General features: G+C 35.8%; 49 protein-coding genes (1 of these 49 running past the window's edge). 23 read left to right on the top strand and 26 right to left on the bottom strand.

The annotated features are described in order from the left end of the window. From ACODST_RS15765 to uvrC, 9 genes are all read right to left on the bottom strand, one after another. Positions 1 to 835 carry the 5' portion of a M23 family metallopeptidase gene (locus ACODST_RS15765; RefSeq protein WP_488933059.1) on the bottom strand. It extends 386 nt beyond the left edge of the window, so the window shows 835 of its 1,221 coding nt (coding positions 1-835); it begins with the start codon at positions 833 to 835; its stop codon lies off the left edge, out of view. A gap of 23 nt (positions 836 to 858) precedes the next feature. Then, entirely contained in the window at positions 859 to 1,800 is a 942-nt protein-coding gene (locus ACODST_RS15760; RefSeq protein WP_488933058.1) for a tryptophan 2,3-dioxygenase family protein, read from the bottom strand. After that, positions 1,797 to 2,570 (bottom strand): DUF3108 domain-containing protein, encoded by a 774-nt coding sequence (locus tag ACODST_RS15755; protein WP_488933057.1) that lies wholly within the window; start codon positions 2,568 to 2,570, stop codon positions 1,797 to 1,799. The genes ACODST_RS15760 and ACODST_RS15755 overlap by 4 nt, the downstream gene beginning before the upstream one ends. A 298-nt stretch (positions 2,571 to 2,868) precedes the next feature. Further along, positions 2,869 to 4,029 carry a 4-hydroxyphenylpyruvate dioxygenase gene (gene hppD, locus ACODST_RS15750; protein WP_488933056.1) on the bottom strand — a complete coding sequence of 387 codons (1,161 nt, stop codon included), beginning with the start codon at positions 4,027 to 4,029 and terminating at the stop codon, positions 2,869 to 2,871. Positions 4,030 to 4,121: 92 nt separating this feature from the next. Next, positions 4,122 to 4,481, bottom strand: a complete 360-nt coding sequence (locus ACODST_RS15745; protein ID WP_488933055.1) for a four helix bundle protein — start codon at positions 4,479 to 4,481, stop codon at positions 4,122 to 4,124. Positions 4,482 to 4,629: 148 nt separating this feature from the next. Next, complete coding sequence (locus ACODST_RS15740; protein ID WP_488933054.1) at positions 4,630 to 5,787, bottom strand: homogentisate 1,2-dioxygenase; 1,158 nt, start codon at positions 5,785 to 5,787, stop codon at positions 4,630 to 4,632. Positions 5,788 to 6,082: 295 nt separating this feature from the next. Beyond that, positions 6,083 to 8,410, bottom strand: a complete 2,328-nt coding sequence (locus ACODST_RS15735) for a patatin-like phospholipase family protein (RefSeq protein ID WP_488933053.1) — start codon at positions 8,408 to 8,410, stop codon at positions 6,083 to 6,085. Positions 8,411 to 8,435: 25 nt separating this feature from the next. Further along, complete coding sequence (locus tag ACODST_RS15730) at positions 8,436 to 8,945, bottom strand: XAC2610-related protein (protein ID WP_488933052.1); 510 nt, start codon at positions 8,943 to 8,945, stop codon at positions 8,436 to 8,438. Continuing rightward, positions 8,945 to 10,747 carry an excinuclease ABC subunit UvrC gene (gene uvrC, locus ACODST_RS15725; protein ID WP_488933051.1) on the bottom strand — a complete coding sequence of 601 codons (1,803 nt, stop codon included), beginning with the start codon at positions 10,745 to 10,747 and terminating at the stop codon, positions 8,945 to 8,947. The genes ACODST_RS15730 and uvrC overlap by 1 nt, the downstream gene beginning before the upstream one ends. A gap of 135 nt (positions 10,748 to 10,882) precedes the next feature. Between uvrC and ACODST_RS15720 the strand changes: the two genes are divergently transcribed. Both ACODST_RS15720 and ACODST_RS15715 read left to right on the top strand, forming a co-directional pair. Beyond that, entirely contained in the window at positions 10,883 to 11,863 is a 981-nt protein-coding gene (locus ACODST_RS15720; protein ID WP_488933050.1) for a succinylglutamate desuccinylase/aspartoacylase family protein, read from the top strand. Then, positions 11,850 to 12,419 carry a 5-formyltetrahydrofolate cyclo-ligase gene (locus ACODST_RS15715; RefSeq protein WP_488933049.1) on the top strand — a complete coding sequence of 190 codons (570 nt, stop codon included), beginning with the start codon at positions 11,850 to 11,852 and terminating at the stop codon, positions 12,417 to 12,419. The genes ACODST_RS15720 and ACODST_RS15715 overlap by 14 nt, the downstream gene beginning before the upstream one ends. A gap of 161 nt (positions 12,420 to 12,580) precedes the next feature. Here the strand turns inward: ACODST_RS15715 and ACODST_RS15710 are convergent, their stop codons facing one another. From ACODST_RS15710 to ACODST_RS15675, 8 genes are all read right to left on the bottom strand, one after another. Next, positions 12,581 to 13,327: a tetratricopeptide repeat protein gene (locus ACODST_RS15710; protein ID WP_488933048.1), complete on the bottom strand. Its 747-nt coding sequence runs from the start codon at positions 13,325 to 13,327 to the stop codon at positions 12,581 to 12,583. A 59-nt stretch (positions 13,328 to 13,386) separates the two neighbouring features. After that, positions 13,387 to 15,144, bottom strand: coding sequence for a BatD family protein (locus ACODST_RS15705; protein ID WP_488933047.1), 1,758 nt, complete (start codon positions 15,142 to 15,144; stop codon positions 13,387 to 13,389). A gap of 85 nt (positions 15,145 to 15,229) precedes the next feature. Then, positions 15,230 to 15,994 carry a tetratricopeptide repeat protein gene (locus ACODST_RS15700; RefSeq protein WP_488933046.1) on the bottom strand — a complete coding sequence of 255 codons (765 nt, stop codon included), beginning with the start codon at positions 15,992 to 15,994 and terminating at the stop codon, positions 15,230 to 15,232. Positions 15,995 to 16,036: 42 nt separating this feature from the next. After that, complete coding sequence (locus ACODST_RS15695; RefSeq protein ID WP_488933045.1) at positions 16,037 to 17,071, bottom strand: vWA domain-containing protein; 1,035 nt, start codon at positions 17,069 to 17,071, stop codon at positions 16,037 to 16,039. Positions 17,072 to 17,224: 153 nt separating this feature from the next. Further along, complete coding sequence (locus tag ACODST_RS15690; protein ID WP_488933044.1) at positions 17,225 to 18,229, bottom strand: vWA domain-containing protein; 1,005 nt, start codon at positions 18,227 to 18,229, stop codon at positions 17,225 to 17,227. Further along, positions 18,229 to 19,863 carry a hypothetical protein gene (locus tag ACODST_RS15685; RefSeq protein WP_488933043.1) on the bottom strand — a complete coding sequence of 545 codons (1,635 nt, stop codon included), beginning with the start codon at positions 19,861 to 19,863 and terminating at the stop codon, positions 18,229 to 18,231. Before ACODST_RS15685 ends, ACODST_RS15690 begins: the two co-directional genes overlap by 1 nt. A 155-nt stretch (positions 19,864 to 20,018) precedes the next feature. Beyond that, complete coding sequence (locus ACODST_RS15680; protein WP_488933042.1) at positions 20,019 to 20,882, bottom strand: DUF58 domain-containing protein; 864 nt, start codon at positions 20,880 to 20,882, stop codon at positions 20,019 to 20,021. Between the two features lie 80 nt (positions 20,883 to 20,962). After that, positions 20,963 to 21,967, bottom strand: coding sequence for an AAA family ATPase (locus tag ACODST_RS15675; protein WP_488933041.1), 1,005 nt, complete (start codon positions 21,965 to 21,967; stop codon positions 20,963 to 20,965). A 213-nt stretch (positions 21,968 to 22,180) separates the two neighbouring features. On the opposite strand from ACODST_RS15675, the gene ACODST_RS15670 reads away from it, so the two are divergent. From ACODST_RS15670 to ACODST_RS15660, 3 genes are all read left to right on the top strand, one after another. After that, complete coding sequence (locus ACODST_RS15670) at positions 22,181 to 23,053, top strand: aldo/keto reductase (RefSeq protein ID WP_488933040.1); 873 nt, start codon at positions 22,181 to 22,183, stop codon at positions 23,051 to 23,053. 137 nt (positions 23,054 to 23,190) lie between these two features. After that, positions 23,191 to 23,946 (top strand): SDR family NAD(P)-dependent oxidoreductase, encoded by a 756-nt coding sequence (locus tag ACODST_RS15665; protein WP_488933039.1) that lies wholly within the window; start codon positions 23,191 to 23,193, stop codon positions 23,944 to 23,946. A 107-nt stretch (positions 23,947 to 24,053) separates the two neighbouring features. Next, positions 24,054 to 25,199 carry an ATP-binding protein gene (locus ACODST_RS15660; RefSeq protein WP_488933038.1) on the top strand — a complete coding sequence of 382 codons (1,146 nt, stop codon included), beginning with the start codon at positions 24,054 to 24,056 and terminating at the stop codon, positions 25,197 to 25,199. An 8-nt stretch (positions 25,200 to 25,207) separates the two neighbouring features. Here the strand turns inward: ACODST_RS15660 and ACODST_RS15655 are convergent, their stop codons facing one another. From ACODST_RS15655 to ACODST_RS15645, 3 genes are all read right to left on the bottom strand, one after another. After that, positions 25,208 to 25,516, bottom strand: coding sequence for a hypothetical protein (locus ACODST_RS15655; RefSeq protein WP_488933037.1), 309 nt, complete (start codon positions 25,514 to 25,516; stop codon positions 25,208 to 25,210). Positions 25,517 to 25,527: 11 nt separating this feature from the next. Further along, positions 25,528 to 26,004 (bottom strand): DUF6932 family protein, encoded by a 477-nt coding sequence (locus tag ACODST_RS15650; protein ID WP_488933036.1) that lies wholly within the window; start codon positions 26,002 to 26,004, stop codon positions 25,528 to 25,530. Between the two features lie 76 nt (positions 26,005 to 26,080). Continuing rightward, on the bottom strand, positions 26,081 to 26,824 hold the full coding sequence (locus ACODST_RS15645) for a DUF3298 and DUF4163 domain-containing protein (RefSeq protein ID WP_488933035.1): 744 nt from the start codon (positions 26,822 to 26,824) through the stop codon (positions 26,081 to 26,083). A 104-nt stretch (positions 26,825 to 26,928) separates the two neighbouring features. Here ACODST_RS15645 and ACODST_RS15640 point away from each other — a divergent pair, with 104 nt between their 5' ends. After that, on the top strand, positions 26,929 to 28,071 hold the full coding sequence (locus tag ACODST_RS15640; RefSeq protein WP_488933034.1) for a cystathionine gamma-synthase: 1,143 nt from the start codon (positions 26,929 to 26,931) through the stop codon (positions 28,069 to 28,071). Between the two features lie 79 nt (positions 28,072 to 28,150). On the opposite strand, the gene ACODST_RS15635 is transcribed toward ACODST_RS15640, so the two are convergent. Then, on the bottom strand, positions 28,151 to 28,945 hold the full coding sequence (locus ACODST_RS15635) for a THC0290_0291 family protein (RefSeq protein ID WP_488933033.1): 795 nt from the start codon (positions 28,943 to 28,945) through the stop codon (positions 28,151 to 28,153). Between the two features lie 325 nt (positions 28,946 to 29,270). Here ACODST_RS15635 and gdhA point away from each other — a divergent pair, with 325 nt between their 5' ends. The 5 genes from gdhA (at position 29,271) to ACODST_RS15610 (ending at position 37,752) form a co-directional block, all read left to right on the top strand. Then, positions 29,271 to 30,614 (top strand): NADP-specific glutamate dehydrogenase, encoded by a 1,344-nt coding sequence (gene gdhA, locus ACODST_RS15630; protein WP_488933032.1) that lies wholly within the window; start codon positions 29,271 to 29,273, stop codon positions 30,612 to 30,614. A gap of 127 nt (positions 30,615 to 30,741) precedes the next feature. Next, positions 30,742 to 33,024 (top strand): type IX secretion system anionic LPS delivery protein PorZ, encoded by a 2,283-nt coding sequence (gene porZ, locus ACODST_RS15625; RefSeq protein WP_488933031.1) that lies wholly within the window; start codon positions 30,742 to 30,744, stop codon positions 33,022 to 33,024. 95 nt (positions 33,025 to 33,119) lie between these two features. Then, entirely contained in the window at positions 33,120 to 33,833 is a 714-nt protein-coding gene (recO, locus tag ACODST_RS15620) for a DNA repair protein RecO (RefSeq protein ID WP_488933030.1), read from the top strand. 130 nt (positions 33,834 to 33,963) lie between these two features. Continuing rightward, positions 33,964 to 37,365 (top strand): isoleucine--tRNA ligase, encoded by a 3,402-nt coding sequence (gene ileS, locus ACODST_RS15615; RefSeq protein ID WP_488933029.1) that lies wholly within the window; start codon positions 33,964 to 33,966, stop codon positions 37,363 to 37,365. Between the two features lie 6 nt (positions 37,366 to 37,371). Then, positions 37,372 to 37,752 (top strand): TraR/DksA family transcriptional regulator, encoded by a 381-nt coding sequence (locus ACODST_RS15610; RefSeq protein WP_012022792.1) that lies wholly within the window; start codon positions 37,372 to 37,374, stop codon positions 37,750 to 37,752. A 242-nt stretch (positions 37,753 to 37,994) separates the two neighbouring features. Here the strand turns inward: ACODST_RS15610 and ACODST_RS15605 are convergent, their stop codons facing one another. Continuing rightward, positions 37,995 to 38,375, bottom strand: a complete 381-nt coding sequence (locus ACODST_RS15605) for a hypothetical protein (protein ID WP_488933028.1) — start codon at positions 38,373 to 38,375, stop codon at positions 37,995 to 37,997. 32 nt (positions 38,376 to 38,407) lie between these two features. After that, positions 38,408 to 38,764 (bottom strand): roadblock/LC7 domain-containing protein, encoded by a 357-nt coding sequence (locus tag ACODST_RS15600; RefSeq protein ID WP_488933027.1) that lies wholly within the window; start codon positions 38,762 to 38,764, stop codon positions 38,408 to 38,410. Between the two features lie 179 nt (positions 38,765 to 38,943). Between ACODST_RS15600 and ACODST_RS15595 the strand changes: the two genes are divergently transcribed. From ACODST_RS15595 to ACODST_RS15565, 7 genes are all read left to right on the top strand, one after another. Then, entirely contained in the window at positions 38,944 to 39,150 is a 207-nt protein-coding gene (locus ACODST_RS15595; RefSeq protein ID WP_488933026.1) for a hypothetical protein, read from the top strand. A 123-nt stretch (positions 39,151 to 39,273) separates the two neighbouring features. Next, on the top strand, positions 39,274 to 39,870 hold the full coding sequence (locus tag ACODST_RS15590) for a lipoprotein signal peptidase (RefSeq protein ID WP_488933025.1): 597 nt from the start codon (positions 39,274 to 39,276) through the stop codon (positions 39,868 to 39,870). Positions 39,871 to 39,954: 84 nt separating this feature from the next. After that, positions 39,955 to 43,113 (top strand): UvrD-helicase domain-containing protein, encoded by a 3,159-nt coding sequence (locus tag ACODST_RS15585; RefSeq protein WP_488933024.1) that lies wholly within the window; start codon positions 39,955 to 39,957, stop codon positions 43,111 to 43,113. An 83-nt stretch (positions 43,114 to 43,196) separates the two neighbouring features. Further along, a complete protein-coding gene (kbl, locus tag ACODST_RS15580; RefSeq protein WP_488933023.1) occupies positions 43,197 to 44,390 on the top strand; it encodes a glycine C-acetyltransferase in 1,194 nt (397 codons plus the stop codon). Between the two features lie 113 nt (positions 44,391 to 44,503). Beyond that, complete coding sequence (locus ACODST_RS15575) at positions 44,504 to 45,970, top strand: OmpA family protein (RefSeq protein ID WP_488933022.1); 1,467 nt, start codon at positions 44,504 to 44,506, stop codon at positions 45,968 to 45,970. A 64-nt stretch (positions 45,971 to 46,034) separates the two neighbouring features. Then, entirely contained in the window at positions 46,035 to 48,797 is a 2,763-nt protein-coding gene (locus ACODST_RS15570) for a PD-(D/E)XK nuclease family protein (protein ID WP_488933021.1), read from the top strand. Positions 48,798 to 49,092: 295 nt separating this feature from the next. Then, on the top strand, positions 49,093 to 49,737 hold the full coding sequence (locus tag ACODST_RS15565) for an ATP-binding cassette domain-containing protein (RefSeq protein WP_488933020.1): 645 nt from the start codon (positions 49,093 to 49,095) through the stop codon (positions 49,735 to 49,737). 29 nt (positions 49,738 to 49,766) lie between these two features. On the opposite strand, the gene ACODST_RS15560 is transcribed toward ACODST_RS15565, so the two are convergent. Further along, a complete protein-coding gene (locus tag ACODST_RS15560) occupies positions 49,767 to 49,910 on the bottom strand; it encodes a hypothetical protein (RefSeq protein WP_488933019.1) in 144 nt (47 codons plus the stop codon). A gap of 281 nt (positions 49,911 to 50,191) precedes the next feature. On the opposite strand from ACODST_RS15560, the gene ACODST_RS15555 reads away from it, so the two are divergent. Together ACODST_RS15555 and ACODST_RS15550 are read left to right on the top strand one after the other, a co-directional pair. Next, positions 50,192 to 50,512 (top strand): roadblock/LC7 domain-containing protein, encoded by a 321-nt coding sequence (locus ACODST_RS15555; protein WP_488933018.1) that lies wholly within the window; start codon positions 50,192 to 50,194, stop codon positions 50,510 to 50,512. Positions 50,513 to 50,538: 26 nt separating this feature from the next. Continuing rightward, positions 50,539 to 50,913: a hypothetical protein gene (locus ACODST_RS15550; RefSeq protein ID WP_488933017.1), complete on the top strand. Its 375-nt coding sequence runs from the start codon at positions 50,539 to 50,541 to the stop codon at positions 50,911 to 50,913. Between the two features lie 72 nt (positions 50,914 to 50,985). Here the strand turns inward: ACODST_RS15550 and ACODST_RS15545 are convergent, their stop codons facing one another. Beyond that, complete coding sequence (locus ACODST_RS15545) at positions 50,986 to 51,762, bottom strand: alpha/beta fold hydrolase (RefSeq protein WP_488933016.1); 777 nt, start codon at positions 51,760 to 51,762, stop codon at positions 50,986 to 50,988. Between the two features lie 218 nt (positions 51,763 to 51,980). Here ACODST_RS15545 and ACODST_RS15540 point away from each other — a divergent pair, with 218 nt between their 5' ends. Then, positions 51,981 to 55,493 carry a T9SS type A sorting domain-containing protein gene (locus ACODST_RS15540; protein ID WP_488933015.1) on the top strand — a complete coding sequence of 1,171 codons (3,513 nt, stop codon included), beginning with the start codon at positions 51,981 to 51,983 and terminating at the stop codon, positions 55,491 to 55,493. A 56-nt stretch (positions 55,494 to 55,549) separates the two neighbouring features. Here the strand turns inward: ACODST_RS15540 and ACODST_RS15535 are convergent, their stop codons facing one another. Then, positions 55,550 to 56,353, bottom strand: coding sequence for a TIGR00266 family protein (locus tag ACODST_RS15535; RefSeq protein ID WP_488933014.1), 804 nt, complete (start codon positions 56,351 to 56,353; stop codon positions 55,550 to 55,552). 179 nt (positions 56,354 to 56,532) lie between these two features. On the opposite strand from ACODST_RS15535, the gene ACODST_RS15530 reads away from it, so the two are divergent. Both ACODST_RS15530 and ACODST_RS15525 read left to right on the top strand, forming a co-directional pair. Next, complete coding sequence (locus tag ACODST_RS15530; protein WP_488933013.1) at positions 56,533 to 56,886, top strand: hypothetical protein; 354 nt, start codon at positions 56,533 to 56,535, stop codon at positions 56,884 to 56,886. 89 nt (positions 56,887 to 56,975) lie between these two features. Next, the gene (locus ACODST_RS15525) at positions 56,976 to 57,494 is read left to right on the top strand and encodes a ferritin (protein WP_488933012.1); all 519 of its coding nucleotides are present in this window, start codon (positions 56,976 to 56,978) and stop codon (positions 57,492 to 57,494) included. Positions 57,495 to 57,671: the final 177 nt, after the last annotated feature.

Genomic DNA, 57,671 nt, shown 5'->3' with positions numbered 1-57,671 from the left:
CTTTGTGTGCTTTCCAGGTATGCTGTACCGGATGGAAACGGTTCATGGTAAATCTTGAAGTGATCCGGCTGAATTTAATTGGAGTTTTGAGGAAAAAGTTTTTAAGAGTTTTTCCTTCATCATCATAATATTCAATTTTACCGGAAAGCGTATCTTTTTCAAAAGGAAAAGCATAAACGATTTTTCCTTTGTATTCAAAAAAGGCGGCCTGAAGGTCTTCAACACCATCATAGGTTTTACCGTTTATAAAACGCTCAGTGAAGATTAATCCGTAACGGTCTCCTTTTTTAAGTTTGAAGAAGTCAATCGACCATGAAAATACTTTTGTAATCCTGCTGGCGAGTGCGGTTTCTACGCTTTCGTTCCCTAAAGTTTCGGAGAGGGAACTTTTTAAAACACCGCCGATCATTTTTCTTTTTAAGGTAACCGGTTTGATTTTTTTGTACGCTTTGGCAATGCTGTCGCGTAAATCGATTACATAATAAGTTAAAGCATCGGGCTGGTAAATAAAAACCTGAAGGTTGTTGGTTTTGTTTTTAGAACGAAGCAGGGTAAAGGGTTTGTTGTAACGAATAGATCTTACATTAAAAGAATCCTTTACCTGTTCTACAATATTGTGTACTTTTTTATCTCCGATATTTTGACTCTGCAGAATGGATCCAAAAGAATCTCCTTTGGAAATAGTGTCGTTAACCACATTGAAATCAGCATAATTAAAACCAAATTCTACTTTTTTAGTTTTGGGTTTTGTAATTTTTATTTCAACTTTTTCATCGGTTTTTTTACATGAAAATATTGAAAATAATACTATTATAATTACGAATGCTTTTTTCAAACTCTTAATTTTTTTTCGGGAAATTAAAGTGTGTTTTCATTTCCCCAATTGGACAATTCTTCTTCGGTCCACAATTTAGGAAAAAAGATGCGTTTTTGGTATTTTGGATGCATATATTTTTGCCAGTCACTTCCTCCGGTTGCTTCACCGTTGCCTTTTCCGCTTTCTAAGATGTATTTAATGGCAGTGTTCAGATGCTGCATTACCCAGGTAATATTTACGGTATAATCATAGTGGCGCATGGCCTTGATAAGTTCCGGATTCTGCTGGTCTTCAATAGGTAACTGAGTGAATTTCTGCCAGATGTTTTTCGTTTTAAACGAAGTCATTTGTCGTAAAAACTGTTCTTTGTATTTGTTTTCGAACTGTTGAAGCAGATAGGATTTTTCACCTGTGTGATAATCTTTTCCGGCTGCCTGCCAGTACAAATGTTCAAAACAGGTTTCTAAATCGGTATTTTCGTTAAAGTCCGCTTTGTATCTGCGATCCGTAAGATTGATGACATCAGTGGAAGCGAATTCGATCATTCGGTATTGTGCGCTCTGAAAGCCGCTTGCCGGAGTAAGGGTATTTCTGAATTTCATGTATTGATCTACTTCCATTCCGTTTTCCATAATACTGAAGGAATTGGTCAGCATATCAAAATAACGGGTGATTCTGGAAAGTCTTTCGCTGAAAAAAGCAACCTGAATATTCTGCGTGTCGGCAATCTGGTCAATTTCCCACAAAATCATTTTAAAAATCAGTTCGTTTACCTGATGGTACATAATGAATACCATTTCATCAGGCAGGGTAGTGCGTTGTATTTGTAAATTCAGTAAAGCGTCGGTTTGAATGTAATCCCAATAGGTAATTGGTTTTGACCAAAGCAGGCCTTCTAACTGAACGTCCGTTTTTTGGTTTATGGCTTGAAATTTAAGATCAATTTCCTTTAAAATTGCTTCTGAATGATCAGTTAGGTTCATTTCTTTTTTACTTTAAGCGGACTTTTTAGTCCTTTATATTCATCGAGATCTGCTTTTAATGATCCAACAGCCAGATCTGCTTTAATTCTGATTGGGACTTTGTTGTCGTCGTCTGTTATCCAGAGTGTTAAACTTTCCTTTTCTTTAAAAACCCTTCCGGTCTGAACCAATGGTTTAAAAATCATACAGGAAACGCTTCCAAATTTAGTTGTAATATCTTGACGGCCTACAAATTTTAACTTAAATTTTGTGATTTCATCATCAAAAAACATGTCAATTGTAATGGCTTCACCAGATTTTAATTTGTCGATACTGGGATGGTTTCTTAAAAAATAAAAGGCAGAAACAATATCCTGGACATGGTCAGTAATTACAATTGTTTTTTCGGTTTTTCTTTTATAGTCTTTTACTAAAACTTTATTTTCACTTTGGTTAAAAAAACCTTCCTGATTTTTGGTATAACCGCCTTCGTCAATTTTTCTGACGAAGCGGTACGGGTCGCCGTTTTCTTTGTCAAAATAGCTTTCATACAGATCTTCAACTTTGAAGAAAAATTTAGACATTCCGGTTGTATAGCCTTTGCCCACGGCATGGTGGACTTTTTTGTTATTTATCGTGGCATCTTTAACTTCAAGAGTGGCATATCCGGCATTTACAATTCCATAATGGATTCTGAATTTGAAATATTCCCCCGTGTCAAAAGCATCTTCTTTTTGGTTGTCGAAACTGAAACAGGAGAGTATTAATATAGTGAGAATGAACTTTTTCATAGTACAAATTTTACATTTTATAATAAAGGTAAATAAATGCAAATTTTATTCCAAATGTACCAAAACAAAAAAACTCAGTCAAGGATGACTGAGTTTTTATGCTATTAACTAACCAAAAAACTATAAATTATGAAATTTATATCAATTAAGAAGGAAACCACCCCTTCTCGATTTGCGAGTGCAAAGATAGATACAAAGTTTAAAAATAAAATAGCAAAAAGTAAGTTTAACATAACATTTGCATAAAAATCATCAGTTTACGGATAATTTTTTTGCATAATGTAAAAATATCGCATTTTTACAAAGTTCCTCTCAATTCCTGTTCTCTCTCAATTGACTCAAACAGCGCTTTAAAGTTCCCTGCGCCAAATCCTTTGGCTCCCATTCTTTGAATAATTTCAAAGAAAAGTGTTGGTCTGTCCTGAACCGGCTTCGTAAATATTTGTAAAAGGTAACCGTCTTCGTCTGCGTCGACCATGATAGCGAGCTTTTCAATTTCGTTTAAATCTTCTTTCATCATGTCCATATGCACTCCTAATCTTTCCGGGATCGCTTCGTAGTAGGTATGTGGAGGTGCTGATAAAAATTCGACACCGCGTGCTCTTAGTTGTGATACTGTTTTAATAATATCGTCGGTTGCTATAGCAATATGCTGAATGCCGGGACCGCCATAGAAATCTAAATATTCTTCGATCTGCGATTTTTTCTTTCCTTCTGCCGGTTCGTTGATTGGGAATTTAATTCTCCCATTTCCATTCGACATTACTTTACTCATTAAGGCAGAATATTCTGTTGTAATTTGTTTGTCATCAAATGACAGGAAGTTTACGAATCCCATTACTTCTTCGTAGAATTTTACCCAGATGTTCATTTCGTTCCATCCCACATTGCCTACCATGTGATCGATATATTTCAGTCCGGTTGGCTCTGGATTATAGTCAGATTTCCATTCTCTGTAGCCTGGTAAGAAAACGCCGTTGTAGTTTTTTCTTTCTACGAAAATGTGAACTGTTTCTCCGTAAGTATAAATTCCGGAACGAACTACTTGTCCAAACTCATCTTCTTCAACAGTTGGTTCCATGAAAGAACGTGCGCCGCGTTTCATGGTTTCTTCATAAGATTTTGTCGCATCTTCAACCCAAAGTGCTGCCACTTTTACTCCGTCACCATGTTTTTTCAAATGTTCGTTGATTGGAGAATCGGCTGTTAACGGCGTTGTTAAAACGATTCTGATTTTATCCTGTTTGATCACATAAGAAGCTCTGTCTTTTACTCCCGTTTCTAATCCGGCATAAGCTAATGATTGGTATCCGAAAGCAGATTTGTAATAATGTGCTGCTTGTTTTGCATTTCCTACGTAAAATTCTACATAGTCTGTTCCTAATAATGGAAGGAAGTCCTGTGCTCCTTCAAATATTTTCTCTAATCCGTATTCTACTGATTTTACTTCTTTGCTCATAATTAGATAATTTGATAATGAGAAAATGAGATAATTTTTGAAATGCAGATAATTGAAAAAATAATTTTCTAATTAACACATTTTCTAATTCTCTAATTTCTCTTAGATGTTGCTATTATTTTATTTAAAATTTTTAAAATTTCTGATAATTCATTCAATAAATCCTTGCAATCAGGATAGGCTTTATGTGCATCACATAAGAATAACCAATACTCCGTTTCATCGGCTTCTTTGATTGCGATTTTTAGTTTATGAATAAAATCAGCTTTACTTTCTGCATTTTGTGATTCTTTAGAATTTGCTCCAATTGAGGTCCCGCTTTTTAATAATTGATTTGCTATTACGAATTTCTTTTGATCTTGAAGTTCTGCAGTGTAATCAATTATGTTTAAGGCGAAATGGAATGTTTTTATTAAAAGAGCATTGTCTTTATACTTTTCGTTGAAAGTCATTTCTTTAATTAGTTAATTAGAAAATGTGATAATTAGATAACTTTATTGTAGGTTTAAAATTACAAGATAATTATTTAAATTTTCTCATTTGTGCGGTTTTAAAACCATTTTCTAATTCTCTAATTGACATATTGTCACATTTAAAAAATTATTCACACCAGGATTTGTAGTACTGACCATCATCTAATCCCATAGCTTCTTCAGTAACCATTAACGGACGGAAAGTATCTACCATAACAGCTAATTCTAAAGTTTCTTTATGGCCAATACTGCGTTCCATGGCACCGGGTGCGGGACCGTGTGGAATTCCTTTTGGGTGTAAAGTGATATGTCCCTGCTCAATATTATTTCGGCTCATAAAATCACCGTCTACATAATATAGTACTTCGTCAGAATCTATATTGCTGTGGTTGTACGGTGCCGGAATGGCTTTAGGGTGATAATCGTAAAGTCTCGGACAGAAAGAACAAACCACAAAAGCTGCGGTTTCAAAAGTCTGGTGCACCGGAGGCGGCTGGTGAACACGTCCGGTTATAGGTTCGAAATTGTGAATGGAGAATCCGTATGGGAAATTGTAGCCGTCCCAGCCTACAACATCAAACGGGTGTGTGGCATAAACCACCTCGTGAATCATTCCTTCTTTTTTGATCTTTATTAAAAAATCACCTTTTTCGTCATGTGTTTCGAGTTCGTTTGGTAAAATAAAGTCACGCTCACAAAAAGGAGAATGCTCTAAATGCTGACCCGATTGGTTTTTATAACGTTTAGGAGTGTAAAAAGGAGAATAGGATTCTACATAAAACAGTCGGTTGTCTTCTGTTTCAAAGTCAATCTGATAAATAATACCACGCGGAATGATTAAGTAATCACCGTATTCAAACGGAATATTACCAAGCATGGTACGTAGTTTTCCTTTTCCTCTGTGGATGAAAATCATTTCATCGGCATCGGCATTTTTATAGAAATAGTTTCGAAGTGATTCTTTTGGAGCGGCCAGTCCGATAATGCAGTCTTTGTTGACTAACATTGCTTTTCGGCTGTCCAGAAAATCATTTTCGGGTTGTAGTTCGAAACCTTTAAAAAGAAGCGATTTTATATTTTTTCCAATGGCAATTTTAGGCTCAACAGAATAGGAATTGAGAATTTCTTTTACCTGTGTTGGTCTATGAACATGATAAGATAAAGAAGAATGTCCGTGAAATCCTTCGGTTCCAAACAGCTGTTCGTAGTAAAATCCGCCGTTTGGTTTTTCAAATTGGATGTGTCTTTTTTGAGGGAATTCCCCAAGTTTATGATATAGTGGCATGGCTTTTTCAATTAGATAATTAATAAATTAGATAATTCGAAAATGTGAATTGCAGAAGTATAATCAGTTCAATTTTTTCAATTGACTAATTACTGCAATACGATAGAGCCATTATTCAGGATTTCTCTTGATGAGAAATTGAAGATACTCTAATAAACCTGTCCAATTTTTTTTCATCATGACAAATATCGTAATTTTTATTAATTAAAATTACAAATCATGTTTTTTTAGCATTAATTTATTTTTAAATACGCTGTTATAAAGCTAAAATAATATCAAATCCGGTATTGGTTTTTTAAAACAGGAAACCAATACTAAACCAGGTAAAACTTTTTTGGGTTTCCGGAGACCAGGATTGTTTGATTTCGATAGGGCCAATTATGGTTTCTAATCCGTAACCAATTGCATAACCGGAATATTTAGGCATGGAAACCCAGTCAACACTTGTGAAAATATCGTCGCCCAGATTGGCAAAATTAGCAGAAACATTGATATGGTTCTTTTTGAAGATTTCGTAATCCAGAGTAATATCACTTTTTATATAACTATTGCCCGCAATACTTAAAAAGTCGTAACCGTAAAAATAGTTGAAGTTGTTGATTTTATTATAACCGTAACCTCCAAATATGAAATCGAAAAACGGTACACTGTCGCTGCCTATATTAAATCCGGCATCTGCTCCAAATTTTATAGTTGCCTTTTTAAGAAATGTTTTGGCAAAACCAATTTCTGCTTTAGCTATAGAAAAGGGTTTGAAGCTGTTGGTATAATCTGATGAAGCCATATAGGTTTGTAAGTCTGTAGAAAAATACAATCCGGAACTTGGGTAATATTTATCATCAAACGAATCGTATTTTAAATAAGCAAAGGCACTGAAATAACTGCTTTTGTCAATAATGTTTTCGGTATTGGAAAGTGTAGGCGAATTTATTTTCAGGTATTTGTATTCCAGTCCGCCGCCCATTAAAAACTTTTGTACAAAAATAGTCTGGAAATACGCCTGATTATTTAAATCCATAAAATCGACATTGATCAGGTTCAGGTTTGGATTTTCAGTTACCAGTCCGCCCAGGCTGGTGGTTACATTTCGGTTAAACTGACTTAATCTGGAACGGAAACCAAAGCTGATATTAAAACCATTTTCTACATAATAGTTAAAATCATATCTGAAATTATCCCCTAAAATAATGTCCAGCGAAGTAACGTCATTTTTAAGGAATGTTTTTTTATGTGTCAGGTTTAATAAAACGGCACTTTTATAAAGTCCGTCGTAATGAAGTCCCAGTTTTAAATAAGTCTGTGTAGGGTTTTCTTTTAACACCAGATCCAGATCGTCCTTATCTCCGTCCGGCTGCAGGCAGTACGAAATGGTACTGAAGTTCTGGGTAGCATTCAGGTTGTTAATACCTGTTTTCAGGTCGTCGTATGTAATGGTGCTTCCGGGTTTGAAACGAAGTTTACCTCTGATGTATTCTTTGGTGTAATTGTCTAAACGGTCTGTATTTATTTTCTGGATTTCAAGTGTATCCGAGGCTACTTTTAACTTTGGTTTTTTATAGAAATTGTCTTCACCTACCAAAGATTTGATTTTTTCATAAACAGCAAAAGCAGCTTCTTCTCCTTTTCGGATTATCTCTTCTCCTTTGTCAAATGAAATTACACCATAATCGCGGATATCCGGTTTTATATAAACATCGGTATCTTTAATTTTGTTTTTCATTTTTTCGATTGACTGAAGATTGGTAATCTGAACAAGAATACGGGTAGCGTTTTTCAGGTTTTTGCGTTTCATTAAATCGTCCTGAACATCGACCCCAATAATGATATCAGCTCCCAGATTACGCACTTCTTTTATAGGATAATTGTTTACCACACCTCCATCTACCAGTAAATTTCCGTCAATTTCTACCGGAGTAAAAAGAGAAGGGAAGGCGGCACTTGCCATCATGGCCTGAACCAGGTTTCCTTTGTTAAGCAGTACTTCTTCACCAGTTTCGATATTGGTTCCGATACAAAGGAACGGGGTAGGCAGTTTATTGAAATCCCGCACATGGCGAACATTTCGGGTAAGACTGCTCAATAAATTATAATTGTACATTCCTTTTGAAAGGGCTTCGGGAATACCTACCCTAAAATTGCTGAAAGGCAGAACAATGGCATAGAGTTCATCATTTTTTTTGCCATAGAAATTTTTTGATGATCTCGGAATATAATCGTTAATCAGGTCATCGAAATTGGTTTTCTTGAAAATGGAATCAATCTGAGAAGCGTTGTAACCCGATGCGTATAATCCGCCAATTACAGATCCCATACTGGTTCCGCCTATATAATCAATTTTGATTCCGGCTTCTTCCAGTACTTTTAATACGCCGATATGGGCAAAACCTTTAGCACCGCCGCCGCTTAAAACCAGACCAATTTTGGGTCTCCTGATACTGTCATTTTTGATTTCCTGTGAAATTGATTTTTGAGTCAAAAGGAGTAATAAGGACAAGAGAGCCCATTTTATGCCCAAAAGGGTTCCAACACCATTGGAATGAGATCCTTTTGATTTTTTATATGAAACGGATAACGGGTTCGGGCGCATAAATAGGGAACTAATTGATTTTGTAAAAGTCGGCATTTTTTTAACTAAATACCAGAATGTTTTAGTATGATTTGGTCTCTAAAAGTGTTAATTTTTTGTTTTTATTAAATTTCCAGATATCGGTATGATTTTCTGCACCGCCTCTGCAGCTGGATGTAAGAGTCTTTTTTATTTTGTCGATTTTTACATCACAAAACAGATCACATTTTGGATTGTAATCTGAAGGAAATTCTAAACTCTGAAACTTATTTTCCTTTGGATTAAAAATGAAAATCTGATAAATAGTGTACACGCCCATTCCGTCATCAGTATGATAAGAGGCAAAATCGGTATAACCGTCAAAATTATAATCGTTTACTTCTAATTTTGAAGGTTTGCCGGTAATGGAAGTTTCTATGTTATTGAGGATCTGGGTACCTCTGGTTTTTGAATTGGTTATCGTTATCGTTTCAAAGTTGTCCCGGAAACTAATCTTAATCCTGCTTTTATCTTTTTGTACAAAAGAAAGTGTGTTTTGACTGTAGCTGACAGAAAAAACGAAAAGCAGGAGTAAGAAGCTGTTTCTACACATTATTCTGTTTGCTTAGGATGGTAAAAATCGACAATTTTTTTGGCTTTTGATACACCGACAACAGCAGCTATTTCTTTTTCGTCTGCCAGTTTGAGTCTTTTAACGCTTTTGAAATGCTGTATTAGTGCCAGCATGGTTTTTTCGCCAATTCCGGGAATACTTTCAACTGAAGAATTCAGAGCAGCTTTGCTTCGTTTGTCACGATGAAAAGTAATTCCAAATCGGTGCGCTTCGTTTCGCAGCTGCTGGATTACTTTAAGGGTTTCTGATTTTTTGTCCAGGTATAACGGAATGGAATCTCCGGGATAAAAAAGTTCTTCAAGACGTTTGGCAATTCCAATAATGGCTACTCTGCCGCGTAAACCTAATTTGTCAATGCTTTTAAGGGCTGCCGATAACTGTCCTTTTCCACCGTCAATAATAATTAACTGCGGGAGCGGTTCGTTTTCTTCCAGTACTCTTTTGTAACGACGGTAGACAATCTCAGTCATCGAAGCAAAATCATCAGGACCTTCTACTGTTTTGACATTAAAATGACGGTAATCTTTTTTACTGGGTTTTCCGTCCTTAAAAACCACACAAGCCGCCACCGGATTGGTTCCCTGAATATTTGAGTTATCAAAACATTCAATATGACGTGGCTCTGACGGAAGACGCAGATCTTTCTGCATCTGTGCCATGATTCGGTTAGTGTGCCTGTCCGGATCTACAATTTGTAACTGTTTCAGCTGTTCGATTCGGTAAAATTTAGCATTTCTTATCGACAGATCTAAAATCTGTTTTTTGTCACCAAGCTGCGGAACGGTAATTTTTATATTCTCGCCCAGATCCATTTCAAAAGGAACAATGATTTCTTTTGACATTAGTTCAAAACGTTCACGAAGTTCAATAACCGCCAGTTCCAGCAATTCTTCATCGCTTTCATCCAGTTTTTTCTTCATTTCAAGGGTATGTGAACGAATAATGGAGCCATGTGAAATCTGCAGAAAGTTGACATAAGCGGCACTTTCGTCAGATACAATAGAGAATACATCGACATTGGTAATCTTAGGATTTACAATAGTCGATCTGGACTGATAGTTTTCAAGGACTTCAATTTTTTCTTTAATTTTCTGTGCTTCTTCAAAACGCAGTTCCTGAGCATATTTGTTCATCAGCTGCTTAAAGTCTTTCATGCTTTCTTTGAAATTTCCCTTTAAAATTCCACGGATAGCATCGACTTGTTTTTGGTATTCTTCAAGAGGTTCCAGACCTTCACACGGACCTTTGCAGTTGCCAATATGATATTCCAGACAGACTTTAAATTTTCCGGAATCAATATTAGACTGACTCAAATCATAATTGCATGTCCGAAGCGGATACAATTCTTTAATCAGTTCCAGGATGGTATGTACTGTTTTGAAATTGGTATAGGGTCCAAAATATTCAGAGCCGTCTTTCACCATTCTTCGGGTAGAGAATATTCTCGAAAAAGGTTCTTTTTTGATGCAGATCCACGGATAACTTTTGTCATCACGCAGCAGTACATTATATCTCGGCTGAAGGGTTTTAATTAAGTTGTTTTCTAATAAAAGCGCATCGGTTTCGGTAGGAACTACAATGTGTTTTATAGTCACAATTTTTTTGACCAAAACATTAGTCTTGGCGGTATCATGTATTTTGTTGAAGTAAGAAGAGACTCTTTTTTTTAAATTTTTGGCTTTTCCCACGTACAGAATTTTCCCGTCTTTATCATAATATTGATACACACCGGGATTGTCCGGCAGGGTGAGAATCTGAAGATCTAAGGACGGTTTTTGCATTCTTTTTTATTTCTGAAGATAGAAGATAAGCTTTTTGGGTCAGCCTTTTGGCTTCTGAAAAAGCTTAACATTGATTTAGTTTCAAATTTACGAAATCAAAAGAATAATTTCTATATTTAGATTTTATAATTCTGAATGAAAAATAGTAAGCCACTGGTTATTTTTGGAGAGTCGATTCTGCCCGGAGAACATAAAACGATCAATGTCGAAATAGCTCGATTACACACTACAACCAAACTGAATATTCCTGTTATTGTGCGGCGTTCCAAGCACGAAGGTCCTGTAGTTTTATTTTCGGCCGGTATTCACGGAGATGAAATTAATGGGGTAGAAATAGTTCGGCAGATTATCAGTAAAAAAATAAACCGTCCGTTAAGAGGAACTATTATTTGTATCCCGATTATCAATATGTACGGTTTTGTCAATAAATCACGTGAGTTTCCGGACGGACGTGACTTAAACCGTGTTTTTCCGGGAAGTAAAAAAGGATCGCTGGCCAGCAGGTTTGCCTATCATATTGTAGAACAGATCCTGCCTATTATTGATTATGCAGTTGATTTTCATGCAGGAGGAGCAAGCCGTTTTAATGTGCCTCAAATCAGGATCACCGAAAACAATCCCGATTTAAAAGAACTCGCAGATGTTTTTAATGCGCCGTTTACTTTGTATTCCCGAAATATTGGAGGCTCTTTTAGAAATACCTGCGAAAAAGCCAATGTAAAAATGCTGCTTTTTGAAGGTGGGAAATCACTGGATATAAATGATGCTGTTGCCAATGAAGGTGTAAAAGGGGTAAAGCGCCTACTGCATTATTTAGAAATGCTGGAACCAAAACACATTATAGAGAAGGCAGAAGAAGATTCTATTTATATAAAATATTCAGTTTGGCTAAGAGCAAAATGTTCGGGTCTGCTGCACGATTATAATATGGTTGGGAAATTTGTAACCAAAGGTACTATCTTAGCCATTATTACGGATCCGTTTGGGAAATTTGAACAGAAAGTGAAAGCTCCGCATGACGGATTTGTGATCAATGCCAATCATTCGCCCATTGTTTATGAAGGCGATGCCATTTATCATTTATCTAAAAATTCTCCTGTAAATGCCGACGAGTAAAAAAGAATTACGACTGCATTATAAAAACCTTCGAAAAGCACTTTCTGAAAAGGATATCGAAGAAAAAAGCCTGATTATTGCCAATACTTTAATCCGAATGCCGATATGGGATAAAACGTATTATCATGTTTTTCTTCCAATAGCCGAACAAAAAGAAGTAGATACAGAATTTATACTGCACCTGCTTTCAGGAAAAGATAAAGAAGTGGTGATTTCAAAAAGTGATTTTGAAACTAGGGAGATGACACATTTCCTGCTGACGGATAATACTAAAATCAAAAAAAACGAATACAATATCCCTGAACCTGTAAACGGACTTCCGGTTCCAACGGAAAGTATAGAAGTAGTTTTTGTACCGCTTTTGGCGTTTGATGTTTTGGGGAACCGTATTGGATACGGAAAAGGTTTTTACGATAAATTTTTAGCAGCCTGTAAACCTGAAACTGTAAAAATTGGTCTTTCTTTCTTCGAATCAGTGGATCAGATTGATGACGTTTTTGAATCGGATGTAAAATTAGATTATTGTGTTACACCATTGAAAATCTACACGTTCTGATTTTTGAAGATGTAAATGATATAAAAATATTTAGCCATCCGTTTAAAGAAGAAAAATAATTTTTATATCACAAATGGTCTAAATCCGGAAATATTAAAAATCCCAAATTCCAAAGTTAATAACTGGAATTTGGGATTTTTAATATTGAATATTCTAAAAAACTACTTTACTTCTTTGATGGTCGAGGCATCAATCCAGCCTTCTGTCCCGTCTGTCAGTTCTATTTTTTTCCAGTTCCCTACAGTTTCCATTACGTAAACTTTTGCTCCTTCATGTAATAAGAAAATAGGGGAGCCTGCTTTTTGAGGTTCACTTCTAACTTCGCTTAGTTCAGAAAATACAATGGCAGGACGGTCGTTGTCAAAATGGTTTTTTTCAGACATTCCGGCTGAAACGCTTAATACCAATGCCACTAAAAAAATAAACATTCCAATGAAATAAATTCTTTTGGTTAAGGTAAGCTGTGAAAAATAGTAACCAATAAAACTCAATAGAAACAAAAAGGCAATTCCAACCGAAATTTTAGCCCATTGATTGTAATTAAAAATACCTGTAAAATTCTGGATCAGCTTGGCAAAACCTACTTTTGGTACTTCCTTGATTTCATCGATTGTCAGCTTTTTAGCGAACTTTAAGTTGTTTAAGGTTTCTTGATCGTTTGGTTTTAATACCAGGGCTTTTTCATAATTGTAAATAGCCGGAGCTACTTTATTGAGTTTGTAATAACAGTTCGCGAGGTTAAAATACAATTCAGCCGACTGCTGTTTGTCTTCTTTAATGATGTTTTCATACACATTCACCGCTTCCTGATATTGTCCCTTTTGGTACAGGGCATTTCCTTTTTCAAAGCGTCCCTGGGCAAAGAAAACCTGCGAAATTAGTAAAAAGAGATATAGTATATTTTTCATTATCATTTGTTCAACCCGAATGGTTTTAAAAACCGCCGGGTTTGATTTTAAGTTAAAAACTAAACGATTTGTTTTTCTAATTCAGAAATAATCAAAACAGCTTTATCATAATCCTGCTGAATCGAAGCACTTGATGCCGGGGCATAACGGGCGAACTCACAGTTTTCGGTCAGATTAATAAAATTCTGAACAGTTTCAGCATTAGCATTTCGGGATAAAAGCAGTTCACGGATATTGTCTTTACTCATTTCTGAAGTTTCAATATGCAGTTTGGCTTTTAAGAAATTATGCATGGCTTTTTCAAGTGCAATATAAAATGCCTCTTTGTTATTAAGCTGTTTTTTAGCCTGCGACAGGTATTTCTTCGCCAGCTTATTGTTCATTCTGATTCGGTTTCCGGTTACATCGCTGTCAATAGCTTCTTTTTTCTTCTTCGCTAAAATTATAATTGGAATGATGGCGAATGGGAATAATAATAATGCATAATACAAATCAGAACCGTAAAAGTCATCTTTAGTAATACTTACCAAAGTCGTTTTTGGTTTAATATATTTAAACTGTTCTGTTTTGGTAATCACATTTTTTGAAGCTGTTGAAGGGTTTGCTTCTGCTAAAGTCGGCCCGTCTAAAACATCAATCATAATTTCCTGGGAAGTTATCGTTTTATAGGAACCGGTACTCAAGTCAAAATAAGAAAATGACATGGGTTTAATAGCATATTTTCCTTTGTATTGCGGAATGATCGTATACTTGTCTGTAATTTTACCTGACATTCCTGATAATGAAGTGGTCACTTTTTCATCATGCACGGGATCGTACATTTCCAATGCATTAGGAACCACAGGTTTTGGAAGGGTAAACAGTTTCAGGTTTCCATTTCCTGCAGTACTTACTACTAAATCAAGACTTTCACCACTTTTAAGTGTTGTTCTTGACGGGGTAACGGTAAAATTAAATTTCCCAACGGCTCCTGTAAATCCTTCCGGTTTTCCACTTTCCGGAAGTGGGCGTACGTTAATGGTTTTGGCTCCTGCCGAAACAATTTTGTTATCGTCCAGCGGAATCATCTGGCCAAACATATTACGTCGGTTACTTGGCAGCTGAACGCCAATATCCAATGAAAGCGGTTCAATGGTTAATCTGCCTGATTTTTGCGGATATAAGATGGTTTTCTTTAAAACGACGTAATAAGCCCTTTGCCCCTGATAACTGCCTTCTTCAATAGCCAGTTGTTTGATGTCGATATTCTGGTTCCAGAAATCATTGTATTTAGGTTTGGCAAGTTCTTTAAAACCGGTAACTCCAATTCCGTTAAAGTACAATTTATACACTACCGTAATCGGTTCGTTCAGGTACGGGCTGGTTTTGGAAATTTCTGCAGCTAACTGCAATAGTTCATTTCCGCCGCCGCTGCCGCCTTGCTGCTGTCTGTCATTTGGATCTCTTTCCTGTGCAACAGCATTGGTAACCGTTACTTTTATGGGAGACGTTTTGTAAATCTGACCATTATATTCTATCGCAGCCTGTTTGATCAACAGGTTTCCTTTTTTCTCCGGCTGTAGTATGTAGGAGTATATTTTCTGAAAAGAACTGCGCCCGTTTATCCAGGACTGACTGATCTGCTGACTTGGTCCGGCCACTACTTCAAAACCTTCAAATGACGGCTGGTCAAAATTATCGCCATCGACATTCATGATAAAATCAATACGAAGCCTTTCATTAAGTCCAAGTGTGTTTTTACTTACTTTGGCTTCAAACTGAACCTGGGCCATAAGTCCCTGAAAAGTGAATAGTAATAGAATTAAATATCTTTTCATTACTTGTTTAAAATCGTTGTTTGTTTAACTGCCGAATCGTTTATTCGTGTAATATATAATTAACGATTAAACGATTCAACTTATTTTACCAGTCTTTCTCCGGTTTTTTTGTATTTGGTTTAACTTTTTGAGCGTTTACTTTATCCTGGATTTTCTTTTCTTCGTTATTTACAGCATCCAGAAGGTTCTGTACGCGTTCTTTTGAAATTCCGCCGGGCATTGGTTTAGGTTCTCCGTTGTTATTGGACTTATCGTCTTTCTTCGGATCATTTTTACCATCTTTTTTATCTTTATCGCCTTTGTCGTCTTTTTTGTCTTTGTCCTTATCCTTGTCGTTATTTTTATCTTTGTCCTTATCTTTATCTTTGTTTTTATCCTTGTCCTTGTCTTTATTCTTGTCTTTATTTTGATCGTTTTTCGGAGGATTCTCTTTTAATTTTTGTTTGGCATAAGCATAGTTGTAACGTGTTTCCTCATCTGTCGGATCGTTACGCAGTGCTTCTTTATAAGCTTCAACTGCCTGAGAATACTCTTTTTCTTTCATAAAAACGTTTCCAAGATTGTGATAGGCTTTATGCTTTTCTGGTCTTGTGCGGGCATTTTTTATGGCATTGGCATAAGCATACTTTGCTTCAGAGGGCTGGTTTTGTCGGTAAATCGAGTTTCCCAGATTGTACGAGCCGGCAGCATGCTTAGGAAATTTTGATGCCGAGATTCTGTAACCTGCTTCTGCATCCGTAAATTTATTCTGCTTATATTCTTCATTCGCACCAGGCAATGTCTTGTCTTTTTCCTGAGCAGCAACTGCAAAAGAAAGTGTTAGTAAAATATAAAGAAGTAAATTTTTCATTCTGATTTTTTTATTTTTTGTTCCGAATTTTAAGCGGAATCTTTATTTCTTTTCGTTAAATAAATTCAACTCTTTAATCCAGTTTGTTTTTCTTTCCAAAAGGAAAATATCGATGAATAACAATAAAAATCCAAAACCGATGAACCACTGAAATTGTGATTGATAATCGGCCATTTGAGTCGATTCAAATTCGGTTTTTTGAATATTGTTCAGGGCATTTTTGATGTATTCCAGAACTTCTTTGGTATTACCGCCGTAAACATAACCTCCTTTGGTGGCTTTTGCAATGGTTTTTAATCCTTCCTGGTTTAATTTGGTAATAACAGTCTGTCCGTCATGATCTTTTTGATAGCTTCTCACTATGCCGTTTTCTTTTAACGGAATAGTGCCTCCTTTTTCTGTTCCAACTCCTATAGTAATAATCTTCATTCCAATTTTGTTGGCTTCTTCGGCAGCAATAGAGGCTCCTTCAGAATGATCTTCCCCATCGGAAATTAAAATAAGCAGTTTACTCGTTTTGCTTTTTTCGTCAAAATATTTTGCAGATAGGGTGATGGCTTCATCCAGAGACGTTCCCTGCGACGAAACCATATCCGGGCTCATATTCTGCAGGAACATTTTGGCTACACTATAATCAGATGTAATCGGCAGTACCGGAAACGCACTTCCTGCATAGGCTACAATTCCAATACGGTCGCTTCCGAGAGAATTAATAATCTGTGAAACCAGCTGTTTGCTTTTTTCAAGACGGCTTGGTGCCACATCTTCCGCCAGCATACTTTTTGAAACGTCTACGGCAAAAACAATATCAATACCTTCGCGTTTTACGGTTTCCATCTTGGTTCCGATTTTTGGATTTACCAGTCCGATAATCAAAAAGGCAAGTGCCAGAACAAACAGGGATAATTTTAAAACCGGTTTAAAAACAGATCGTTCAGGGCTCAGTTTTTTTACCATTTCCAAATCACCAAATTCACGTTGTTTTTTTCTTTTCCAATACATGTTGAAAAAGAAAATACACACCACTATCGGGAGTAGTATCAGGAGGTATAAATATTTTTTTTCGTCTAATTCCATATAATTTTTAAATTCCAATATTGAAATTGCTTCACCTGTTCGCTGTCACCCGGGTCCAAATTTCAAACTTGTTTTAAGCCCCAATTCTAAAAATTCCAAATTCCAATTTGTTATTTGTTATTTTATTTTTGGAAATTTTTAATTTTTTCAAAATTAAATGAAGCTTCTGTAAACCGTATTTCGTAAACCCACTTCAAGCAACAGTAAAAAGGCCGCCAGTAAAACAAAATTTCTGTATTTTTCGTCGTAATCGTAGAATTTTAATTCCTGGATTTCTGTTGTTTCTAACTTGTTGATGGAGTTGTATATCTCGGCCAGCCTGTCATTGCTTGTCGCTCTGAAATACGTTCCGTCTGTTTTGCGGGCAATGCTCTTCATTAATCTTTCATCAATCTCTACTTTCTGCATTTTAAACATAAGCTGTCCGTTTGGAGCATAAGCATATGGAGATTCTGCCATCCCGTTGCTTCCAAGACCAATGGTGTATACTTTGATTCCGTATTGTTTAGCAATGTCGGCAGCTGTTTCCGGTTCTATAAATCCGGCATTGTTAACACCATCGGTAAGCAGAATAATAACACGGCTTTTGGCTTTACTGTCTTTAAGGCGGTTTACAGCCGTTGCCAGTCCCATTCCAATTCCGGTTCCGTCCTGTAAAACATTATCATATCGAATGTCTTTGATGGCTTCCAGTATAATAGGTTTGTCACTGGTAACCGGGGTTTTGGTATACGCTTCAGAAGCATACAGCACTAAACCAATTCTGTCATTTGGTCTTTCCTCAACAAAATCAGCAGCGACCCTTTTTAAAGCTTCCATACGGTTTGGCTTTAAATCTTTGGCCAGCATACTTCCCGAAACGTCAATAGCCATGACAATATCAATTCCTTTTGTTGTTTTGGTCTGGTTGCTGATGTCTACTGTTCTGGGTCTTGCCAGGGCAATAATTAAAGAACTTAAAGCGATAATCCTGAAAACATACAAACAAGGTTTTAGTTTGGTCAGTAATGATTCGCTGTTCTTAAAACCTGCCGTTGAACTTATTTTTAATGTGGCCGACTGCTGGTTTCTTTTCCAGAAAAACCAGGCGATAGCGATTGGAATTAGCAGAAACAACCAAAAGAATTCCGGATTTAAAAAAGTGATCTGATTATTCATTAGTTGCTTGCTTTTTTAAGTTCAACAGAATTTAAAATTCGGGTTGTAATATCATTAGCATAGGTATCACCTTCTTCGTGCTGTATGATGATTTGCTGTAAACCTTGTTCCTGTTTGAAAAGCAGGATTTCGTAATACGCTTTTGTACTTGTTTTGGTAGCCGGGTTGAGAACACTCATCGTTCCGTAACCTTTAATTCCCTGAATTCCCTGATTGGTCTGGAAATCTTCCTGTTTTACAATGATATTTTGTCCGCCTTGTAATTCAATTACTTTTAAACTTCCTTCTAAAGCTTTTGATAAATCAATATCCGTTGGATTTTTAAATTTGGTTGTTGATACGGCAACGTAAAAGTTGTCAATCATACTTCCGTACACAAAAAGCTGCATTTCTTTAATTAAAGCCATTGTTTCCTTTGGAAGTGCTTTTGAAGCATCTATTCGCTTAAGTACTTTTGGTGTTTCTATCAGGATGCCTGGATTTCCGTATTCACTTTTTACCCATTCGCCTTCTAATAATTCTTTAGAAGGATGACCGATAAGATTATCTTTAACGTACGCAAAACCTTTTGTAGCAATGAAAAAAGTTAATGTTCCTAATACTAAAAACAGAACGGAACCCACTGTAATGGCAATTCGTTTGTTACGTTGTTTTTTTAACTGAAGCTGAATTTGTTTTTGCTTTTGGGCCTCATTTAATAACTGATCTTCCGCTTCGGCCGGAACTTCAGTAGGAATAGCATTATCAAGTGTTAAAATTACTCTTTGGATTTTATTACGGTCTTCTGTAATTTCAAATTCCAGCGGTTTCGATTTAGCAAATTTCACCAAATCGGCCTGACGTAAAACCCGTTCCAGGTTCTCAACCGTTTCCGGTGTCAGCGTCATTTTCTTTTTAGTCGAAGCAGTTCTGATAGCCTGGATTAATTCAGAAGTCGTACTTTCCATTGCGGGAATATGAATGGCTTCTTCAATATAATTTCGGGCAATATCAGTAAGTTCACTATAATATTCTTTGATTTCTCCTTTTTGAACCAGCTCTTTCTGCTCCAGATTGTTTAACAGGCTGGTTGCTTTTTCAATAGGTGTTTTATAAACTTCTTCTTCAATTTTTTTCTTCTGTTTTTTTAGGATAAACCAGTAAACAGCAGCACCCACAGCCAGTATAACAACCAATGCCAGAATGTATTTCCACCAGTCGCCCACGCTGTCATCGGCGGCGGTAATATCTTTAATATCGTACATTTTCTGCTGTAAGGTGTCTACTTTTACATTAGCTACTTCTACAGCAATAGAGTCAGATAAATACGGTTTCTTGTCAATCAGAATTTTAACTGCCGGAATCACATATCTTCCGGAATCAAACTGCGTTAATCCATATTTTTTGATTAACTCATAATTACCATCTTTTTTAACGGTATCTATAGGATAGGATTGAATTACTTCAAGTGGTCCAAATTTTTTCTGTTTTGGAAAAACAACTTTTGAACTGGCACTTACCACTGTTTTAAGGGTCAGTTTAAATTCGGCCCCAATTTTATTTTTTGTAGTATCAATACTGGTTTCCACCTGTTTTTGCTGGGCAGAAACAAGTGAGGTAAGCAAAAATAAAAATATGTAAAACTTTAATTTCATTATGATTTGTGATTTCAGATGTTGCTCTAAAACAATGGCTTAAAAAAGGAATGATACAGATTTAAGCTGATTTTATTTGGACAATGTAATTATAAATTATTCGATTTCATAAATCCTTCCTTTCCGCTTTAAGACTGTGTAATTTAAAATTATGTTTATCTTGATTTAAAATATCCCAGTAATTTGGTCACATAACTTTCATCTACTCTTGTATGAACAACACCGGCTCCTGATTTGCTGAAAGTTTCTTTAAAATAATTCAGTCGTTCCTGATAGTGTTTTTCGTAATTCAGCCTTACGGTTTTAGATCCGGTATCTACAAGCTGAACTTTGCCGGTTTCGGCATCCAGCATGGAGACCATGCCCAGATTGGGGATTTTTTCTTCACGAATATCGTAAACCCGGATTCCGGTAATATCATGTTTTTTGGAAGCAATTTTTAAATTATGCTCGTAGTTTTCAGACATGAAATCGGAAATCATAAAAATAATGGCTTTCTTTTTCTGGGTTCCTGATAAGAATTTTAAAGCTTCGGAAACATCTGTTTTATGGCTCTTAGGTTCAAATTCGATCAGTTCGCGAATAATTCTTAAAACATGCGATCTTCCCTTTTTAGGCGGAATATACAATTCAACATTGTCAGAGAATAAAATCAGACCGATTTTATCGTTGTTTTGTGTAGCCGAAAAAGCCATTGTTGCGGCGATTTCCGTTACAATATCTTTTTTAAACTGGCTTTTGGAACCAAAACCTTCAGAACCCGAAATATCTACCATTAATACCATGGTGAGTTCGCGTTCTTCTTCGAAAACTTTTACGTGGGCTTCATTATAACGTGCCGTTACATTCCAGTCGATATTACGAATATCATCGCCATACTGGTACTGGCGTACCTCACTGAAAGTCATCCCGCGGCCTTTAAAGGAAGAATGATATTCTCCCGAAAAGATATGATTGCTCAGTCTTTTGGTTTTGATTTCTATTTTCCGTACTTTTTTTAAAAGCTCTTTTGTATCCATTTTATTTGTTTAAAGTTTAAAGTTTAAAAGTTTCAAGTTAGTCTTGCAACAACTTGAAACCTGAAACTTGAAACAAATTTTTAAGGTACTTCAATCTCGTTTACGATTTTGTTGATAATGTCTACAGAAGTAATGTTTTCGGCCTCCGCTTCATAAGTTATTCCAACTCTGTGACGTAATACATCATGTACAACCGCACGAACATCTTCTGGAATTACATAACCGCGGCGTTTGATGAAAGCGTAACATTTAGCAGCATTGGCTAAGTTAATACTTCCACGTGGAGAGGCACCAAAACTGATAAGCGGTTTTAAATCGGCTAATTTGTATTTTTCCGGATAACGGGTAGCAAAGATGATATCCAGGATATATTTTTCGATTTTTTCATCCATATAAACTTCACGAACAGCTTCCTGTGCACGTAAAATCTGATCTACCGAAACTACAGGGTTTACTTTTTCGAAAGTTCCTTTTAAGTTCTGACGGATTACAAAACGCTCTTCGTCAATTTTTGGGTAGTCAATTACGGTTTTCAGCATGAAACGGTCAACCTGTGCTTCAGGAAGCTGGTATGTTCCTTCCTGCTCAACAGGGTTTTGAGTGGCTAATACTAAAAACGGACGATCAAGTTTGAAAGTAGTATCGCCAATAGTAACTTGTTTTTCCTGCATCGCCTCTAAAAGTGCAGACTGTACTTTTGCAGGAGCACGGTTAATCTCATCGGCCAGTACGAAGTTGGCAAAAATAGGCCCTTTTTTAATAGAGAATTCGTTTGCCTTAATGTTGTAAATCATGGTTCCGATAACATCGGCAGGAAGTAAATCCGGAGTAAACTGGATACGGCTGAAAGACCCCTGAACTGCCTGAGACAAAGTATTAATCGCTAAAGTTTTAGCCAGACCCGGAACTCCTTCCAGTAAAATATGTCCCTGACCCAAAAGACCGATTAACAGACGCTCGACCATGTGTTTCTGGCCCACAATAACTTTGTTCATTTCCATTGTAAGAAGGTCTATAAAAGCACTTTCTCTCTCAATTTTTTCATTTATCGCTCTAATGTCTAAAGTCGTTGTATTTTCTTCCATATAAATATTTTTAAAAACCTTGATTGGTACGCCTAATTTTTGAGAGTGCAAATTGAATATTTTTTGAGAAGTAAGATGTTAAAGAATGGTTAAAACTTCGACCAAACACCTAATTTTAAGGACGAATTGTGAATCTATTTTTATATTTTTAAGAACTTTGATGAATATGTTTTTCAAAAGCATATTTATTACCAAAAATAACTCAATATTACCATGAGCAAAACAGCATTATCGCCTATCATTTCGGGTACTATGAATTGGGGAGTATGGGATAAAAACCTTACACCAAAAGAAATGGAAAATATGATACAGGTTTGTATCGAAAACAAAATCACAACTTTTGATCACGCCGATATTTACGGAGATTATACAACAGAGGCCGATTTTGGTAAGGCCTTTAAAGCCAGTAAAATTTCGCGTGAAAAATTACAATTAATCACCAAATGCGGTATTCAGCTGGTTACGCCAGGCCGCAATAATACAATCAAACATTACGATTATTCGAAGGAGTATATTATTGGATCTGTGGAAGAGTCTTTAAAGAAACTTAAAACAGATTATGTAGATGTTTTTTTACTGCACAGACCAAGTCCGTTAATGCAGGCTGATGAAATTGCCGAAGCGGTTGAGAAATTAAAAGGGGAAGGAAAAATTTTAGATTTCGGACTTTCGAATTTTACAAGTTCCCAAACCGAACTGATTCGCCAGAAAACAGAAGTAAGTTATAATCAGGTGCAGTTTTCGGCAACACATTATGAAGCGATGACGGACGGAAGTCTTGATTATATGCAGACTAACGGAATCCGTCCGTTATCATGGAATCCGTTGGGGACTGTTTTCAGAGAAGATACTAAAAAAACACGCCGTTTAAAAAAGTTGTTTTCGACTTTACTCGAAAAATACCATCTGGGTGCGGATACCCTTTTACTGGCCTGGATCTTAAAACACCCGGCGAATGTTATTCCGATTGCCGGAACGGTAAATGTGGCCAGAATTCAGTCTTTGGTTAAAGCGGTTGAACTGGAAATGGACAAAGAGGACTGGTTTGCGATCTGGACCGAAAGCATGGGGGACGATGTACCTTAATTTTTAGTGTTCAGTTTACAGTTTTTAGTATTCAGTTAAATGCGATTGAAAAATAGGAGCCACAGATTAAATGGATTTTCACAGATTTAGAAAATCATTTAAATCCTTTTAATCTGTGGCAAAATGAAAAAAATAAAATGAAAAAAACAGTTTTAATTACTGGTGCCACAAGTGGAATTGGAAAAGCAGCTGCGCAGATTCTGGCAAAAAACAATTATAAAGTAATTCTTTGCGGAAGACGTAAAGAACGTTTAGAAGAGTTAGAAAAAGAACTTTCTGTTTTTACCGAAGTACATTCTCTTTCTTTTGATGTTCGTGATAAAAATGATGTTCTGGAGAAAATAGGGACTTTACCGGCTGACTTTTCAGATATCGATATTCTGATCAATAATGCCGGAAATGCACATGGTTTGGATCCTGTTCAGACAGGAGATTTAGACGATTGGGATGCCATGATTGATATTAATGTAAAAGGACTTTTATATGTTTCAAAAGCCGTAATTCCAAAAATGACGGCTAAGCAGTCTGGACATATTATTAATATTGGTTCTACGGCAGCAAAAGAAGTGTATCCAAACGGAAATGTATACTGCGGTACGAAACATGCCGTGGATGCTATTACAGCCGGAATGCGGATTGATCTAAATCCATTTGGAATCAGAGTTGGGGCAATTCATCCCGGTATGGTAGCAACAGAATTCAGTGAAGTTCGTTTTAAAGGCGATGTCGAAAGAGCTTCGAATGTCTATAAAGGATTTGAGCCGCTGCAGGCAGAAGATATTGCCGATATTATTCATTTTGTGATTTCAAGGCCTTATCATGTTAATATTGCCGATTTAGTAGTAATGAGCACGGCGCAGGCTTCTTCGACTATTGTCAAGAAAAATATTTAAATAAATCGAATGTAGAGACGCACAGTAGTGCGTCTTTTTTTTAATTTTAAGTTTTAGTAAATTAAATTAGTACGAATTAGTGCAATTCGTGGCAAAACAAAATCGACATGATTAATAAACGCCTTTTAATTAAGAACCTGCTTGCTCATAATGACGAGAGCAGCTTTTATGATAAAAAAAGGCAGCTTAATCTTCATTCAAGAGAAGGGAAAGCGAAGTTTTTAAAACATATCTGTGCACTTTCCAATTCCAATCCGGCCAATAATTCGTATATCGTGGTTGGCGTTGAAGATCAGGATAACGAAATAGTAGGTGATGATTTTTTTGACGACAGCCGAATTCAGAATCTGGTCAATGCTTTTTTAGAAAACCCTCCTAAAATACAATATGAGAACGTCCCGTTTCCCAACCTTCCCAAGGATAAAGTAGTAGGTTTAGTAACAATTAAACCTAAAACCCGGATTTCTTATTTTAAAAAAGGAATTCATACCATAATATCCAATAGTATTTTTATGCGCCGAGGCAGTAATTCTATTCCGGTAGAAGAACAAGAAGAAATTGAAAAGAATTATCAAAATACAGAAACTGTAATCGGAATCGAAAATAGTTCCAGAAACAGTATTCAGTATACCCTTGACGGCGTAATCGATTTTATGAATTTCAGGCATAAAGACATGTCGCCCAAATATTATGTTTTTAAGGAACTTTTTGTGATCTGCTGGGCCGGGGTTCCTAAAAAATCCCGTGACAAGACCTTTTTATCCCGTGTAGATATTGAGCTGATCAATGAGCAGGTTAAACTTTTTTACTCCGCTCAGGATGTGGTCACAATTGTGTATAATGAGGATAGTTTTACAATTACAGAATATGTTCCGTTAGGATTGAACGATAAAACGAGTTATTATCCTCTAGAAGAGCAGACAATTCATTTTTTTGATAACGGCTATTATAAAATTGACCGTCAGATGCTTTTTCAGCCGCCTGAGTTCAATCGTAAAATGCTGTATCATATTTATAATTCTAATATAACACTGCTTCAAAAACTACAGAAAGGAATTTCTTTGTCGGAACGGGAATTAAAAGACCTCGGGAACCTGCCTTCCACTTTTATGATTTGTTATTTAAACGGTTTTGAGGATGCCAGACAAAAATTAATTGATGCCAAACTTCTTTTAAAACCATTCAGTGCTGTTTATTTGTCATTTAAAGAGGCATTGAGAATTTTAAGAAAGATGAAGTATGATGTGCAATAGTTTGTGCTCTAACTGTAGTTCTCAATAAAAACATTCTCAATTTTCTTTAAATTATCATTTTCGTCAAATTTTAAATGATTGATTTCATTAGCGTAGAATTTTTCAATAAATAATTTTATGATGTACATGACTTCAGTTCTGTTGTCACTATTAGTCAGGAGCTCTTTGACGAGATAATTACTTAGTTTTAATTTTTGATTTTTGTATTGATTCAGCATTAAATCTGAAGTTGAATTCTCATGTAAAAAAATCATTTTGTCAACTTTATTAATCTCTTCGATTAAATCCAGAATATGATATAGTTTGTTGTCTTTCATTTTTATATGAGTTACGATTTTATTTCTAAAAAGCCTTTTGATAACCTGTTTCCTCTAATTCTTCTTGTCTTTGTAAATCGATCCAGCCAGTATGCTTTGTCACTTATATATCTAAAATTATCAGGATGACTTTCCGGATAAACTTCGATGATATAAGCATCGACCCCGTACACGATTTCAGAGTTTGGGTATGTAAAAGCATTCAATTTTGAGCCCAATTTTAAAACAATGGCGTGGTCCAGAAATGTAACTAAATCAATATCTCCGGGATTTATTTTTTGAGTAACATATGAACCATTTATCCATTGATGAAGCTCATCTAAATTACATACTTTTTTGAGATCCTCATTATATTTAATATAGGATTCGAAAATTTCTTTTCTTTTTAATGAAGGAATTTTTGATACAAATTCGTTTTCAAGTTCTTGAATAGTAGATGTAATTTTATTGTCAGGAACTAATAGTCCTGAATGGTTGAATGTCAGCATAAGAGAACAATATAAAAAACTAAAAATTTACAAACGATTTAATTGTAGTAAAATTAGTATAATTTCATAAGTTTTATTATCTGTAATTTAAAAAGCTTATTATTTTATCGTAAGGAAATACAATTTCTTTCGGTCCGTCGGCATAGGAGGCAGCTTCATAAGAGTTGTAATATAAAAGTAACCCCTGACGCGTATAAAAAATATTTTGAGGCAGCTGAAACTGATCGTTTTCAAACATTAATCCGGTTGCATTTATGTTGGCTTTTGCGGGAATATGGTATTGAAGCCTGAATTCTTTTTCGGCGAAAGCCTTAAATTCTTTTTCATTTTTAAACAAATCCTCATTAAAAAGAATCTTTCCGGTTTTTTTATCAAATAATAAAGATCTGTAGCCCTGATATCCATGGGCTCCGCCGGTAAAAGTATAATGATCAATTTTGATGTTTATAATCTGGTCAGATTCATATTCAACGTTTCCTGTGATTTTTCCTTCCCAGCCAAAAGTATCCATAGGGAACTTTTTCTGCATTTCTTCAAAAGAGGCAATAAAAGACTTCGATAATGATTGGTAGTCATTAACTTTAACGGAATCTTCTCCAAAATAAATAATCTCTTTTATAACCGCAAAAACTTTCTTGTTGATACTGTCTGCGACAACAGGACTATTTTTAGCGATTGGAACTTCTATAGTGATTTTCGGGCAATCATTTTTGCACGGAATAGTAGACTTTTCTTCAAACGTTTCATTTTCAAATGAAAGCTCTTTGCTGCAACTTGTCAAAATCAAACACAAGAAGATTATAAATATGTAATTTTTCATATCAAAAAGTGTTAATTATCTACAAAGGTAAGAACTTGTATCCCGATAAAATAAATTAAACGGTAAATTTGTGGGAGAATTAAAGATTTTAAAATTATAACTATATGAAATTCAATACAAAAGTAATACATGGTGGCCAGCATCATGATCCAAGTACAGGCGCCGTAATGCCTCCGGTATATCAAACGTCAACTTTTATTCAGACAAGTCCCGGAAAACCTCTGGCTGATTATGAATACAGCAGGGCTTCGAACCCAACACGTACCGCTTTGGAAGAAGCTTTGGCAAGTATTGAAAACGGAACAAGAGGACTTGCTTTTTCATCTGGTTTAGCGGCTACTGACTGTATTTTGAGATCGTTTAAAGCCGGTGATGAAGTAATTGCCATGGATGATTTATATGGTGGTACGTATCGCATGTTTTCCAGAATTTATAAAGATTCGGGAATCAAATTTCATTTTGTTGATATGACAGATCTTGCCAAACTGAAGTCACTGATTAATGAAAATACCAAACTGGTCTGGGTTGAAACACCAACAAACCCGTTAATGAAACTTGCTGATATTGCAGAAGTGGCAAAAATTACGAAAGAACATAAAATTTGGTTTGCTGTCGATAATACTTTTGCGACGCCTTACCTGCAGAAACCGCTTGATTTAGGAGCTGATATTGTGATGCATTCGGCTACTAAATATTTAGGAGGGCATTCTGATGTTATTGCAGGAGCTTTAATAGTAAAAGATGAAGCACTGGGAGAACAGCTGCATTTCCAGCAGTTTGCTACCGGAGCCACTTTAGGACCAATGGACAGTTTTTTGGTTTTAAGAGGAATTAAAACACTTGCTTTAAGAGTACAGAGACATTGTGAAAATGGAGAAAAAGTGGTAGCGTATTTAAGCAGTCATCCAAAAATTAAAACGGTGTATTACCCAGGTTTAGAAAATCACCCTTTTCATGAAATAGCTAAAAAACAAATGAAAGCTTTTGGAGGAATGGTTTCTTTTACCTTTAAATCAGGTAAAAAAGAAGACTCTGTTGCATTTCTTGAAAAATTAAAAGTATTTACCCTGGCAGAATCTTTAGGAGGTGTAGAATCGCTGGCCAATCATCCGGCTTTAATGACCCATGCTTCGATTCCGGCAGATAAACGTGCAGAAGTGGGAATTACCGATGATTTAGTACGATTAAGCGTTGGAATTGAAGATGCAGAGGATCTGATAGCCGATTTAGAACAGGCTCTGGCTTAAAAGTTAAGAATATAAAAAATCCCAAATTCCAATTTTTAATACTTTGGAATTTGGGATTTTTTTATTTGGAATTTTATTTTTAATACTCTAAGTAATAAATATATCCTACGTTAAACCAAACCTGCCAGTCGTTAGATTTGTTTTCTTTATAAAGATCTTTGTTAGGATTTAATCCGTCAATCCAGTCAGAGCTGAAAGCCTGAAAACGGGTTTCAAACATTAAATCGCTCATAGTGGTTAATTTGTAATGAAAACCAACACCAGCAGTAGCAGCCAGAGCCACACCGGTTTCACTTGAAAAACCATACTGATGCCCGTCTGACGGCGTTAAGTATTTTGGAAATGTAGTATCCGGAGTTCCCAGCTGTCCCATTTGAGAGCTCACTTTGGAAGAATAATAAGTTGCTAAAAAACCTAAACTTACATATGGACTGAATCCGCCGATCGTATTTTCAAAATCATGGATTTTCATAAAAGGAGAAAATTCCAGCTGTGCTCCCAGATTAAGCAGGGTAGATTTTCCACGCATTGCCTTTAACTGCGAAACAGCCTGCTGATTTTTTGCTGTTTTAAGGTAATCACCAAAATGATTAAGTGTAGTCGTATTGAAAGACAATTCAGATCTCACTTTAAAATGCTCTGAAAAAAAGCTTTCTCGGTTGTTATTGGCAGAAAAGTTGATAAAATGGACGATTCCAACACCAAATCCTGTGTTTCCAATGTTGGTATCAAAGTTATGTCTTTCTCCAAAATCTGACTGGAAAGTTACAGGTCCGAATATAATTCCTACCTCTTGTGCAAGGCCATACTGAGCGCTGGCGGTTGTGCATATACCAAATAAGGCGAAAATCGTGAAATATAGGTGTTTAAACATCTTCTAGGGCTTTCAAAATATTGGCAAATATATAAAAAACATAGTCCAAACAAAATATTAAATACTTCTATTAAAAAATTAATAACAAAACACTTAATTTTCTGACTTTAACAGTAATGAAAAGACGTAATTTCGGAGGTGTAAAATTGCTTTTTAAAGTTTGTTTAGAAATAACACAATTCTTTCTCAAAAACGAAAAAAAATAACAAACGATCATCATTTTGATGTATCTTTGCCTGTCTTAACGAAAACGTTTTCTTAAAACGTATTTTCTTATTTAATTGATTAAGTTTAAAATTATTATTTGATAATTTATTTTTAAAAGATGGAACAAAAAATAAATGAATTTATGGCTCTGGTTGAGTCAAAAAATCCAAATGAGCCAGAATTCCTTCAAGCTGTAAGAGAATTTGCGGAAACAGTAATTCCGTTTATCGCTGAAAGAAAAAAATACGATGGAAAAAATCTACTTTTAAGAATAGCTGAGCCGGAAAGATCTATAATTTTCAGAGTTCCGTGGGTTGATGATAAAGGGGAAATAATTGTAAACAGAGGTTTTAGAATTCAGATGAATTCAGCAATCGGGCCATACAAAGGCGGAATCCGATTTCATCATACCGTAAACCTGTCTGTTTTAAAATTCCTGGCTTTCGAACAGGTTTTCAAAAATAGTTTAACAACCCTGCCAATGGGCGGAGGTAAAGGAGGTTCCGATTTTGATCCTGAAGGAAAATCAGATGGTGAGATTATGCGTTTCTGCCAGTCTTTCATGACTGAATTGTGTCGTCATATTGGGCCGGATCTGGATGTTCCTGCCGGAGATATTGGTGTTGGGGCCAGAGAAATCGGGTACTTATTCGGCCAGTACAAAAGAATCAGAAATGAGTTTACCGGAGTTTTAACCGGAAAAGGACTTGCTTATGGAGGATCTTTAATCAGACCGGAAGCTACAGGTTACGGAGTTGTGTATTTTACGGATCAGATGCTTCGCACTATCGGTCATGAAATTAAAGGTAAAAGAGTCGCTATTTCAGGATTTGGAAATGTGGCCTGGGGAGTAGCACTAAAAATAAATGAGTTAGGCGGTAAATTGGTTACCATTTCCGGACCTGACGGTTATATTTATGATGAAGAAGGAATTTCCGGAGAAAAAGTAGACCATATGCTTGAAATGAGAGCAAGCGGTGATAACAGAGCAGAAAGATATTTAGAGAAATATCCAAATGCTGTTTTTCATAAAGGAAAAAGTCCCTGGGAAGTAAAAGTAGATATTGCTATTCCATGTGCTACCCAAAATGAGCTGAACGGAGATGATGCCAGAAAACTAATTGACAATGGTGTTTTATGTGTAACCGAAGCAGCGAACATGCCTTCAACTTTAGATGCAATTAAATTATTCCTGGATAATAAAGTATTGTTTGCGCCAGGAAAAGCAGCAAATGCCGGTGGTGTTGCAGCTTCAGGATTAGAGATGACTCAAAACTCTATTCGTTTAAACTGGACCAGTGAAGAGGTAGATTTGAGATTAAAAGAAATTATGATTGGAATTCACAATCAGTGTAAGAAATATGGCGCTGAAGAAGACGGATATGTTAACTATGTAAAAGGAGCTAATATTGCCGGATTTGTTAAAGTGGCCGATGCCATGCTTGCTCAGGGTGTAGTATAAGATTAATTACAATTGAAAAATGCTCTCATTTGTCTGAAGACAAATCGGGAGCATTTTTTTATTTACAGCAGAACAAAAAGTAAATAGTGCCGTTTGTAGTATATTTGTCTGTCTGAATAAAGTAAAAATGATAAAAAATTTTCTCTGCGGTTTATTTGTAATACTTTTTCAAATAGGTTTTGCACAGGGGCAATTGTCCTGGCAGGGCTATTTTTCCTATAATGAAATAAAAGACATTTCAGAATCTTCTGCTGCGGTTTTTGCGGCTTCAGAAAATGCGTTGTTCTCAAAAAATGCAATTGCCGGCAGTGTAAAAACGACAACAACGATCGACGGGCTTTCCGGACAGACTATTTCTGCCATATATCACAGTGAAGCGGTGAGAAAAACGATTGTGGGTTATGAAAACGGTCTGATGATTTTAATTAATGAATCAGACGGCAGTATAGTGAAGAAAGTGGATATTGTAAATAAGCAGTTATCGGCCAGTTTGAAAAAGATCAACCATTTTATGGAACATAATGGTTTTTTATATGTTTCCTGCGATTTTGGAATCGTGCAGTTTAATTTGGCTGCTTCACAATTTGGCGACACTTATTTTATTGGCGACAATGGTGCTGAGATCAATGTCAGGCAGACTGCTTTTTATAACGGTTTTATTTTTGCTGCAACTGCGAGTGGTATCAGAAGGGCAGATATTACAAATGCCAATTTGATTGATTTTAGTCAGTGGGCTGTTGTAAATTCCGGAAACTGGTCCGGTATTACGACTCTGGATACAGAGCTGGTTTCGGTTAATTCAGCCGGATATGTGCATCGTTATAATAATGTAAACTTTGCGGGTTTTTTACAGCTTCCGCAGGCTGCAGTTGATTTGCGGGCGGTAAATCATAATTTGTTTATTACAACTTCAGGTTCTGTATATATTTATAACAATCAAATGGTGCTGAACAGGGAAATCAGCAGTTCGCAGATTCCGGTTGTTAATCTGAGTTTTTCATGTGCTTCGGCAGTGGGCGATCAGTTGTATGTAGGAACGAAAGAAAATGGAATTTTTTCATCGTCACTTTCGTCGATGAGTGCCTTCGAAAATAGTACTCCGGCAGGTCCTTCCCGTAACAATATTTTTTCATTAGATGTGTCTCCCAATATGCTTTGGGCAGTTTACGGAGATTATGATATTAATTACAATCCTTATAACCTTGACAGCTATGGTATAAGTAAACTTAATAACTCGATTTGGCTAAATATCCCGTATTCAGAAGTTTATGATGCAAAGTCGATTACAAGGGTTCTTATTAATCCGGGTAATGAAAAACAGGTGTATGCCAGTTCTTTTTTCTCTGGTTTATTGAAAATAGAAGATGATGTTCCTAATTTTTTATATAATGAAAAAAACAGCGGACTGGAGTCTCTTACGTATGAAGGACCAAACTATATTGATGTTCGTGTAAACGGAGCCGCTTTTGATAAAACAGGAAATCTCTGGGTGACCAACAGCCGTATTAAAAACGGTCTGAAGGTTTTTAAAACTAACGGACAGTGGCAGACTTACGAGATAAGTAAAATTTTAAGCAATCCCGAAGATGTTAGCTATGCGGGTATTGTTATTGATAAAAATAATGTAAAATGGATTTCAACTAGTAGAGAAGGTGTAATTGGTTTTAATGAAAGCAGTAATACCTTCAAAAAGATAACAACAGGAACAGATACCGGTAATCTGCCATCTGTCGATGTAAGGACAGTTGCGTTAGATACTAAAAACCAGCTTTGGATTGGAACAACAAAAGGACTGAGGGTTTTGTCAAGTGTCAATAATTTCCAAAACGACAGTCAGCTAAAGGCGAATCCTGTTATTATCATGGAAGATAATGTAGCACAGGAATTAATGTATGAACAGTTTATTACTTCTATTGTAGTAGACGGTGCCAATAATAAATGGATCGGTACAGTAGACTCGGGTGTTTTTATGGTATCGCCAAACGGACAGGAAACAAAATATCATTTTACGATTAATAATTCGCCTTTGCCAAGCAATACAGTTAATGATATTAAAATTAATAGTGTAACGGGAGAAGTCTTTATAGCGACCAGCAAGGGAATGATTTCTTTTAAAGGAATTGCGACCGGAGCCAATGAAGATTTAAGTAATGTATATGTATATCCTAATCCTGTAAGACCAAATTATTCGGGAACCGTGAAAGTAGCGGGACTGATCGATAAAGCCAATGTTAAAATTACAGACATTGAAGGAAATCTGGTTTACGAAACGACATCTGAGGGAGGAACAATAGAATGGGATACGACCGCTTTTGGGAAATACAAAGTGGCTTCAGGTGTTTATATGGTTTTTATTTCGGCGCAGGACGGAGGTGAAACCAAAGTGAAAAAAGTCATGATTATACGTTAGTAATTAAGTGTTCAGTGTTCAGTTTTTGGAGTGTTCAGTTTTCTTCATTGCAGTGAAACCTTAAACTTGGAATTTGAAACCAAATAAGTAAAATTTTGCAAGTCAAAACCAAAGCCATAGTAATCTCCTCTTTAAAATTTCAGGAAAAAAGTCTGATAGTAAAATGTTTTACGCTTTCAAGCGGGCTAAAATCTTATTTCGTTCGCGATGCGTTTTCGAGCAGAAAAGCAAGTCAGAAAATTGCCTATTTTCAGCCTTTTTCGATTCTGGAAATTGAAGCTGTTCATAAGAATAAAGGAACGCTTGAAAACTTTAAAGAAATAAAAAGTGCCGTCCCATTTCAGAGTATTCATACTGATATTGTGAAAAGTACGATGGTAATGTTTCTTTCCGAAATGCTTCATTATTCCATTCAGGAAGAAGAAAAAAACGAACAGCTTTTTTTGTTTTTAGAAACCGCTTTGACGTGGCTGGATCATCATGATGAGATTTCTAATTTCCATCTAATTCTGCTTTTGGAAATTACTAAATATCTGGGGTTTTATCCTGATCTGTCAGAAAATAATTTGCCATTTTTTGAAATGACTGAAGGAGTTTTTACACTTTTTCAGAATGGAAACGTGCTTTCAGAGCATGAAACAAATCTATTTAAAAAACTACTTGATTTAAAATTTGATAACGACCAAAAAGTCTTTCATGTCTTAGAAAGACAAATACTTCTGAAAATTATAATTGATTATTACAGTCTGCATCTGGAAGGATTTAAAAAGCCTAAATCTCTGGAGATTTTAAAAGAAGTCTTCTCTTAAATTGGCTATAATGGCAATATTTATTGAGGAATCTGCCTGAAATTACCTCAAAGTGGTCTTTTTTCTCTTATCTTTTCTCTATTTTCCTCAAAATTCCTTACTTTCGCACCTCGTTTAAGAAAAGGATAAAATGAGTACAAAATTTACTGAATACAAAGGACTTGACTTACCAACGGTAGCTTCTGAAGTTCTTGATTTCTGGAAGAAAGAAAATATATTTGAAAAGAGTGTAACTACCCGTGAAGGTGCTGAGCCTTACGTGTTTTTTGAAGGTCCGCCTTCAGCAAACGGATTGCCTGGAATTCACCACGTAATGGCACGTGCGATTAAAGATATTTTTTGCAGATATAAAACTCAGAAAGGTTTTCAGGTTAAAAGAAAAGCCGGATGGGATACTCACGGTCTGCCTGTTGAATTAGGTACCGAAAAAGAATTAGGAATTACAAAAGAAGATATTGGTAAAACCATTTCTATCGAAGAATATAACGAAGCGTGTAAAAAAACCGTTATGCGTTATACAGACGTATGGAATGACCTGACCGAAAAAATGGGGTATTGGGTAGATATGGATGATCCGTATGTGACTTATAAACCAAAATACATGGAGTCTGTCTGGTGGCTTTTGAAGCAAATCTATGATAAAGGTTTGTTGTACAAAGGATACACAATTCAGCCTTATTCGCCAAAAGCAGGAACTGGATTATCTTCTCACGAAGTAAATCAGCCTGGTGCTTACCGTGATGTTACAGATACTACGATTGTAGCACAATTCAAAACTTTGCCGGAAACTTTACCAAGCTTTTTACAAGGTTTTGGAGATATTCACATTTTAGCCTGGACGACAACGCCTTGGACACTTCCGTCAAACACCGCTTTGACCGTTGGTCCAAAAATCGATTATGTTTTAGTTAAAACTTTCAATCAATATACTTTTGAGCCGATTAATGTGATTTTGGCTAAAAACTTAGTTGGCAAACAATTCGGAAAAGGATATTTCGTAAGCGAAGACGATGCTGATTTTGATAACGTGAAAAACGGCGATAAAAAACTTCCTTATAAAATCTTAACCGAAGCAAAAGGAGTAGATTTGGTAGAAATTCGTTACGAGCAGTTATTGCCTTACGTGTTGCCATATCAAAATCCTGAGAATGCTTTCAGAGTAATTGCAGGTGATTTCGTTACTACAGAAGACGGAACAGGAGTGGTGCATACAGCACCGACTTTTGGTGCAGATGATGCTAAAGTAGCCAAAGAAGCCAAACCGGAAGTTCCGCCAATGCTGGTTTTGGATGCAGAAGGAAATGCAGTTCCATTGGTGGATTTGCAGGGAAAATTCACTTCTCATTTAGGTGACCTGGCTGGTAAATATGTTAAAAACGAATATTATGATGCAGGGCAGGCTCCGGAAAAATCGGTGGATGTTGAAATTGCTATTCGATTAAAAGAAGAAAATAAAGCCTTTAAGGTTGAAAAATACGTACATAGTTATCCACACAGCTGGAGAACTGATGAGCCGTTGTTATATTATCCGCTAGATTCATGGTTTATTAAAGTAACCGATGTAAAAGATAGAATGTTCGACCTGAACGAAACTATCAACTGGAAACCTAAATCTACTGGTGAAGGACGTTTTGGGAACTGGCTTAAAAATGCCAACGACTGGAATTTATCTCGTTCTAGATATTGGGGAATTCCGCTTCCGATCTGGAGAACAGAAGATAAAAAAGAAGAAGTTATTATCGGCTCTGTTGAAGAATTGTACAATGCGATTGAGAAATCTGTCGAAGCTGGTTTTCAAAAAGAAAATCCGTTTAAAGGTTTTGAAATCGGAAACATGTCTGAGTCAAATTATGATTTAATTGACCTGCACAAAAATGTAGTGGATGAAATTACTTTAGTTTCAGCTTCAGGAAAGCCAATGAAACGTGAAAGTGATCTAATCGACGTTTGGTTCGATTCAGGAGCTATGCCGTATGCACAATGGCACTATCCTTTCGAGAACAAAGATAAAATTGACGGAAACAAAGATTTTCCTGCGAATTTCATTGCTGAAGGAGTCGATCAGACTCGTGGATGGTTTTATACCTTACATGCGATCGGAACTTTGGTTTTTGATAAAGTAGCGTATAAAAACGTAGTTTCAAATGGTTTGGTTTTAGATAAAAACGGACAAAAAATGTCTAAACGTCTGGGGAACGCAACAGATCCTTTTGAAACCATTGCAGAATACGGTCCTGATGCTACACGCTGGTACATGATCTCAAACGCAAATCCATGGGATAACCTGAAATTTGATATCGAAGGAATTGCTGAGGTCCGCCGTAAGTTCTTTGGAACGCTTTACAATACCTATTCGTTTTTCTCGCTGTATGCCAACATCGACGGATTTAAATATGCTGAAGCAGAAATTCCTTTAAATGAAAGACCGGAAATCGATCAGTGGATTATTTCTGAGCTGCATACGCTAATCAAATTTGTTGAGGAATGTTATGAAGATTATGAACCAACAAAAGCGACAAGGGCCATTTCTGATTTCGTTCAGGAAAACTTAAGTAACTGGTACGTTCGTTTATGCCGTCGTCGTTTCTGGAAAGGAGAATACGCAAAAGATAAAATTGCAGCTTACCAGACACTTTATACGTGTTTGCTGACCATTAGTAAATTAAGCGCTCCGGTGGCTCCGTTTTTTATGGATAAGTTGTACAGAGATTTGACATCATCTACGGGAACCGAGGATTTTGCCAGTGTTCACCTGGCTGAATTCCCGAAATTTGTCGAAAACTTTGTTAATAAAACGTTGGAAAGCAAAATGCAGAAGGCGCAGACGATCTCATCTTTGGTTTTATCACTGCGTAAAAAGGAGATGATAAAAGTACGCCAGCCTCTGCAAAAGGTAATGATTCCGGTACTTGACGAGAATCAGCGTGTTGAAATCGAAGCGATTTCTGACTTGGTAAAAGCAGAAGTAAACGTGAAAGAAGTGGAACTTTTAGACGATGCATCTGGTATTTTGGTGAAGCAGATTAAGCCTAATTTTAAAGCTCTTGGACCGCGTTTTGGTAAGGACATGGGCTTGATTTCTAAGGAGATACAGGGTTTTTCGGCTGAGCAGATCAATCAGCTGGACAAGCAGGGGACGCTGGATATTGTTATTGCAGGAAATAGTGTAACTTTATCACTAGAAGACGTCGAAATAACATCACAGGATATTGAAGGATGGCTGGTAGCCAATTCAAACGGAATTACGGTTGCCCTTGATATTACAATTTCCGAAGAATTAAAGAATGAAGGTATTGCAAGAGAGTTGGTAAACAGAATCCAGAATATCCGTAAAGATTCAGGATTTGAAGTTACAGATAAAATTAAAGTTCAAATAAAACGAGATGGTATTTTAGAAGAAGCCGTTTCGAAAAACGAAGACTATATTAAGTCAGAAACATTAACAGACGATCTGGTTTTTGCTGACGTATTAGAAAACGGCACAGAAATTGAGTTTGATGACATTAAAACAATGATATTAATTTCAAAATAGAGAAACATGATAGATGAAATTACAAGATACTCTGATGCAGATTTAGCAGAGTTCAAAGAGATAATCCAGGCAAAAATAAAAAAAGCACAAGAAGATCTTGATTTGATCAAAAGTGCCTATATGAATGATTTGAATAACGGAACAGACGATACTTCTCCAACTTTCAAAGCTTTTGAAGAAGGAAGCGAAACAATGTCTAAAGAAGCAAACTCACAGCTGGCTATCAGACAGGAGAAATTCATCCGCGATTTAAAAAACGCACTTTTCCGTGTTGAAAACAAAACATACGGTATTTGCAAAGTAACAGGTAAATTAATCAGCAAAGAAAGGCTTAAAATCGTTCCTCATGCTACAATGAGTATCGAAGCTAAAAATCTTCAGCGATAATAAAAATAAATCAAACAGGACGCTCCTTTTTAAGGGGCGTTTTTTTTTTGTTTAATGTTTGCCGGGTTTTGTAAAGTAAAGAGCTTGTATTGTTTTGAAAGAATTTAATGATAAACAATAAAAAAGTGTACAAAAAATAATTTGCTTTTTTGTAAGAAGAAAAGAAGACGTAAAAATAGAAAGAAAGAAGAAAACTTAATTAGAACCGTCTTGGTCAAGGCAGTTCTAATTAAGTTAATAATTTAAGCCAGGTTTTTCTCTAGATCGGCTTTGTGTTTTCTTAAAACAGCTCTTGTCATACCAAGATTGGCTTTACTGGCATCGGCAGCAAGATAGATCATGAATTTTTTGTTTGGAGAAATGTCAATGATGTGAATCTGGTTGGAAAGCGTAATCAGAATATCTTCAATATCCTGATTCAAACCCAGCGCTTTTACAGCGTTCAGTTTTGCTTTTACAACTTCAAGATTGTAGGCTGCTGCAAGTTCAGGATCAAAAGCAGAATCGATCGTTAAATTGCCAAAGCTTAATCCTGACTCAATTTCTGTTACAGCTACAGCTATAAAGCCGTTTACGTTTGTTTTCATTTCATTTAAAAACACGTTTAAAAAGTCGTTACTCATAGTTTTTGGAATTTGTGGTTAATTGATCTATGTTATTTTAAAAGGGAATTTTTGCTTAGTTCTACAGATAGTTCTTCTGTAGAATGCATTAGTAAACCAAGGTTGCTCCCTTCTTTTGAAAATACAATAACGAAGTTTGAACCACTGATTTTGTTTCCAACGACAACGCCGTCAGAACTTTTCAGGTAAAGTTGTTTTAGGGAGCCTTTTTCCAAATCAATAAGAAACTTTTCGCTCATGGATAAAATGGCGGCACTCATTGCGGCAATACTGTCGCTGTAATCTAAGTTAAGTGAAGTAATTAATTTGCCTTTTCCGTTTAGAATTAAAGCAGCGCTTGCTTTTGTTTCAACCAGGAAGTTGTTTAGAATAGTAGTTATTTCATTCATAGTTTTGTAAGGTTTGAGGGAATGTTAAAATTAGTTTGTTTTTGGTAGGTATTATAGATTGTAGTTGCGATTTGTCCTAAACAAGTGTTAATTTTTATTAACAAATATAAATTAAATTATGTATTATTGTAGTACCAAATCGTTAAATATTTTATTTTCTTACTTAAAAAACTTACACAATGGCTAAAGTACTGAAATTCAAAGATGTGAATTCTGATGTGGAACACAGGATGAAAGAATTCGAAAAATTACGCATCAAATTTAAAACAGAGGTAAAAAAAGCAGAAGCAAAGAGGGCGGCTGCCGGAAAACCCAGTAAAGGTATTTTTAAATCTATTTCAGATTTCTTTACAGACAGCCCGGCGAAAACAGTGGATAAAAAATAAAGGTTTAATGTTAAATGGCAGGTACTTTTTGCCGGCTTAATTTTATTACAAAACAATTAACGTTCCTTATGGGGCGTTTTTTTTGATTTAATTGTTACTTTTGCGCATCAAAAAATCATAAAAATGTCATTACGAAAAGCGTATTTCCTTATATTTTTAGTTTTAATTGTTGACCAGCTTTCTAAAATCTATGTAAAAACAAACTTTGTTTTAGGTGAAGAAGTGGTAATCTTTGACTGGTTCAGAATTCATTTTATTGAGAATGAAGGAATGGCCTGGGGAACTAAAATACCCGGAGCATATGGTAAATTAATTTTGACTGTTTTTAGGATTTTTGCTGTGTTTGGAATTGGCTATTGGCTTTCAGATGCTGTTAAAAAACGCCACTCAGTATACCTGATTGTTTCAATTGCTTTGATTTTTGCCGGTGCTGCCGGTAATATAATTGACTCTGTTTTCTATGGAGTAATTTTTGACGGCAGTGAACATAACCTTGCCACACTTTTTTCTCCGGAGCCATACGGAACCTGGTTTCATGGTCTGGTAGTCGATATGTTTTATTTCCCTATCTGGGAAGGTGATCTTCCGGGATGGCTGCCTGTTTTTGGAGGAAAGCACTTTATGTTTTTTAATGCTATTTTTAATGTGGCCGACATGGCGATTTCAACAGGCGTTGGAATTTTATTAGTCTTTAATAAAAGAGCATTTCCAAAGCATTAATTTGCTGAATTAAACAGATTTTTTCGGTTTTTTAATTAATAGTGTTTTTTAAGTGCTATTTTTACCATACAAAAAACCAAACGTATGCAACGCCCGTCTTTTTCTATTTATGATGCTTCTGCAGGTTCAGGAAAGACGTATACTTTGGTTAAGGAATATTTGAAAATTATTCTTTCTTCCCCAAAAAACGATGCTTATCGAAATATACTGGCTATAACTTTTACCAATAAGGCGGTTCATGAAATGAAAAGCCGCATTGTTGGAAATCTCTCTGAATTTGCCAAAGAAAACCCTTCTCCAAAAGCCGTTGATCTTATGGAGGATTTGTCCCGTGATACCGGTCTTTCGATTATTCAGTTGAAAGTAAAATCCCAAAATATTATAAAGCATCTGATTCATAATTATGCCGCTTTTGATATTTCTACCATTGATAAGTTTACTCATAAAGTAATCCGGGCCTTTGCACACGACCTGAATCTTCCAATGACTTTTGAAGTTACTCTGGATACTGAGAATTTACTGGTCGAGGCAGTCGATGCTATTATTGCTCAGGCAGGACAGGATGAGACCCTTACCAGATTGCTGATTGATTTTACAATGGAAAAAACAGACGATGATAAAAGCTGGGATATTTCGCGTGAGATTCTGGAAACAGGACGTTTGGTTCTAAATGAAAACAATCGAAATGAAATTCTGCATTTTAATGACAAAACAATTGAAGAATTTGTTCAGATTAAAAAGAAGATGCTGGAATTATGCAGGGATCTGGAATCTGAAAATGAACAATGGGCGGGAGAAGCCCTTGCTTTAATTGATAAAAACGGAATTGATCTGAAGTCTTTTTCAAGAGGTACGTTTCCCAATCATCTAATGGGGATAAGGGACGGAAAGTATAATCCGAAGAATAAAACCTTTCATGAATTTGACGATATCGCAATCAATAAAACAGCCAAAGACAAAGAGCTCATTGAAAGTATAATTCCTGAATTGCTTCAGATACTCGAAAAGGTGTATAAGAACTTTGAAAAAAGAGATTTTTACAAAGCCTTCCTTAAAAATATCACCCCTTTGTCGCTGCTAAATACGGTAAGTAATGAGCTGGCGAAGATTCAGTCGGAACAAAATGTTTTGTCAATTTCTGAATTTAATGCCATTATTCATCGTGAAATTCAGAACCAGCCGGCGCCTTTTATATACGAACGTTTAGGGGAACGTTATCGTCATTTTTTTATTGATGAGTTTCAGGATACTTCAGAAATGCAGTGGCATAATCTGATTCCGTTAATACATAATTCTCTTTCCGGCGAAGATGATTTGGGAAATAAAGGAACCCTGATGATTGTGGGAGATCCTAAACAGTCGATTTATCGATGGAGAGGAGGAAAAGCGGAGCAGTTCATCGAACTGAGTAAAGAAGAGGTGTCTTTTTTTAGCCATGAAAAAAAATTATGGCATTTAGATACTAATTACCGAAGTTACAGTGAAATAATTGAATTTAATAATGCTTTTTTTAATCTGATGTCGGCTGAGTTTTCAAATGCTGATTATAAGGATTTATATGAAAATCACAGTTTTCAGAACACCAATTCTAAAAAAGGCGGGTATGTTAATATCTCTTTTCTTCCGTTAATCGAAAAAAATGATTTTGAAGAAGAAGAAGAGGTAATGGGTAAAACAGATTTGTATGTTCTGGCTGTTTTGAATACGATTCAGAAAGTGGTTCGCGAAGGTTTTGAATATAAAGATATCGTGATTTTGACGCGAAAAAGAGACCAGGGAATAGCGGTGGCCAATTATCTTACGGAACAGGATATACCTCTTTTGTCTTCAGAAACATTAATGATTGCCAATGCGGCTGAAGTTCGTTTAATTGTTCATCTGCTGAAATATTTAAATAATAGTGCTGATCTTGAATCGAAGGCTTATTTTTTGCATTTCTTAGCAGAGAACCGGGAAATAAACAGGCCGGTTCATGATTTTATAGTAGAAGGAATGTCGCAGAAGTATGAAGAGGACTTTGAAAAATGGCTGCTAAATTTTGATGTTTCCCTTTCTTTTGAAAATGTACGGAAAAAATCACTTTACGAAGCGGTTGAAGTTATTATTTCAAAGTTTATTCTGCCTTCAGAAGGAAATGCATATGTGCAGTTTTTTCTGGATATTGTTTTAGAAAGAGATATCAGAAATCAGGCGGGTATTGCTGATTTTCTGAATTACTGGGATAAAAATGCGGAGAAATTCAGTATTCCTTCCCCGGAAGGGAAAAATGCCGTTCGCATTATGACAATTCATAAATCCAAGGGGCTGGAATTTCCGGTGGTGATTATGCCCTTTGCAGAGGAAGATTATAATCGGAAACCTAAAGATAAGCTGTGGCTTGATGCTGAAGAAGAAAATCTGGGAGTGCCTAAGGTTTTAATTGATAACAGCAGCGCTGTTGAAGGATTTGGAGAAAACGCCCAAACCGTTTTTAATTTGAAAAAACAAGAAGAGCTGCTCGATAATATTAATGTTTTGTATGTGGCGTTAACGCGTGCAGAAGAACAATTGTATGTTATTTCTCAGTCTTTAAAAGAAAGAAAAGACGGAGAGCTTCCTAATAATATGGCTTCCTATTTTATTAAATATTTAAGGCATAAAGGAATTTATGATCCTGAAAAGCCTGAATATGAATTCGGGGTTAAAACCAGAATTTCGTTATTGGAAAAATCGGTGGATCTGGTAAAAACGATTCCTGTTGTGAGAGAGGTTTTAAATCCAAAAAATATTAAAATTGCTCAAAGAGAAGCTTTGATGTGGGGAACACATCAACAGGAAGCTATTTCTTATGGAAATATCGTTCATGAGATTTTAGCGTATGTTAAAGACAAATCAGATATTGATCTGGCTGTGGTTAAAGGACTCGAAAACGGATTGATAACGGTGGAACAGTCTGATGTGGTCTTAAAAACACTTGAAGAAATTGTAAATCATCCGGAACTTGGTATTTGTTTTAATGGTAACGATACTGTTTTGAACGAGCAGACTATAATTCAGAAAGCAGATAAAATTTTAAAACCGGATCGGGTTGTTTTGACCAAAAATAAAGAGGCTTATCTGCTGGATTATAAAACGGGAGCTGTTAATACAAAATACAGGCAGCAAATTCAGGAATATGAGGATGCAATTGAGGATTTGGGCTACAAAGTGTTAAAAAAAGTTTTAGTATATATAGGATCGGAAATTGAAGTAGTAAATTTGTGAAAAAATTAACCAGATGTTAAAGAAATGAACAGAGTTTTTGACTCTAAGTTGTTAATTTTTAACGTTTTAAATAAGTTGTAAAAATGTACGGTAAGATTAAAGAGTATCTGCAAAGTGAGCTGCAGACAATTGAAGACAATGGTCTTTTTAAAAAAGAGAGAATTATAACATCAGCACAAGATGCAGAGATTACAATTTCTACTGGGGAAAAAGTTTTAAACTTTTGTGCTAATAATTATTTAGGACTTTCGTCACATCCTGAAGTGGTTCAGGCGGCAAAAGAAGCAATGGATACACATGGTTTTGGAATGTCATCAGTGCGTTTTATCTGCGGGACTCAGGATATTCATAAAACATTAGAAAGAAAGATTGCCGATTTTTATGGTACGGAAGATACGATATTATATGCTGCTGCTTTTGATGCAAACGGAGGTGTTTTCGAGCCTCTGCTGGGAGAGAACGATGCGATTATTTCAGACAGTTTAAACCATGCTTCTATTATAGACGGTGTTCGTTTGTGCAAGGCATCCCGCTATCGTTATGAAAATAATAATATGGAAGATCTGGAACAGCAGTTAATTAAAGCAAATGAAGCAGGAACCCGTTTTAAACTGATTGTAACAGATGGTGTTTTTTCTATGGATGGCTTAGTAGCGCCTTTGGATAAAATTTGCGATTTAGCAGATAAGTACGATGCGATGGTTATGGTTGATGAATGTCATGCTGCAGGATTTATTGGGGCAACTGGAAAAGGAACACTTGAAGCAAAAGGAGTAATGGGGCGCGTTGATATTATAACCGGAACATTAGGGAAAGCTTTAGGCGGTGCAATGGGAGGTTATACTACAGCCAGGAAAGAAATAATTGAAATTCTGCGTCAGCGTTCAAGACCTTATTTGTTTTCTAATTCTTTGGCACCTTCTATTGTGGGGGCTTCTATTAAGGTATTTGAGTTGCTGGAGAAAGATACTGTGCTCAGAGATAAGTTAGAATGGAATACTAATTATTTTAAAGAAGGAATGAAAAAAGCTGGTTTTGATATCATCGACGGAGACTCGGCTATTGTTCCTGTAATGTTATATGATGCAAAATTATCGCAGACTATGGCAAACGAGCTTTTAAAGCAGGGAATTTATGTTATTGGATTTTTCTTTCCTGTTGTTCCAAAGGATAAAGCCAGGATCAGAGTGCAGCTTTCGGCAGCCCATACTAAAGAACATTTAGACAAAGCTATAGAGGCATTTATATTAACAGGTAAAATGTTAAAAGTTATATAATTACCACATTTAGTGAATTTTTGTAGGTTTTTTTTAACATTTGATTTTGTATTTAAAAAATTTGGTGTTACTTTTGCTTGTAATTAACTAAATTGTAATTAAAAAAATTAAGTATGAAACATCTTAACAAACTTTTAGTTGCTGTATTGATGGCGATGGGGTTAAGCTCTCACGCGCAAGACAGTAACAATCCATGGGCGATCTCTTTTGGAGTGAATGCTGTGGATACAAGGACTAGTGCAAGTCCAGATTACGTTGACTTTTTCCCGGCGCACTTTTCTCAGCCATTCGCAGTAAAAGATAACTGGAATATTCTTCCTTCTTTATCTTACATTGGTGTGTCTAGATATGTTGGAAGCGGTTTCTCAGTTGGTTTACAAGGTTCTGTAAACAAAATTGATAAATATGTTGTTTTTGCTCCAAACGCTGCAGGACACGATGGAAGAGGTATGATCGTAACTAATCCTGGTGACTTGATGTACTACGGAATTGATGCTACCATCAAATACAGCTTCCAGGAATTAATCAAATCTAAAGTGATTGATCCTTCGTTATCTGTTGGTGGAGGTTATACTTTCCTAGGAGACAGCAGCTACGGAACTGTTAACCCAGGTGCTGGATTAACTTTCTGGTTTACTGATGCTATTGGTCTTGAATTAGCTACAAGATACAAATGGTCAGTTAGTGGTGACAGATCTGATGCAAATGGTACTCCAGATGCTCCGTCTCACTTCCAACACACTGCTGGTTTAGTATTTAAATTTGGTGGTAAAGATACAGACGGTGACGGTATCTACGATAAAGATGATGCTTGTCCGGATGTTGCTGGTTTAAAACAATTCAACGGATGTCCTGATACTGATGGTGACGGAATCGTTGATGCTTCTGACGCTTGTCCAGATGTATTTGGTTTAGCTGCATTAAACGGATGTCCTGATACTGACGGAGACGGTGTTGCTGATAAAGATGATGCTTGTCCAGATGTTGCTGGTTTACCAGCTTTAAAAGGTTGTCCTGATACAGACGGTGACGGAATCGCTGATAAAGACGATAAATGTCCTACTGTTGCAGGTCCTAAAGAAAATGGTGGTTGTCCTTTCTTAGACGCTGATAAAGATGGTGTTTTAGATAAAGATGACGATTGTCCTACAGTTCCTGGTCCAGCTAGTAACAGAGGATGTCCTGAAGTAACTTCTCAAGCTTTAGAAGATCTTAAAGTTCAGGCTAGAGCAATCTACTTTAACTCAGGAAAAGCTACTTTCAAAACTGGTGACAAAGAAACTCCAGCTAGATTAGATGCTATTAAAGAAATCCTTAAAAACTACCCTAACGCTAAATTCAGCATCGAAGGACACACAGATAGTACAGGTTCTGCTAAAGTAAACCAAAAACTTTCTGAGGACAGAGCTAACGCTGTATTGAACGCTTTAGTTGAAAGAGGTGTTAATCCAGAAAACTTAGAAGCTAAAGGATTTGGATCTACTCAACCAGTTGCTAGTAACAAAACTGCAGCAGGTAAAGCTCAAAACAGAAGAACTGAAATTAAACACGTAGGTTCTAAATACCAAGGTAAACTATAATTTACTTTAGTAAATAAACATAGAAAGCCATTCTTAATTGAATGGCTTTTTTTATTTTTATGATATGATAAATACTTCTTTTTTAGAAAAAATAGCCAAAGTTGTAATTCAGGATTATTCCGATAAACTTGCAGACACCACTATTGTGCTGCCTAATAAAAGAGCTAAAGTCTTTTTAATAGAAGCGCTTAAAAAAGAAACAGCAAGAACTATTCTTTCTCCAGAAATTGTAAGCATTGAGGATTTTGTACAGGATGTCGCAGCCATAAGATCTGTTGACTCTATTGAACAGCTGTTTGAGTTTTATGAAGTCTATTTGTCTGTTACGGAAAAACAGCATCAGCAGTCTTTTGAGTTGTTCGCCAATTGGGCTAAAACACTGCTGCAGGATTTTAATGAAATTGACCGTTATCTTTTAGATCCCTATCATGTACTTTCTTATTTAAAAGATATTGAGGATATTAAAAAATGGGGAATTGAAGTAGAAAACAAAACAAAACTCCTTGAAAATTATATTGATTTTTGGAAACTTCTGCCCCTTTATTATGATTCCTTGTATCATCATCTGCTTAATAAGTCAATTGGTTATCAGGGACTCATTTATCGGGAAGCGGTAAATAATCTTAATCATTTTTCGAATACAATATCGAACAGGCAGTTTATTTTCGCCGGTTTTAATGCCCTGAATGCTGCCGAGGAAAAAATTGTACAGCATCTTTTGGCTTTAGATCAGGCCAGAATTTACTGGGATGCAGATCAGGTTTTTTTAAACGACCCTTATCATGATGCAGGACTATTTGTGCGCAGGTTTAAAGAGCAGTGGAAGCATTATAAATCAAACCCGTTTGAATGGATTGTAGATGACTTTTCGCAGACCAAAAATATTAAAGTAATTGGTACGTCAAAAACCATTGGGCAGGCAAAAATAGCCGGAAGTATTATCGAAAATCTTATCAGTGAAAACCCACTGGCCTCTCTCGATAAAGTAGCAGTTGTATTGGGTGAAGAGAATTTATTGATTCCGGTTTTGTATTCGCTTCCTTCTTCAGTAGGTGCTCTGAATATTACGATGGGATATTCCGGTAAAAATAATCCGTCGCAAATATTGGTGGCCAAGTTTTTTAAAATGCATACCAATGCACTTTCCCGAACGGGAGGCAGTTATGTTTTTTATTATAAGGATGTTCTGGATGTTCTTACTCATCCATTAGTGGAGCCTTATGCCCAAACGGGACATTTAGTGCGAATAATAAAAGAGAATAATTATACCTTTATTACCCTTAATAAAATACTGGAGCTCAATCCGGATCCTTCGGGACTTTTTTTATTATTGTTTCAGAAGTGGGAAAGCGGATCAGTGGCTGTGCTCGAAAATATTTCTGCAATTTTGATTTTGATCAAGCAGCATTTTAGTAATGATAATGAAGAAGAAAAAATTGCCAAAACATTTGTTTATGCTGTTTTTAAAGTGATTAATAAACTCATTAATTATTATTCAAAACATCAGCATATTGACAACATCGAGACGCTCCACGCTATTTATAAACAGATTATTGATGTAGCCGAAGTTTCGTTTGAAGGAGAACCTTTAAGAGGGCTGCAGATCATGGGTGTACTTGAAAGCCGTGTGCTCGATTTTGAGACGGTAATAGTGACTTCTATGAACGAAGGAAAATTTCCGGCTGGAAAATCTCAGAATTCGTTTATTCCGTATGATGTTAAAAGCGAATTGGGACTGCCTACTTTTAAAGAAAAAGATGCTATTTACACCTATCATTTTTACCACTTATTACAACGGGCCAAAAATATCTATCTGATTTACAATACTGAAAATGACGGACTGGATGCAGGTGAACGCAGCCGTTTTATTACTCAGCTTGAGGTTGAAAAACAACGAAATCATAATCTGACTTTTGACATTTATAATCCGGTTCTTCCCACTACGGCTTATAGTCCTATGGTGGTTCCAAAATCGGAGGCGGTTATAGAGCGTCTGAAAGAAATTGCTTCAGCAGGTTTTTCTCCTTCGGCACTGACCAGTTATATACGAAATCCGATTGAGTTTTATTTTCAGAAGATCCTGCGTATCCGCGAAGTGGAAGAAGTAGAAGAGAATATTGCTTTAAATACACTGGGGACTATTATACATGAAACTTTAAAAGCGTTGTATGAACCTTTTACCGGAAAGTTCGTTTCAGAATCCGATATTTTGAATTGTTTTAAGTTACTGGATGATGAAGTGCTGAAACAGTTTAAGCTGGTGTACAAGGAGGGTGAAATTAAAAAAGGAAGAAATCTTTTGGCTTTTGAAGTGGCTAAACGCAATGTTTCCAATTTTCTAAAAATGGAGCTGGAATCGATCAAAAGTGGTGATGCGATTCAGATTGTGGCTTTAGAGCAGACTTTTGAACGTGAACTGGTTCATCCTAAACTGCCGTTTCCGGTTTTAATTAAAGGAAATGTCGACCGAATTGAACTGCGCAACGGGAAAATACGAATCGTGGATTATAAGACCGGAAAAGTGGAAAAATCGAATGTAGTACTTAAATCATGGAATGGGTTAACACAGGACCTTAAAAACGATAAAATTATTCAGGTATTGGCCTACGCGTTTATGTTTGAAAAATCAGCAGGTGAAAATCCAATTGAAGCAGGTATTATTTCGTTTAAAAATCTTAAATCCGGTTTTCTGCCATTTGGTTTCAAAGAAGAAAAAGAGCTGGATACTATTGTTACCCAAGAGACTATCAATAATTATATCGAAGAAATAGTTTTATTGTTAAGCGAGATATTTGATCCTGAAATTCCGTTTGAAGAGAAAATATAATTAGGATGAGAAAACTGCAAAATAGAATTGATTTTTTTACCGGAATTTTATTTACTAACCTTCTTATTAGTTTAGTGCTCACCATTTTTGGCGGTCCGGATTGTTTTTTTGTATTTTTTTTGAGTGTTGGTTTTTTAGCGGCGGTTTTTTTTAAAGAGTTTTATCGCAAAAACGATTACCTGTTTTATGCCAATAACGGAATTTCTAAAGTTGAACTTTTAGTGTTTAGTTATCTGATGACTTTTTTTTGTGCCGTTCTTATGGGGTTATTGTTTTTTCTGAAAAATAAACTGTTTTGAAAAAGAAGATTTTAGAAGCAGACGGAATACAGATAAGCTATGATGGTAAGCTGATTCTTTCAGACGTTTACCTGAAATGTGAAAGTGGAGAAATAGTGGGACTTTTAGGGAGAAATGGCTCCGGGAAATCAACTTTGTTAAAAGTTATTTCCGGACATGAAACAGCACCTGATAAATGTGTCAGGATTAATTCCCTTCCGCTCAGGAAAAAAAGTGCCTTTTTAAGCGAAATAAGTTATTTAAGCCAAAATCCATTTATCCCCAATCATCTGTCTGTTCAAAAAGCAATTGTTTTAAGCGTCGATAAACAAAACAGCGTGTTTTTTAACAATGATCCCTTTATCCGGCCTCTATTGCATAAAAAAGTAAAACAGCTTTCGGGAGGAGAATTGCGTTATCTTGAAGTTAAACTGCTGCTTTTTAATTCCTCTAAATTTGTTTTGCTGGATGAACCTTTTAGTAAATTATCGCCGTTGTGGTGTGAATCGATAATCGAACAGGTTCAGGAGAATATAATGCAGAAAGGAATTGTGATAACCGATCATAATTACGAAAATGTAATCCGTGTTTCTACCCGCCTTGTCAGGCTCGAAAATGGTAAGCTTCAGAATATAAAAGAAAAAGCGGCAGTCGTTATTTAATAATGATTGCCGCTTTTTGTAAGTACTTTTTAGCTGAATATTTTTTTGAAAAAACCTTTTTTGGCTCTTTCTTCTGTAGTTGAAGAGTTTACTGGTCCATTTTCAAAACGAAATCTTCTAAACTTCATCAATTTTACATTTAAGTCAAAACGCAATTCGTCAACAGTTTTCATCGTAAATTTTTTTTGCAAATTTAGAAAAAAGATCTATTAATCTGATTATCTGTGCTTCTGCAAAGTATGATTTGAATTTTTGCGATAAAAATGTTTGAATTTCGATCAAATATCTTTTTTCTGTTAAATTTTTTTAACGATTTTCTTTTAAAAATTGACTTTATTTATACTATAAATAAAAGTGGGTCAGATAGTTGGGCGTAAACATTTTTTTAACAAGTGTTTATCAAAAAAATCTCTTTATTCAAAATAACTTTGACCTTCTTAAAAATTAATGTTATATGATTGATTTAAATACACTGGTTGAAGAGACCGGAGCGGAATCTGGAATTACGTTTAATATTGACGGAATTTTACTGGAATCGGTTAATTTGGAATACGATGGAAACGTTGCCGCAATGATCGGGATGATTTTAAAAATGTGCGGTGAAATGTCGGAAGATGTTAACAACGGTGAGTTAAAACAAGTCATGATTAAAAATAATGACGGTATCGTGGTAGCCAACAAAAGTCAGGATGATAATTGTGTAGCACTTCTTTCAAAGGACATTAGTAAAATGGGACTTTTACTCCGAAAAATGGATACTATTTTCAGCAATTAATTTAAACCAATTATTTATACATACACATGTCAGATTTTTTACAAAATTTTCAAAATGATTTAAAAGAGAATGTTCACGGATTTATTGCCGTTTCAGTAACTGAGGTTGAGACCGGAATGTCTTACTGTTCGCTTTCTGTAAAACCGGATTTTGATCCCGAACTGGCATCTGCTTATAATTTAGAAGTTGTAAAAGCAAAAATAAACGCCATTAAAGCTTTAGGGTTAGATCAAAAAATCAACGATATTTTAATTACATTGACGGATCAAATACATATTATAGATGTTTCTGAAGACGGCCAGTATTTTATTTACTTAGCAGTAGATGCTAAAAAAGCCAATCTTGGATTAACAAGAGCGACTTTGGCAAAATTCAAAAAAGACATTATTACCAAATTATAATTTTTTGCCCCCACAATGAAGAAAAGGCTGTTCCGTTTATGTGGAATGGCCTTTTCTGCTTTAAGTGTTTTTTTAACTGAAAAAATGCTGCAAAACGGTTTTTAGTTCTTCTTTGTTTTCAATCTGGCTCATGTGCCCGTCTTCAAATGAAACTAATTGTACCGAGGTATTTTCGGCCTGCGAAAGGCTTTCTTCGTAGTTTAAAACGGGATCTTTTTTTCCCAGTATCAATAAAGTCGGAAAGCGGTTTTCCTGTAAGAGCCATTCCCGGTCTTTCCGTATTTTCATGCCTTCAATAGAGGCTGCAATTCCCTGTACAGGCGTTTTTAAAGCCTCTTCTTTTGCCTTTTCAATTTCATCGGCCAGACGTGTTCTGTTGTTTTCGCTGAATAAATTGGCAATTGCCAGACTTACGAAGCTGATATAATTTTGTTTTACTGCTTTTACGGCACGGGTTCGGTTTAGTTTTTTTTCGGCATTGTCTTCTTTCGAAGTCGAATTCAGTAAAACCAGTTTAATGATGTTTTCCGGATACAATTCGGCGAAAGCCAAACCTGCATAACCGCCCATAGAATGTCCCAGAATAATTGCTTTTTCGATTTGTAAAGATTTCAGGACTTCACGAACTGCATGCGCATTATCTTCCATTTCATGAACATATCCCAGACAGTCTGATTCGCCATGGCCCAATAAGTCGATCGTAATAACACGATAATTTTGGGAGAAAAAAGCAGCATAATCCTTCCACATTTTTTTGTTCTCCAAAAAGCCGTGAAGAAAAACCACAGCAGTTCCGTTTCCTGAATCCGTAAAAGATATTTTGGTGTTTTTATATTGAATGTTTTTCATCATCATAATTTTTACAAAAATAGCCTTTTGAGTTTTAACAAGCCAATTTTATGCCTGACGCCTGCTGAATTAAAGCGAAGAAAATTTCCAGGGATAGCATAATACTGTAAAATTTTTAAGGGTTGGTTTTAAATTTTAACAAATTGATTTATTGATTTGTAAAATGTTAAAAAATGACTAGTTTTACTCGTTTTTTAATATTAAACCTGTTAAAATTTATGAGAACAACTTTACTCTGTGTTTTATTTTTACTTAACGTTCAGTTTGCCTTCTGCCAGTGGGAAAACTTAAATACCGGTTTAACAGATGATTTAACCGGTGTTGTTTTTTTGGGTAATAATGGTTTGGTTTCCGGAAAAAAAGGCCTTTATTATACATCAGACGGAGGTGCAGGATCATCAAGCTGGAAGAGATTTGAGATAACAGATGGAAGTGAAAATGCCGATATCTACAATAATACCGTTTTTAGTCACTGCTATTCAGATATAACAGGTTCTGCTTCTGAAGGAGTTGTTTTTGCCTGCGGACAGAATGCATTGACAAAACAGGCTGTTATTATAAAAGTTGAACTGCCATCACTTAATTATCAAATTATATATAAAGGCCAGGAAAACTCAAACCTAAACCAGATTACATATTCAGAGTATAACAGATCCTATTTTGCAGTAGGAGAAAACGGGCTCATTGTTAATTTTACAGCAGCTGGTGTTCAAAGAATTAAAAATCTGGGTACCGATAATTTTTCCTCCATTGCTTTTTATCAAAGCAGATGCAAAATAGCCACTACCGGTAAGATACTTTATTTTGAGTATTTTGATTTAGGATATAATTTTGTTGAAGTACCAACGCCTGGTTCTGATATTAAGGCCATCACTTACGGCTATGGAACATTTAATAATGGAATAACTTTTTGTGCAGGAAACAGATTTGCGTATTATAGCTATAATAATTCACTGAATAATGACCATGCCAACTTTTATAATGGTCCGTTAAATGCAAAGTGTATTTCTGCTAACGGAACAGGCGAGTATGTGGGAACAGATCATGGTATTTATTTTGTTGCCAGCAGTCAGGCATTAGAGTGGCAGACAACTTCTTTGAATTATGGCATTAATTGTTTTTGGAAACAAATGGCGAATACGGCTTTTTATGCCTGTGGAAATTCCGGAGTACTATTAAAAACTACTAATGGAGGCGGAACCAGGATTCCTTATGTAAACGTTTCAAGATTAACAGGCGGCTGTGTCGAAAGTAATTTAACCTTAAAGCCGCTTACTGGAGGTGTTGCAAGTTGTAAATGGTTTGTAAATGATGTGCAGGTTAATGCTGTGTGCGGTAACCTGACTTATAATTTCAAAACAGCAGGGAATTATGAAATTAAATACACAGTTACCAATAGTTTCGGTGTTGAATCTACAGATTCTAAAACTATTTATGTGAGTTCAATTCCAAAAATTAATTTACCGGTTACTATAAGCGATAATATTCTTTGCAAGAGCGAACCTGTCACCGTTCAGATTGAAAATTCCGAAATTGACGTTGTGTATACCTTAAAAAATAGTTCTTCATCATTCGGAACCAGCGAACCGGGTAACGGACAAACACTTTCTTTTACCAGTAATTTAATTAGCGAATCCGGAGATTATTATTTAGAAGCTAAAAATGTAAATGCTAATTGTGTTATTAGTTTTACTGATAGAATTCATATTGATGTGGAGCATACAAAAGCAGAGTTTTATAAAGATTTGATCAATGCTAAGCCTGACGAGGTTACAACATTTTATCAAAAAGCAATTGAGGCACAACATTATAAATGGGATTTTAGTCCTAATGCTTCAACAAGCAGTTCAACAGCTGCAATCGTGAAAAGCAGCTTTTCAAAAGAAGGAGATACAAAAGTCGATCTTGAAGTCTGGTCAGATAATGATTGTTACGATAAAATAGAGAAAGAAGGCCCTTTTATTTATAATAATCCTGAAAACTCAGATAATTGCTGGGCGTTAATTAATAATGGAGTTGACTCTGACTGGAATGGATATGAATACGAAGGTAATTACGGTTTAACTAAAACAGAAGACGGGTTCTTGGTTTCAGGAGGATTTAATGATCAGATATTTGATTCGAAAATTGGAGTTAAACCTAATTTTAAAAATAAAAAAGGAAGCTTTCTAACCAAATATGATCGAAATGGTGTAGTAAAATGGATGGTTAGTACAGAACATGAACCGGTGGTTCGTGAAAGAGATAAAATATTTTCGTCTGTAGTAGATCAGGATGGAAATATATACATATGCGGTACGCACGAAGGTATTTTTATTGACAATAAAGGAGAAAGAATAAAATTGAGTCCATTAATCGGTTCTACCAGCGATATTGGATACATTGTTAAACTCGATAATCAGGGAAGGATGATTTGGAGATTAAACAGTACTATAGATGGTCCGCTGGCAGAAAAACTTTATATAGATAATGATAATAATTTAGTTGCACCAATTACTATGCGTTATGGCTATTCAGGTAAATTCCCTTTGTATTTTAACGGAGTACGGTCGACTGAAATTAATCAGGAGATGGTAACATCACAGGCAAGTAATACGGCAATTTTAAAAATATCGCCTGAGGGATCCGTAATCTGGTATGCAGGAATTACGCTTAGCCATGTAAATGGCGCTGGAATCAGGGATATTGGATTTGATAGAGACAATAATATTTATGTAGGAGGAAATTACGAATTTGATGCCAATTTTTACTCAGCAGGTAATGCCGCGCCGCCGGAGGTATTAAAAGGTTTTGAAGGATACGGTTCCAAATCATTTTTTGTGAAATACAATACAGATGGAATTTTACAATGGAAAATGAGAAGTAATACGAAAGATTCTTTTTTCGAAGGTGCTACTATAGCTTCGTTTGTTACAGATGAAAATGGAAATAGTTATATTACCGGAAGCAATGATTGTGATGGATCAAAAGCGGTGCATTTCTTTGAAAATAGTGATGGAACAATAACTCAAAATAGTGTTGGGTCTTTTTATGCAGCGAAAATTAATTCTTCAGGAAAATGTGAATGGATAACAGGAACTCAATATACTGGCGGAGGCGGAGCTAAAATAATTAAGGATAAAGATAAACTGTATATTATTGGTGCCGCTGCAGATGGAGGTAACTTTGTGACAGCCGATGGGAAGAATTATAATGTATCTATGAGCAGCTATGATTTCTTTTTGGCGACCTATGATCTGTCCGGTAATTTAAAAAAGATAACTGCTAATGGAGATAATAAAAACCATGGTAGTGTACCGTATATGGAAATGTTTGATTTTTTCAGGGCAGAAGACGGATCATTTTATTTATCGAGTAACTTAAGAGGAAATAATTACGGCAGCTTTGGAAGCTCATTAACCACTAATGGTGTAGATGGGACAGTAATTCATTTTAATGAAGACTGCGGGATACTTAAGTATGAAAATACCCTGTCGGCAGAAGAATTTACAAAGAATTCAAATGCAGTTGTTTATCCTAATCCAACTTCTGGTAAGATCGCTGTCGATTTAAGGAATTATGGAGGAAATACAGAAGTACAGATATATGATGCGGCCGGAAAAAAAATAAGCGAACAAAAAGCGGTTGATTTATCAAAATTTGATTTAACAATAAATGGTGCTGCAGGAGTTTATTTTGTAAAAATTAAAGCTGGAGAAAAAACACAGACTTTTAAAGTTTTAAAACGATAATATATTTATAAGCAATAAACCAAAACGGCTTTCAGAAATGAAAGCCGTTTTTTTTATTAAAACCTATTGTCACCATCCAGAAGATTTCCTAATCCTCCCAGCAGACTTCCTTCGTCGCGGCTGCTGCCGCCGGATCTTGGTGCCGATGCAATAATACGGTCGGCTAATCTGGAGAAAGGCAGCGATTGTATGTAAACCGTTCCCGGACCTTTTAGTGTGGCATAAAACAATCCTTCGCCTCCAAAAATAGAATTCTTGATCCCGCCAATAAATTCAATGTCATAATCTACGTCTTTGGTAAAACCAATAATACATCCTGTATCTACCTTTAGGACTTCGCCGTGACCCAAAACTTTTTTGGCCATTGTTCCTCCGGAATGCACAAATGCCATTCCGTCTCCTTCAATTTTCTGCATGATAAAACCTTCACCGCCAAATAGACCACGTCCCAGTTTCTGAGAGAATTCTATGCCCACAGAAACGCCTTTGGCAGCACATAAAAAGGAACTTTTTTGACAAATAAACTTGCCCTGAAATTCCGTTAAGTCAATGGGAAGGATTTTTCCCGGATAAGGCGATGCAAAAGAAACTTTACTTTTGCTGTTTCCCTGATTTAAAAATGCCGTCATAAACAAGCTTTCTCCCGTAAGTACTCTTTTACCTGCGTTTAAAAGTTTACCAAACAAACCTGAACCTTGCTGTTGAGAACCATCTCCAAATATCGTTTCCATCTGGATGTTGCTTTCCATCATCATAAAGCTGCCGGCTTCGGCAATAACAATTTCCTGCGGATCCAGTTCTATTTCAACATATTGCATTTCTTCTCCAAAAATCTGATAATCTATTTCGTGCGCCTGCATAATTTCTTAGTTATTTGTTTTCAGAATTAGACTAAAGGTCCTCCAAAATGTTACAGTTTTTAGTGTACTTAGGCTGTTTTTAAATAGATTAACAATTTTTGTTATTTTAAATTAGTCTTAATTACGTGTTTAATTGCTTTAAATTATATATTTTTGCACCGTTATCATATTTTATCAGCATGTTAGTTAGTGATTTGACCACCAAAGTATTATTTGAAACCGAAAAAGGATACAGTTATCAATGTGATTTGACCAATAGTATAATTATCAATTTTGTTGATACCGTGTCAAGTTATAAAATTCACGATTTTTTGATTTTTCAAAGAAAGGTTAACAGCGTTGACATTTTGAACATGCTTTATGATTTATCTGATCAGTCAGACGCACAGTTGATTGAAACTACCAAAAGAAATTTTTCCAGAAATCTTACCATCTGCGAAATTGTGCAGTTAAGAGATTTATTAAACGGAACTAAATTTACCCTCAATCTGCATTCTATGCTTTGTAATATAGTAAACGTAGAGCTTATTTAGATTCTTACTTAGATTAAATCCAAATTTTCAGGCAGTTAGGGCTGTTTTCTTTAGTTTTTGTAATTTTACACATCTAAAAATTAAAGGATATGAAAGATTTACTAAGAACACGTACTTCATTAGTTGAAGGTGTAGAAAATATATTAAACTTACAGGCAAAATTAGAAAGTGACGCTTCAAACAAATATTTGGCTATGGCGGCATGGCTGGATAGAAATGGTTATGCAAATTCAGCATCTTATTTGTACAAACAGGCCGAAGAAGAAAGAGAGCATTTTCTAAAAGTTTTCAAATATATTACAGATATGGGAGGGATAGCCGTTACACCGTCTGTTCCGGAAGTACAGCAGGAATTTGCTTCTTTAAGAGAAGTATTCGAAATTGCTTTACAAAATGAAATTGCAGTTACTCAGGCCGTAAATAAAGTAATCGCAAAATGCAGAGCTGAGAATGACTATGCTACAGAAGATTTTATGATGTGGTATGTTGCTGAGCAGAGAGAAGAAGAGAAAAATGCAAGAAGAGCTTTAGAACTTTTTGATTTGATCGATGAAAACGAAGCTGCTGGTAAATTCCAGTTGGATGTACAGATCTCAAAAATCGGATAATAACCGGTTTATAAATTTAAAGAAAAGCTGTCTCAAAAGGACAGCTTTTTTCTTTTTGTACGCTTCAGAGAAGCGGAATATTTATAGCCGGCAATGTTTTTTTTGTAAATCTAAATATATGTCGCTCCTCCGGAGCTTTTTTTATGTGTCTTATTACGATTCTATAACTATTTTACC

Source organism: Flavobacterium sp. FG19 (assembly GCF_057809475.1).
This window is presented reverse-complemented; position numbering and strand designations above follow the sequence as displayed.

What these genes read in the sequence shown, in the direction of transcription:
- ACODST_RS15715 (WP_488933049.1), top strand. Translation starts at nt 11,850, where the DNA reads ATGCCGACGAGTAAAAAAGAATTACGACTGCATTATAAAAACCTTCGA.
- gdhA (WP_488933032.1), top strand. Translation starts at nt 29,271, where the DNA reads ATGGAACAAAAAATAAATGAATTTATGGCTCTGGTTGAGTCAAAAAAT.
- ACODST_RS15575 (WP_488933022.1), top strand. Translation starts at nt 44,504, where the DNA reads ATGAAACATCTTAACAAACTTTTAGTTGCTGTATTGATGGCGATGGGG.
- ACODST_RS15635 (WP_488933033.1), bottom strand. Translation starts at nt 28,945, where the DNA reads ATGTTTAAACACCTATATTTCACGATTTTCGCCTTATTTGGTATATGC.
- ACODST_RS15560 (WP_488933019.1), bottom strand. Translation starts at nt 49,910, where the DNA reads ATGAAAACTGTTGACGAATTGCGTTTTGACTTAAATGTAAAATTGATG.
- ACODST_RS15755 (WP_488933057.1), bottom strand. Translation starts at nt 2,570, where the DNA reads ATGAAAAAGTTCATTCTCACTATATTAATACTCTCCTGTTTCAGTTTC.
- ACODST_RS15705 (WP_488933047.1), bottom strand. Translation starts at nt 15,144, where the DNA reads ATGAAAAGATATTTAATTCTATTACTATTCACTTTTCAGGGACTTATG.
- ACODST_RS15555 (WP_488933018.1), top strand. Translation starts at nt 50,192, where the DNA reads ATGATTGATTTAAATACACTGGTTGAAGAGACCGGAGCGGAATCTGGA.
- ACODST_RS15525 (WP_488933012.1), top strand. Translation starts at nt 56,976, where the DNA reads ATGAAAGATTTACTAAGAACACGTACTTCATTAGTTGAAGGTGTAGAA.
- ACODST_RS15735 (WP_488933053.1), bottom strand. Translation starts at nt 8,410, where the DNA reads ATGCCGACTTTTACAAAATCAATTAGTTCCCTATTTATGCGCCCGAAC.
- ACODST_RS15730 (WP_488933052.1), bottom strand. Translation starts at nt 8,945, where the DNA reads ATGTGTAGAAACAGCTTCTTACTCCTGCTTTTCGTTTTTTCTGTCAGC.
- kbl (WP_488933023.1), top strand. Translation starts at nt 43,197, where the DNA reads ATGTACGGTAAGATTAAAGAGTATCTGCAAAGTGAGCTGCAGACAATT.
- ACODST_RS15675 (WP_488933041.1), bottom strand. Translation starts at nt 21,967, where the DNA reads ATGGAAGAAAATACAACGACTTTAGACATTAGAGCGATAAATGAAAAA.
- ACODST_RS15645 (WP_488933035.1), bottom strand. Translation starts at nt 26,824, where the DNA reads ATGAAAAATTACATATTTATAATCTTCTTGTGTTTGATTTTGACAAGT.
- ACODST_RS15610 (WP_012022792.1), top strand. Translation starts at nt 37,372, where the DNA reads ATGATAGATGAAATTACAAGATACTCTGATGCAGATTTAGCAGAGTTC.
- ACODST_RS15595 (WP_488933026.1), top strand. Translation starts at nt 38,944, where the DNA reads ATGGCTAAAGTACTGAAATTCAAAGATGTGAATTCTGATGTGGAACAC.
- ACODST_RS15680 (WP_488933042.1), bottom strand. Translation starts at nt 20,882, where the DNA reads ATGGATACAAAAGAGCTTTTAAAAAAAGTACGGAAAATAGAAATCAAA.
- ACODST_RS15685 (WP_488933043.1), bottom strand. Translation starts at nt 19,863, where the DNA reads ATGAAATTAAAGTTTTACATATTTTTATTTTTGCTTACCTCACTTGTT.
- ACODST_RS15650 (WP_488933036.1), bottom strand. Translation starts at nt 26,004, where the DNA reads ATGCTGACATTCAACCATTCAGGACTATTAGTTCCTGACAATAAAATT.
- ACODST_RS15760 (WP_488933058.1), bottom strand. Translation starts at nt 1,800, where the DNA reads ATGAACCTAACTGATCATTCAGAAGCAATTTTAAAGGAAATTGATCTT.
- ACODST_RS15570 (WP_488933021.1), top strand. Translation starts at nt 46,035, where the DNA reads ATGATAAATACTTCTTTTTTAGAAAAAATAGCCAAAGTTGTAATTCAG.
- ACODST_RS15720 (WP_488933050.1), top strand. Translation starts at nt 10,883, where the DNA reads ATGAAAAATAGTAAGCCACTGGTTATTTTTGGAGAGTCGATTCTGCCC.
- ACODST_RS15640 (WP_488933034.1), top strand. Translation starts at nt 26,929, where the DNA reads ATGAAATTCAATACAAAAGTAATACATGGTGGCCAGCATCATGATCCA.
- ACODST_RS15710 (WP_488933048.1), bottom strand. Translation starts at nt 13,327, where the DNA reads ATGAAAAATATACTATATCTCTTTTTACTAATTTCGCAGGTTTTCTTT.
- ACODST_RS15590 (WP_488933025.1), top strand. Translation starts at nt 39,274, where the DNA reads ATGTCATTACGAAAAGCGTATTTCCTTATATTTTTAGTTTTAATTGTT.
- uvrC (WP_488933051.1), bottom strand. Translation starts at nt 10,747, where the DNA reads ATGCAAAAACCGTCCTTAGATCTTCAGATTCTCACCCTGCCGGACAAT.
- porZ (WP_488933031.1), top strand. Translation starts at nt 30,742, where the DNA reads ATGATAAAAAATTTTCTCTGCGGTTTATTTGTAATACTTTTTCAAATA.
- ACODST_RS15740 (WP_488933054.1), bottom strand. Translation starts at nt 5,787, where the DNA reads ATGCCACTATATCATAAACTTGGGGAATTCCCTCAAAAAAGACACATC.
- ACODST_RS15695 (WP_488933045.1), bottom strand. Translation starts at nt 17,071, where the DNA reads ATGGAATTAGACGAAAAAAAATATTTATACCTCCTGATACTACTCCCG.
- ACODST_RS15585 (WP_488933024.1), top strand. Translation starts at nt 39,955, where the DNA reads ATGCAACGCCCGTCTTTTTCTATTTATGATGCTTCTGCAGGTTCAGGA.
- ACODST_RS15530 (WP_488933013.1), top strand. Translation starts at nt 56,533, where the DNA reads ATGTTAGTTAGTGATTTGACCACCAAAGTATTATTTGAAACCGAAAAA.
- ACODST_RS15545 (WP_488933016.1), bottom strand. Translation starts at nt 51,762, where the DNA reads ATGAAAAACATTCAATATAAAAACACCAAAATATCTTTTACGGATTCA.
- ACODST_RS15690 (WP_488933044.1), bottom strand. Translation starts at nt 18,229, where the DNA reads ATGAATAATCAGATCACTTTTTTAAATCCGGAATTCTTTTGGTTGTTT.
- ACODST_RS15540 (WP_488933015.1), top strand. Translation starts at nt 51,981, where the DNA reads ATGAGAACAACTTTACTCTGTGTTTTATTTTTACTTAACGTTCAGTTT.
- ileS (WP_488933029.1), top strand. Translation starts at nt 33,964, where the DNA reads ATGAGTACAAAATTTACTGAATACAAAGGACTTGACTTACCAACGGTA.
- ACODST_RS15670 (WP_488933040.1), top strand. Translation starts at nt 22,181, where the DNA reads ATGAGCAAAACAGCATTATCGCCTATCATTTCGGGTACTATGAATTGG.
- ACODST_RS15535 (WP_488933014.1), bottom strand. Translation starts at nt 56,353, where the DNA reads ATGCAGGCGCACGAAATAGATTATCAGATTTTTGGAGAAGAAATGCAA.
- ACODST_RS15655 (WP_488933037.1), bottom strand. Translation starts at nt 25,516, where the DNA reads ATGAAAGACAACAAACTATATCATATTCTGGATTTAATCGAAGAGATT.
- ACODST_RS15600 (WP_488933027.1), bottom strand. Translation starts at nt 38,764, where the DNA reads ATGAATGAAATAACTACTATTCTAAACAACTTCCTGGTTGAAACAAAA.
- ACODST_RS15700 (WP_488933046.1), bottom strand. Translation starts at nt 15,994, where the DNA reads ATGAAAAATTTACTTCTTTATATTTTACTAACACTTTCTTTTGCAGTT.
- ACODST_RS15745 (WP_488933055.1), bottom strand. Translation starts at nt 4,481, where the DNA reads ATGACTTTCAACGAAAAGTATAAAGACAATGCTCTTTTAATAAAAACA.
- ACODST_RS15550 (WP_488933017.1), top strand. Translation starts at nt 50,539, where the DNA reads ATGTCAGATTTTTTACAAAATTTTCAAAATGATTTAAAAGAGAATGTT.
- hppD (WP_488933056.1), bottom strand. Translation starts at nt 4,029, where the DNA reads ATGAGCAAAGAAGTAAAATCAGTAGAATACGGATTAGAGAAAATATTT.
- ACODST_RS15605 (WP_488933028.1), bottom strand. Translation starts at nt 38,375, where the DNA reads ATGAGTAACGACTTTTTAAACGTGTTTTTAAATGAAATGAAAACAAAC.
- ACODST_RS15660 (WP_488933038.1), top strand. Translation starts at nt 24,054, where the DNA reads ATGATTAATAAACGCCTTTTAATTAAGAACCTGCTTGCTCATAATGAC.
- ACODST_RS15665 (WP_488933039.1), top strand. Translation starts at nt 23,191, where the DNA reads ATGAAAAAAACAGTTTTAATTACTGGTGCCACAAGTGGAATTGGAAAA.